Genomic DNA, 57671 nt, shown 5'->3' with positions numbered 1-57671 from the left:
ACAGCCATACCGCCCAGGAGATCATGGACCTGCTGCTGTCGCTGAACCGCGAGCGTCAGGTGACCCTGATCATCGTCACCCACGACCCGGGCATCGCCCAGCGCCTGGAGCGGCAGATCCGGGTCACCAACGGCGTGGTCCAGGAGGTCTGCCCGGCATGAGCCTCAAGGTCGAACAAAGCGCCAGCCAGTTGCTGCACGAAGCCTTCGTCAGCCTGCGCACCCTGGGCAAGCGTTCGATCCTAGCTCTGCTGGGTATCGTCATCGGCAGTTCGTCGGTGGTGGCCCTGATCAATATCGGCCATAACGCCGCCGAAGACGCCGCGGCGATCTTCCAGGACATGGGCACCGACACCCTGGCGGTGCAGTTCCCCGACACTTCGGGGGCGCGCACGCCCATGCCGGCGGTACTGGACATCGCCACCCTGTACAAGGCCCTGCCCAACCTGCTGCATATCGCCCCCGTGGCGTTGTTCAGCGGCCCGGTGGTGTTCCAGGGACGCACCACCAACGCCAACCTGGTGGGCAGCACCGCGGCACTGACCGACGCCATGCGCCTGCAGTTGCAGCAAGGACGCTTCCTCTCAGAGTTCGATGCTGCCGAAACCTACGCGGTGGTGGGGGCACAAGTGGCCCAGGCCCTGAGCCAGCCCCATGACCCACTGCGCCTGGGCGACAGAATCCGCATCAACGACTACCTGTTCCAGGTGATCGGCATCCTGCAACCGCAACCGGCTGCCGTGCTGATCCCGGTGCAGACCAACGAATCCCTGTTCGTGCCCCTGGAGGGCATGCGGCGAATATCCTCCAGTGCGCAGATCAGCAACCTGATAGCCCGCGCCGCGCCCTCCCAGGACATGAACCAACTGGCCACGGCCCTGGGCGATGCGCTGAAAAAACAGCTACCGGGACGGGGCGTGGAAGTACAGATACCGCAAAAGATCATCGACGGCATGACCCGGCAAAGCCGCACCTTCGGTTACCTCTTGATGGCCCTGGGGGGCATCTCCCTGGTGGGGGGCGGCGTCGGGGTGATGAACGTGATGCTGATGAACGTCTCGGAACGGCGTCGGGAGATCGGCATCCGCATGGCCCTGGGCGCCAGGCGCCGGGATATCCGCAACCTGTTCCTGCTCGAAGCCGTGACCCTCACGGCGGTCGGTGCTCTATCCGGGGCGGTGCTGGGCATGAGCGCCGCCTACCTCTATGCCCGGGTTTCCGGCTGGCAGTTTTCCCTGGCCTCTGCATCCTTGCCCCTGGGCATCGGCAGCACCTTGTTGATCGGCCTGTTCTTCGGCCTGTACCCGGCCATCTCGGCCTCGCGCCTGCAACCGGTAGAGGCGCTGCGCGATGAATGATCGCCAACGCGCCGGGCTGTTGCTGCTGTGGCTGATCAGCCCCTTGGGGCAAGCCGCCTCCCAGGACATGAATGTGGCTCGCCAAGCGTCAGCCCCGACCCTGCACAGCGGTTATGAACGCAGCGTCCTGTTGAGCCAGCAGCAGACCGACCTGACCCTCGCCGATGCGGTCTACCTGGGCCTGCGCAACAACCGCGGGATTCGCAGCGCCTACTTGCAGCGCGTGGCGCAGAAGTTCGATCTGCGGGTCTCGGAAGATGCCTTCAATCCCAAGCTGCTGCTCAGTGGCACCTACCAGGCCAACAAGGGCAGCAACGACGGGGTACGCAACGCCATGCTCACGCCCAGTTCCAGTTTGCTGGGGGAGTACGGCACCCGCTTGAACATGGCCTGGCGGCAAGAGTTGAGCAATGCCAATCGGGCCGGCTACTACCGGCGCGACGGCCTCGACCTGGCGATTATCCAGCCCCTGCTCAAGGGCGCCGGCTGGGATGTGACCACCGCCCCGCTACGCCTGGCGCGGATCAACGAACAGGCCTATCGCCTCAACCTCAAGGCCAACGTGGCGCAGACCATCAGCGACATCATCGGCGCCTACCGCGAGCTGTTGCGGGCCCAGCAACAGCTGGCGATCGTCGAGGATGCCCTCAAGCGCGCCAATGCCCTGCTCCAGGTGAACAAGGCGCTGATCGCCGCCGGGCGCATGGCCGAGTTCGAGATCGTGCAGACCGAAGCCGATATCGCCAGCCAGGAACTGGGGGTCGAAGAAGCGCGCAATCAGGTGGACATCAATCGCCTGTCGCTGCTGCGGCTGCTGGCCCTGGACCTGTCCACGCGCATTCGCGCCAGCGACGCCCTGGAAGCCGCCAGGATCAGCATCGACCAGCAGGACGCCCTGCGCCTGGCCCAGCTCCAGCAACCCAGTTACCTGGCGACCTTGCTCGGCAGCCAGCAGGCCGATCTGAACCTGGTGATCGCCAAGGACCAGGGCCGTTGGGACGTGTCCCTGGTGGCCGGTGCCAACCAGGTGCGCAACCGCTACGACAACGACGGCGGCAATGGCGCGGGCAGGACCTGGGACAGCTATGCCGGGGTCCAGGTGCAAATCCCCATTGGCGACCTCAGTACCCGCCAGGCGGAAGTCCATGCCCGGGTCGACGTGGAAAACCAGGCGCTGGTCCTGGCCGATGCCCGCCAGGCCCTGGAGCGCGGTGTCAATGACGTGGTGCGCGACCTCGGCACCCGTTGGCGCCAGTACGAAATTGCCCAGCGCGCCGTGGAACTGTCCAAGCGCAAACTGGAGATCGAACGGGAAAAACTCAGCGCCGGACGCTCCAGCAACTTTCAGGTGCTGAGCTATGAAAGCGACCTGCGCACCAGTGAAAACGCCCGCCTCAACGCACTTATCGCCTACCTCAACGCCCAGACCCAACTGGACCTGACCCTGGGCACGACCTTGGAGACCTGGGACATTGCGCTCAATGACTACTGAGCAGAAAAGCTCGCGCAAACGCTACCTGCAAGGGGGCGCGGCGCTGGTGGTGCTGGCCTTGGCCGGCGTGGCCCTGATCGGTTACCACGCCCCGGACCACACAGCGACTGACAAGGGCCGCTGGATCGAGGTCAGCAGCGCGCCGCTGATTCATCAGATCGGCCTGGTGGGCAAGATCGAACCTCAGCGCACCATCAGCCTGACCGCGCCGTTCGACGGCATTGTCCTGGCCAATCTGGTGGAACAGGGCCAACGGGTGGAGGCCGGCCAGACCCTGCTGAAAATGGACCCCAGCCTGATCGAGATCCAGTTGCGCGAAGCCTTGTCGGTCCAGCTCAAGGCCCGACGCAGCGTCCAGGAACTGCAGGACTGGAACAACAGCGCCCAGGTCACCCGTGCCCGGCGGACCCTGCGTTCCTCGCAGATGGCGGTCAGCAATTCCGAGCGCAAGCTCAGTGAAAGCCAGAGCCTGTTTGCCCGGGGCATCATTCCCCGCAACGAACTGGACGACCTGACCCAACAACTGCAGACCCAGCGCCTGGACCTGAGCGCGGCCCAGGGCGAGCTGCAACAGGCCCTGGATCAGGGCAAGGGCGAATACCGACAGATTGCCGAGATGGAACTGACCAATGCCACGGTCAAATACGAAGCCCTGCGCGCCCTGCTGGCGGGCAAGGACGTCACCGCGCCGTTTGCCGGCATCGTGGTGCCGGCGCCGGGCGTCAACCTGAGCCAAATCGCCTCGGCAGGGGCCTCGGGCCCGGTGCAAACCGGCAGCAAGGTCGGCCAGGGCCAGGCCCTGTTCGGTCTGGCCAACATCGAGCAACTGAAGATCGTCAGCAAGGTCTCGGAGCTGGACATCAACCAGCTGCGTCAGGGCCAGAGCGTGGAAATCCTCGGTGACGGCTTTGATGGCGAACGCCTCAATGGCCAGGTGGACATCGTCAGCAGCCTGGCCCTGCCCGGCGACGCCAGCGGCGCCAGCGCGCAATTCCCGGTGACCTTGTCGATCCCTACGCTGACCCGGGAACAACTGCAGCGGGTGCGCCTGGGCATGAGTGCGCGATTGACCATCATCACCTACCGCAACGACCAGGCAATCGTCATCCCGCCGGCAGCGATCCAGCGCGGCGCAGATGGCATGAGTGTGGAATATCGGGCGAGCGCCGATCAGCCGGCACAACGGCTGCCGGTGAGCGTGGGCCAATCGACGGCTGAGGGTGTCGAAGTGTTTGGCCTGCAGCCGGGCCAGGTCCGCCTGCCCAACGCCTTGTAGGTTCAGGCTTGCCTGGCTATCACCCGAAGACCTCTAGCGCCCTCGGGACTCTTGCGCCCCTGCGGGCCGTTCGCAGCCTTCGGCAGCGGCTACACCGATCGTAGCCGCTGCCGAGCCCTGGCGAGGCTGCGAGAAGGCCCGCAGGGCCTTGCTTGGCGATCTTCAGAACAACCTCGGGCGCCCTCGGAACTAACGCAGGGCGCGGCGCAGGACCTTGCCCACGGTGGTCTTGGGCAACTCTTCGGTGCGGAACTCGACGTAGCGCGGCACCTTGTAGCCGGTCAGGTACTCGCGGCAGTGGGCCAGCAACTGCTCCTGGGTCAGGTTCGGGTCCTTGCGCACCACGAAGATCTTCACCTTCTCCCCCGTCACCCCATCCTCGACCCCGATCGCCGCCACTTCCGCCACGCCCGGATGCAAGGCCACCACATCTTCGATCTCGTTGGGGTACACGTTAAAGCCAGACACCAGGATCATGTCCTTCTTGCGGTCCACCAGGCGGATGAAGCCCTGCTCGTTCATCACCCCGATATCCCCGGTGGACAGCCAGCCGTGACGGTCCAGGACCTTGGCGGTCTCTTCCGGACGCTGCCAGTAGCCCTTCATCACTTGGGGGCCACGCACCTGCAACTCGCCCTCCTCGCCCAGCTCCGCCAGTTCGCCGTCCTCACGCACGAAACGTACCCAGGTCGACGGCAGCGGCACGCCGATGGTCCCGGTGAAGTCACCCTCGCGCATGCGCGCGATGTCGATGGGGCTGATGCTCACCACCGGCGAGCACTCGGTCAGGCCGTAGCCTTCGATGATCGGCACCCCGGTGACTTCCTTCCAGCGCCGGGCCACGGCGGTGTGGGTGGCCATGCCGCCGGCGATGGCCAGCTTCAGGTCGGAGAAGTCCCGGCCACGAAACTCTTCGTTCTCCAGCAAGCCGTTGAACAGGGTGTTGACCCCGACGATGCCGCTGAACTTCTCCTTGCGCAGGATCATCTGCACCCGCTTCACGTCCCGGGGGTTGGCGATCAGGATGTTGCGCCCGCCCAGGCACATGAACATCAGGCAGTTCACCGTCAGTGACAGCACGTGATACAGCGGCAGCAAGGTGACGTTGGTTTCCTGCTGGTTCTCGTCCAACTGGTCGCCAACCCAGGCCTTGGCCTGCATCAGGTTGGCGAGGATGTTGCGGTGGGTGAGCATGGCGCCCTTGGCATCGCCGGTGGTGCCGCCGGTGTATTGCAAAAAGGCAATGTCATCCTGCTTCAGCTCCACTGGACGGGGCTCCAGCACGGCGGCCAGTTTCATCATCGCCGGGAAGCGGATCGAGCCTGGCAGGTTGAACTTGGGCACCTGCTTCTGCACGTGGCGCAGGGCGAAGTTCAAGGCCGCGCCCTTGAAGGTGCCCAGCAAGTCGCCAATGGCGGCCACCACGACATTCTTCAGTTGGCTGCCCGGCATCGCCTGCTCCAGGGTGTGGGCGAAGTTCTCGAAGATCACCACGGTTTCGGCGCCGCTGTCCTTGAGCAGGTGCCGCAGTTCATGGGCGGTGTACAGCGGGTTGACGTTGACCACCACCGCCCCCACCAACAGGGTGCCGAACAGGCAGATCGGATATTGCAGGCAGTTGGGCATCATCAGGGCCACCCGATCGCCCTTCTTTACTCCCTTGGATTGCAACCAGGCGGCAAAGGCGAATACGCGCTTCTCCCAGAGGTCGTAGCCCATCTCAGTGCCAATGCTGACGTAGGCCACCCGGTGGCGGTACTTGTCCACGTGTTCGAGGAACACTTCCCGCAGCGACGGGTAGCGGTCGATGTCGGCTTCGATATCGCTGGGCACACCCGGCAGGTAAGCGTTCAGCCAGATACGCTCGGCGGGTTGCAGGCTCACGACACTCATTGGCAGTCTCCTGGTTATTTTATTTTTCGACGATGGCGGTGATACCCAGCCCGCCGGCTGCACAAACGGAAATCAGCCCGCGGCCGGAACCGCGCTGGTGGATCGCCTTGGCCAGGGTCGCCAGCAGGCGCCCGCCGGTGGCGGCAAAGGGATGCCCGCAGCCCAGGGAGCCGCCGTTGACGTTGAGTTTGCTGCGCTCGATGCTGCCCAGGGCGCCGTCGAGGCCAAGTTTGTCCTTGCAGTAGTCGGGGTCTTCCCAGGCCTTGAGGGTGCACAGCACCTGGGCGGCAAAAGCCTCGTGAATCTCGTAGAAGTCGAAATCCTGCAAGCCCAGGCCCTCCCGGGCGAGCATGCGCGGCACCGCGTAGGCCGGAGCCATCAGCAGCCCTTCCGTACCGTCGACGAAGTTCACTGCGGCAGTTTCCCCGGTCCGCAGGTAGGCCAGCACCGGCAGGTTGTGGGCGGCGGCCCACTCCTCGCTGGCCAGCAGCACCACTGAGGCGCCGTCGGTGAGCGGGGTCGAGTTACCGGCGGTCAGGGTGCCGTTGTGGCGGTCGTAGGCCGGGCCCAGGCCGGCGAGCTTCTCCAGGCTGGCATCGGCCCGCAGGTTGTTGTCCCGGGTCAGGCCGCGATACGGGGTGATCAGGTCGTCGAAGAAGCCGCGCTGATAAGCGGCCTGCAGTTGCTGGTGGCTGGCAAGGGCCAGTTCATCCTGGGCCAGACGCTTGATATGCCAGCGCTTGGCCATTTCTTCACAGTGCTCACCCATGGACAGGCCGGTGCGTGGCTCGCCGTTGCGCGGCAACAGCGGCTTGAACAACATCCCCGGGCGCACCTTGAGCAAGCTGCGCAGTTTGTTGCCGGCGCCCTTGGCGCGATTGGCCTGGAGCAAGGTCCGCCGCAGCCCTTCGTTGATGCCGATGGGCGCATCGGAAGTGGTGTCGGCACCACCGGCGATGCCCACTTCGATCTGCCCCAGGGCGATCTTGTTGGCCACCAGCAGCGCCGCCTCCAGCCCGGTGCCGCACGCCTGCTGCACGTCGTAGGCCGGGGTCTGCGGCGACAGCGTGGTGGACAGCAGGCTTTCCCGGGCCAGGTTGAAATCCCGGGAATGCTTGATCACCGCCCCCGCGGCGAACTCCCCCAGGCGCTGGCCCGACAGGCCGTAGCGATCCACCAGCCCCTGCAACGCCGCCACCAACAGGTCCTGGTTGCTGTCGTTGGCATACACCGTATTGGAACGGGCGAACGGAATCCGGTTGCCACCGATGATCGCCACCCGGCGCACCGGCGCCGGATTGAAACTGTACTCAGTCATTGCCCAGCTCCCCAGATAAATAGGCCGCGCATGTGGGGTTTGTCCCCCGCGTTGTTGCGCACTTCGAACGCATGGCGCGGACCGTCGGGCAGACGGTTCCACAGGGTCACCGCCGCCGGCAGGAAGATCGGCAGCTTGAACTCGCAGTCCAGCTCCGCCGCCGCCAGTGGATGGGGTGGTTGCTGCGCTGCCAGTGCCCGGCCCAGGGTCCACATGCCGTGGGCGATGGGCCGACGGAAACCGAACAGCCGAGCGCCGAGCCAGGAGGTGTGGATCGGATTGAAATCGCCGCTGACCTGGGCAAAACGCCGCCCCAGGTCGCCCCCCAGGCTCCAACGTTGAGTGCGCACCAGGGCCTGTTCATCCAGCGGCAGCGAGCCTTGCCAGGGCTCACCAATGGGCGCGCTGACGCCACGGCGCAGATACAGGCTGTCGCTTTCCCAGACCAGGCTGCCGCCACTGTGGGCCCGGGTGGCAATCGACAACGCCTGGCCCTTGGGATGGGCCAGCCAACGCTCGGCAAACACTTCCAGGCGCAGGGCCTGCCCTTCCTCCAGCTTCTGGTACTGACGGATACGGTTGGCCAGGTGGACCATGCCGCTGGCCGGATAGGGAAACGTCGGGTGGGTCAGCAGCAACAGGTGCAAGGGAAACGCCAGGGTATGGGGAAAGGCCAGCGGCACACCGTGCTCCCGGCGAAAGCCACAGGCCAGGGCATAACGGGTGATTTCGGCGGCCTGCAGCTCCACCGCCGGGCGCACAAGGCGCTCGCTGGGCAGCTTGGGGGCGGCCTCCAGTTTGGGCTTGCGCAAGCTGCGGATGCCGTCGTACAGCAACTGGCCCCGGGACGGCGGCGGTTCGATGATGCGAATGGCAGAGTCGGCATTCATGGTTCAGGCCCCCAGCAGGCTTTGTCCGCAGACGCGGACCACCTGTCCATTGATCCCGCCGGAGGCCGGATGGGCCAGCCAGGCGATGGTTTGCGCCACATCCACGGCCTGACCGCCCTGGGACATGGAATTCATGCGCCGTCCGGCCTCGCGAATCAGCAGCGGGATCTTCGCGGTCATCTGGGTTTCGATAAAGCCCGGTGCCACCGCGTTGACCGTGATCTGCTGACGCGCCGCCAGTGGCCCCAGACTCTCCACCAGACCGATGACCCCGGCCTTGGACGTGGCGTAGTTGCTTTGCCCGAGGTTGCCGGCGATCCCGGAAATCGACGAGACACAGACGATCCGTCCCCCCGGGTTCAGGCCCTGGCCCTCCAGCAGCGCCTGGCTCAGTAGCAGCGGTGCTTCCAGGTTGACGGCCATGACCTTGCGCCAAGCGGCTTCAGTCATTTTCGCCAGGGTCTTGTCCTGGGTGATGCCGGCGTTGTGCACCACGATATCGAAAGCACCGTGCTCACCGACGAACTCCAGCAGCCGCTGCCCGGCACCAGAAGCGGTGATGTCCAGGGCCAGGGCGCTGCCCTTGAGGCCCGCTGCCGCCTGCTGCAACTCAGCCTCGACCTGGGGAATGTCCAGGCACACCACCTGGGCGCCTTCCCGGGCCAGGACCTGGGCAATGGCCAGGCCGATGCCGCGACAGGCCCCCGTGACCAGGGCCCGCCGGCCCTCCAGTGGCTGGGCCCAGTCGATGTGCCGGGGCACATCCACCGGCTCGCCGATGCGCACCACCTGACCCGAAACATAAGCCGAACGACGGGACAGGAAAAATCGCAGGCTGCTGTCCAGTTCACCTTCGGCACCGGGCTCTACATACAGCAGTTGCGCGGTAATGGCCCGGCGCAACTCCTTGCCCAGGGAGCGCACGAAACCCTCCAGGGCCCGCTGCGCCACGGCCTGGGCCAGCGCCTTGCAGTGCTCCGGCGGCGTGCCCAGCACCAGCACCCGACCGTGGGCGGTCAGGCGCCGGACATTGGCGTGGAAGAAGCGGTACAGCTCATCGAGCTGGGCGATATCCGCCAGCCCGCTGGCGTCGAAGACCAGGCCCTGGACCTTCACGGTCGAGGGCGCGTTGATGCTTGCGGCCTGGGCTGCCACGGTGTCGGTGGCGGCGAAGATCCGTTGTAGCTCGCCCAGAAGGCGCCCCTCGGGCGCCGCGGCGAGGACCACCGGGTTGATCAGGTTGCCGCCCTGCCCCTCGCGCTGGCGTTGCAGCGGCAGCGGTTGTGGCAGGCCGGTCCGCTGGGCCAGCCAGCGGCCCCACCCGGAATTGACGAACGAAAGATAACCGTCAGACATAAATAGATCCCGATCCAATCCAGTAGAGGCTCAATAGGCCGAATCGCTGGCCAGCACCGCGTCTTCGCTGCTGGCGGCACGTTTGCGCGAGGCCGGCTTGGCGCTTTGCTCGAAGTGCGCCTGACGCTGTTGCAAGGCTTCCAGCAGACCGAAGTCCTGGGGGAAGTCGTCGACCTGGATCGCGTGATCGCCGTATTCCACGTAACGACTGAGCAGCTCGTCTTCGTCCTGGCTGATCAATTGCTGTTCCAGAGCCTGGACCCGCCACACGCCGAAGGCCTCGCGGGAGATCGGCAACGGCGCCAGGGCGCCCTGCTTGATCGCCGGCTTGAGCCGGGCCTCGATCAGTTCCACTTGCGGTTGCAGGCGGAACGCCAGTTCGCCGTAGGCCAGTTTGTCGATGTCCGGTTGCGGGATGTAGGAGTCGGCCAACAGGCGGTCGCGGGTGGCGCCTGGGGTTTGCACCAGCTCGGCCACCTCGGCCAGCAAGCGGTCGCTGGGTTTGTGCTGGGGAATGCCCAGGGGGAAGCTCAGGCCACGAATAATCCGCGCAGCCGCTCTGGACGGATAGTTGTCCAGCACCTCGGCCAGGGCTTCATGGGCCCGCAGCAGGGCATCCTGGGCCGCCCAATGCACCAGCGGCAGATCGGCCTGGGGCCGGCCATCGTCTTCGAAGCGCTTCAACACGCAGGACAGGATGTACAGCTGGGAAAGAATGTCCCCCAGGCGTCCGGTGATGCTTTCCTTGCGCTTAAGGGCACCGCCCAGCACGCCCATGGAAATGTCCGAAGCCAGGGCCAGCACCACCGACAGACGCTGGATCTGCCGGTAATAGCCAGCCAGGGCCTTGTCGGTGTTGGCCGGGGCTTTGATCAGGCGGCCGCCGGTCAGGGCATGCACCGCGGCGCGCACAGTGTTGGCGCAGACAAAGCTGATATGGCCGAACATGGCGCTGTCGAACGCTTCCAGGCCTTTGCGTCCGCCATCGCGAGCGGCTTCCATTTCACGGAACACATAAGGATGGCAACGGATCAGCCCCTGGCCGTAGATGATCAGGCAGCGGGTCATGATGTTCGCGCCTTCCACGGTGATGGCAATCGGGCTTTGCTGATAGGCCCGGGCCAGGAAGTTGTTGGGGCCCATGCAGATGCCCTTGCCGGCGACGATGTCCATGCCGTCGTTGACGATGGCCCGGGCGCGTTCGGTGACGTGGTATTTGGCAATCGCCGAGATCACCGAAGGTTTCTCGCCGGCATCCAGGGACGCCACTGAGACCTTGCGCACCGCATCGCAGGCATACAGGTGCCCGGCCATGCGCGCCAACGGCGCCTGAACGCCTTCAAACTTGCCGATGGGCAGGCCGAACTGCTTGCGCATCGCCGCATAGGCCGTGGTGCCGCGTACTGCCACCTTGCCCAGGCCGACGTTGGCCGACGGCAGGGAAATCGCCCGCCCGGCCGCCAGGCACTCCATCAGCATGCGCCAGCCGTTGCCCACTTGAGCGCCACCGCCGATCACCCATTCCAGGGGAATGAACACATCCTTGCCGGTGGTCGGGCCGTTCTGGAACACCGCGTTCAGCGGCCAGTGGCGACGCCCGGTATTGACCCCCGGATGGGTGGTGGGAATCAGTGCGCAGGTAATCCCCAGGCTGCCCTTGCTGCCCAGCAGGCCGTCCGGATCTTCAGCGCGAAAGGCCAGGCCCAGCACCGTGGCGATGGGGCCCAGGGTGATGTAGCGCTTGTCCCAGGTGACGCGAAAGCCCAGTACTTCCTGGCCTTCGAACTGGCCCTTGCACACCACCCCCACATCGGGAATCGCCCCGGCGTCGGAACCGGCATAGGGGCTGGTCAGGGCAAAGCACGGAATGTCTTCGCCACGGGCCAGGCGCGGCAGGTAATGCTGGCGCTGGGCCTCGGTGCCGTAGTGCAGCAGCAGCTCGGCCGGGCCCAGGGAGTTGGGCACCATCACCGAGATCGCCGCCGCCGAGCAGCGGGTGGAAAGTTTCATCACCACTTGGGAATGGGCGTAATGGGAGAAGCCTTTGCCGCCGTATTGCTTGGGAATGATCATCCCCAGGAAACCCGCGTCCTTGGTGTATTGCCAGGCCTTGGGCGACAGGTCCTGCCAGATCTGGGTGGTCTCCCAGTCGTTGGCCATGTTGCACAGGGTTTCCACTTCGTTGTCCATGAACGCCTGCTCTTCGGCGCTCAGGCTGGCCGGGGCGGCCTGCAGCAGGCGTGGCCAGTCGGGCTTGCCGCTGAACAGCTCGGCGTCCCACCAGACCGTGCCGGATTCGATGGCGGCGCGCTCGGTGTCGGACATGGCCGGCATGATCTTGCGGAACATGGCCAGGGCCTTGCGGGTGAGCAAGGCGCGGCGCAGGGGCTTGATGCTCAGCAGCGCGGCCGGCGCCAGCACCAGCAGCACGCCGAGGGTCAGTCCCAGGGTGCCCACCAGATTGAACAGATAACCTGCCGCCAGCCACACCAGGCCGCTGCCCAGCCACAGGGCCGCGGCGGCCTGGCGATAGGCCAGTGCACAGGCTGCGGCGAGTCCCACCAATAACCAGACAATCATGGAATACCTCTCTTGTTCTAACGAGACAACCACTGGGAGCCCGGGCGTTGTGCCGGCCCCTCGACGATCACCCTACAAAGGAAAGAAGCATGTTTCAAATTTTATTTTTAAATATTGTTTTGAGTGTTTTCGGCAACGCATAACGGCTGAACGATGTCAGCCAAAGGTTGGAAAAGCAGGCAGGTCGAGACGGGTCCTGAGGTGACCCGTCCAGCCAACGGCAGTCGCACACTCCCTTGGTACTGCCGTTATCTCAAGGCATGGATGAAGCGCGAGGCCTCAGAAGTGATAGGTCGCGGAGAGACTCACCACTTCGCCCTTGGAGTCGACTTTGCCGTCAATAGTGGAACCGCCGAGACGGTCAACGTTGACGGTCTTGAGCTTGGCCTCTTTGACGAACTGCCGGGAATAGGCGCCGTCGATGGTCAGCCCGGGAATGGCCTTGATGTCATAGCCAAAACCGATGGAAGTGAACCAGCGATCGTTATCCGGAATCCGTGGGTCACGGGTCGAATTACGAGTCGGGGTCTGGTCGAAGGCCACACCAGCGCGCAGGGTCAGCTCATCGGTGAAGCGATAGTCGCCACCCAGGGAGTACATCATCGAGTCCTTGTAGTTGTAAGGAATCGCCACCAGGGTGTTGCCATCGGACTTCAGCGTCAGGTCCTTGAACGACGACCACTGGGTCCAGAGCAGACTGGCGCCCATGGTGAAGCGATCGTTGAACACGTGGACCCAGTCCAGGCCGGCTGTAGCCGGAATGTCCAGTTGAGTACTGGCGTTGGCACCATCGGGGTTTAGCTTGAGGCCCGGATAAGCCAGTTCGGTCAGGGTTTCACCGTTGGGACCGGCCGGTTGGGTCATGAAATTGCGACCCAGGGCGTCGGCACGAATGTTGTACTTGCCCTCCATCTTGTTCTTGATCTTGGCGTGATAGTTCAGGCCCAGGGTGTCCTGCTCGGTGGGTTTCCAGGTGATGCCGGTAAACCAGCCGACCGAGGTGTTATCAACCTTGACCCGCATCAGGTTGGAGCCAATGCCCGAGGGCGCTCCAGGAAGCACCGACATGCCCGCCGAACCACTGACGTTGAGGTTCTGGCTGACGAAGCCCTTGCTGTGCTGCACGATGACCCCGGCACCGATGGAGAAGTCCTCACGGACCTTGAACGACAGGGCCCCGGTCAGGCCGACAGTCTCAATCTTGGTATCCACGGCGAAGTCACGACCTTTCCAGCCTTCGTCCCAGGTGCTGCGCATGCCCAAGGGCACGACCTGGCTGAGGCCAAAAGCAAAGCGATCGTTGATCGGCATCACCATGAAACCGGTGGGCAACCAGGCGGTGAAACCACCCTCTCCGCCATCGCCGGTCAGAGGCATCGCCGCGCCGCTGGGAGCGCCGGTGTCATCCACGGGAGTGATGGAGGCCGGATTCCCCTGATAGTCGTTGACGTTGCCTTTGAACTTCATCTTGATCCGCGCGTAATCCACGGTCATCTGTGCCACGTTGTGATCGATGAACGCCATCGCCGCCGGGTTGTTGTACGCAGCACTGGGATCATTCTTGAACAGCGAACCACCACCAAACGCCCGACCCCAGCCTGGAGCGCCATAGGTCGGAGTTGAGAAACCACCCGCCTGCACCGACCCGGAACCGATCAGGCCACCCAGCACCGCCAGGCCAATAGCGGCCTGGATCTTGTGTTTCTTATTATTCATGCCCCACTCCTTATTATTATCGACCGCGATCGGCCACCACCGATCCAGGGCGTTGCAACAGGCGCCTCAAACGAGGCGCCTGTTTTTTCAGCAAGTGATCAACAGGCTGAAGTCAGATCAACTTCAAGGGGTTACGGTGAAGGCTGGGTTCGGCTTGACGCTCAACGCCGTGATTTTGCAACTGCCGACGGTTTGCGCCGAAGGAATGCTCAGGGTGTTGGTGGCGTTGTTCCAGGTGGCGTTGATGGTCACCGGCGTGCTGCTGCAGTTGGAGAGGATCTTGAAGTTGACCCCGGTCACGGTGCCTGCGGTAGCGCTGGAGGCGGTCAGGGTCCAAGGCAGGTTCAGCAGAACCGGCACGCCGCACAGCGAGTTGCTGCCACTGACGGTCGCGTTGGTGATCGAAGCACTGGAGCCGTTGGCCGCCACGGTACCGGTGAAGTTGATGTTGCAATTGACCGGAATCCCAAACGATGCCGGCGAAGACACCGAGATGGTGCCCGGTGCCGAGAAGGACGCACCGGCAGGTGCAATGGTGGCAGCGTTGGCCATCGACGCGGCGCCCAGGCAGATGGCGAAAGAAGCTACGGATACCAGAGTCTTGATGCTTTGCATTGTTGTTTTCCTCAAGATTTAGGCAACAGGCAGTTGCCAGGGGGTTATCAGCCTTGCCAGGGTGTCGATGACGCCATCGGCTCTCCAGTTCGACCGAATTCGGTGCTGGAGCACGCTATGGCGATACCGACCGGGCTTGAACTGCCGGCGCTTTCGGACTACTTGATCGCACGTTCATCAGCGTCCCTCCATGGAATCTGTTGTGAATCAGGGCGCAACCCGGAACGTGGGCGGCATCTGGATCGATACGGTCTTGATGGTGCAGCCGCCCTCAAGGCTGACCTGGGTCGCCTCCAGCTTGCCGGTGCGGTTGTTCCAACTGCCTTCGGCGGTGCTCGGCCCGCAATCGCCGCCCACCAGGGGGGCGTGTACGGTGACCTGGATGCCGGACATGGCGCCGCTGGTTTCATCCTTGGCAATCAGCTTCCAGGGCAGGTGCGTGGCTTCCACCTGGCCACACTTGAGGCCGCCGCTGAAGTCGACTTTCTCGACGCTGGCGAAGCTGCCGTCGGGGCTGACCTTGCCGCTGACCTGGATGGTGCAGTCGGCATTGATGATGCTTTTGGCGAAGCTGATGGGCCCCTTGGCGGTGAACTCGGTGTTGGCCGGCTCGATGCGCGCCGCATCGGCAGCGCCCATCAGTGACACACCCAGCATGACCACGAACAGACGGGCAGCGAGCAGAGGTGAAATAGACATCCGTGACTTCCTTACAGTTGCTTATTGTTGTTGTCGGTCAACGTGTTCAAGGACTTCTGTATTCGGGGCTCACCCTTCAAGCAGGCAAACGCAGGCGGTTCACGGGCACTTGAAGAGGTGAGCGGTCCAACTAAAGAGCGGTGTCTCAATCGGTGTCGGTGAAACCGTATTGCTTGAGCAGTTCGGCACGCTTGGCCGGATGCAGGTTGGCCAACCGCACATCCCCCGAGTAATGGGCCAGGACCCGGTGGTCCATCAGTCGCCGCCAGAGCGCCGGCACATAGGCCCAGACGATCATGGTGGCGTAGCCATAGGGCAGTTGCGGGGACTCGTCGAAGTGGCGCAAGGCCTGGTAGGAACGGGTCGGGTTGGCATGGTGGTCAGAGTGACGCTGCAGCTGGAACAGGAAGATGTTGGTGACGATGCGGTTGCTGTTCCAGGAATGACGCGGCGAGCAGCGCTCATACCGGCCGTTGGGCTGTTTCTGCCGCAGCAGACCGTAGTGCTCGACGTAGTTCACCACTTCCAGCAGGGAGAAACCGTAGATGCCCTGGATCACCAGGAAGGGAATCACTGCCGCGCCGAGCCAGGCGATCAGCACGCCCCAGAGCACCACGCTGTACAGCCAGGCACTGAGCACGCCGTTCTTCCAGTGCAGGGTCGGCAGCCCGAGTTTGTGCAGGCGCTCGCTTTCCAGGTGCCAGGCCGAGCGCAGGCTGAACCACACAGTACGCGGCAGGAAACTCCAGAAGGATTCGCCAAGACGAGAGCTGGCGGGATCTTCAGGGGTTGCCACGCGCACGTGGTGACCACGGTTGTGTTCGACGAAGAAGTGCCCGTAGAAAGTCGAGGCCAGGGCCAGCTTGGCCAGGAACTTGGACATCCCGCGGTTCTTGTGCCCCAGCTCATGGGCAATGTTGATGGCGATACCGGTGGCGGCACCCGTGGACATGGCCATGCCCAGGTAAGTGAACCAACCGACGCTGCCATGCAGTTGCGCACGTTCGGTCAGGAAGGTCGCGAAGCTCGCCAGGCTGCCCTGCAGGTGCAGCTGTTCACTAAGCTGCAACAAGCCACCGGCCATGATCCAGTCGACCCCCTTGATGGCCATCCAGGCGGTGACTACCAGGGACACCACCGAGAGCACGGCGCAGCTGTAGACGATGAAACGGTAGTAGGGTTGTTTTTCCAGATCGGGAACCGCGGATTCCGGCGGGTTGCTGGCGTCCTCTCCAAGCAGGCCGTCAATCAGGGGAATCAGGCCGAAGATCACCACCACCCCGCTCCACCAGAACACCTGGACACCGGTGATCAGTGCGAACAGGCCTGCGAGCAAAGGGGTGATCATCGGCAAGGTGCCCAGCCACCAGAGGTGACGCTTGCCATCGGTCCAGACGCCGGGTGCCGCCACGGAGACAGTCATGGCAGCCTCCGCAGGATGGCCGTCGGCAGGGGTGCCATAGAGGACAGCGCGACGGCGCTGTAGGGAGCGTGAACAGATGAAAAAACAAAAGCGTGAAATGGCGTTATTTTCATTATTTTAATCGCTCAATTGCACTTTCAAAAAAAACATTCAAAACATTTTTTTAAAAAAAATAGCTCGGGTTCGTTAGCTCGTCAACTATTTTCTCGGCCTGTTTTGAATGTCGCCCGTGAAGCCTTTACAGCTGCTGCCAGAGTCGTTGCGCGACGATCGCAATCGCCACCTACAACGCCCCTAGCCTGCTCGGGATGCCGCGAACGGCGGGCGCAGCACGGTGGCGCTGCGCTGTGGTGCGGCTTGTGCAGCAATGTGCTCGACCATGGCCACCACTCGCTCGACGGCGCTGATGGGCAGCATGTGCCCCCGACCTGGAACGATCTCAAGTTGCAACCCAGGCACCTTGCCCACCATGGCCTCGCCATGCCGGCGGTAATTGAGTATCGAGTCCGCCGAACCATAGATCAGCCCCACCGGCAGCTTCAGGCTGGGGTAGCGCTTGACCATGCCCGGCAAGGCGCGATTGACCACCGCGATCTCGCTGGAGGCGTTATAGAAGTTATCCGAACGCATCCCCAACAAGCCGCCGCCACGCTCGGCAAAGTCCTCGGGAACCGGGTCCGGGGCGAATATCGCCTTCACCAGACCGCGACGACCGAGCATCGCCATGGGCGCCGCCAGGGTCAGGGACATCCAGCGACGCAGGAAGGCCGGACGTACTCCCAGGGACAGGAACACCCAGGGCAGCATGCGTTGCGGATGAGTCAAGGGCGCCACCAGGATCAGCCCGGACACCGATTGCGGATGATCCAGCGCCAAAGACAGGGCCACGGCGCCGCCCAGGGAATGCCCGAGTACCAGCGGCTGCCCCAGGTCCAGGGTGCGAATGAACTTGGCCACCAGGCTGGCCTGGGCCGGCAGGTCCGCCGCCGCACCGCGGGCCCGAGTGGAATAGCCTGAACCGGGGCGGTCGAGGGTGATCACCCGGAACCGTTCGCGCAGTTGCGGCGCCAGGGAATGGGTCAGGTTGCGACCGCAGCCGGACAGGCCATGGATCATCAGCAGTGCCGGGCCGCGGCCCTCGTCGGTGTAGTGCAGGCGTTCACCGCCGACTTCGAGAAAGCGTCCGTTGATCGGCACCTGACGTTCGATCCTGCGGTTGATACGCAAGCTCACCCCCCATAGCACCGCGCTGACCGCCAGAAATACCGCCGCCGCTACCAGCCACTGCATAACCCGTCCCCCCAGCTTCCCTGCGCCTCGCGGCAGGACCAGGATGATCCGCCGCAGTGGCTGTCGCCTTGGCCCGGTACTGCCTGTGGCGTCTCATCCCAGCTCCGGATGAGCCCTGCAAGATCCACAAGCGAATGGCGTAGGTGACTTTTTCAGGTGATTTATTTAAATTAATTTTTAAAACATTATTTTAAATTGTGCAATCCTGAGGTTTCACTCACCGACGAAAGTCACCCCAAGCGTCACCACAATCGAGGTACACACCATGAATGCGTACTCGCCACCCAACGACCCCGAGGTCGTTGACATCGCCATCATCGGCGCCGGTTTCGCCGGGCTGTGCATGGCGATCAAGCTCAAGCAAGCCGGGCTGCAAGACTTCCTGGTCGCCGAACAAGCCGCGTCCCTGGGGGGCACCTGGCGTGACAATCACTACCCCGGCTGCGCCTGCGACGTGCAATCCCACGTTTACTCCTTTTCCTTCGCACCCAACCCCAACTGGACCCGGCAGTTCGCGCCCCAGGCAGAAATCCGCGAGTACCTGGAGAACTGCGCCAGGGACTTCGCCCTGGCGCCCTTTCTGCACTTCAACATGGGCCTGGAACAAGCGGTCTTCGATGAGGTTTCAGAGCGCTGGCAACTGAGGTTCGGCAATGGCCGCAAGGTCAGCGCGCGGGTGCTGGTGTCCGGCATGGGCGGCCTTTCGCGTCCGGCGATCCCGCAGATTCCCGGCCTGGACACCTTCACTGGCAAGCGCTTTCACTCCCAGCAGTGGGACCATCGCTACTCCCTGCAAGGCAAGCGCGTGGCGGTCATAGGCACGGGCGCCAGTGCCATTCAGTTCGTCCCGAAAATCGCTCCCCAGGTGGCGCAGCTCAAGCTGTTCCAGCGCACCCCGCCGTGGATCATGCCCAAGCCCGACCGCCAGCTCAGCGCGGCCGAACGCTGGGCCTTCAAGCACCTGCCCTTCACCCAGCGACTGGTGCGCTCGGCGCTGTACTGGGCCCTGGAAAGCCGGGTGATTGCCTTCGCCCGCAGGCCGAAACTGATGAAAGTGGTACAGCGCGTGGCCCTGCGGCACCTGCGCAAGCAAGTCGCCGATCCGCTCCTGCGCCAACGCCTGACGCCCGACTACACCATCGGCTGCAAGCGCATCCTGATTTCCAACGATTACTACCCGGCCCTGTCCCGGGGCAATGTGGGGGTCATCAGCGATGCCATCCAGCGCATCGACAGCGATGCCGTGATCACCGCCGACGGCACCCGCCACCCGGTGGACTGCATCATCTTCGGCACCGGCTTCCAGGCCACCGACCCGATTCCCCAGGGCCTGCTGTTCGGCCGTCGGGGCCAGGACCTGATGGACGCCTGGTCCGGGGGCGCCCATGCCTACCTCGGCACCTGCCTGCCGGGCTTTCCCAACTTGTTCATGATCGTCGGCCCCAACACCGGTCTTGGGCACAACTCGATGATCCTGATGATCGAGGCTCAGGTGGACTACATCCTCAAGGCCCTGGAGCGGATGCGCCTGGACGGCATCGCCAGCCTGGAGGTCAAGCCCCAGGTCGAGAGCCAGTACAACCAGCGTCTGCAACAGCGCCTGGCAGGGGCCATCTGGTCCACCGGCGGTTGCCGCAGCTGGTACCTGGACCCCCGCAGCGGCCAGAACACCACCCTCTGGCCCGGCTCTACCTGGAGCTTCAGGAAGACCGTGCAGCACTTCCAGCTCCAGGACTACCTGACCACTCACCTGCTCCACCCCGGGACTGCCGCCACGCCGGCCGCAGCGCGCCCGTTGAACCTGCAAGAGGCCGCCATCGATGAAAAATTTTAACGGTAAAGTCGCGGCCATCACCGGCGCCGCCTCCGGCATGGGTCGTGCCCTGGCCATTGCCCTGGCCCGCGAGGGTTGCCACCTGGCCCTGGCCGACAAGAACCCCCAGGGACTGGCCCAGACCGTGACCCAGGCCCGGGCCGCGACCTTGCTGCCATTGCGCATCAGCAGCCAGGAACTGGACGTCGGCGACCGCCAAGCGATGTTCGCCTGGGCCGCCGCCAGCGCCGCCGAACACGGGCAGATCAACCTGATCTTCAACAATGCCGGCGTGGCCCTGTCCAGCACCGTGGAAGGTTCGAGCCTGGCGGACCTGGAGTGGATCGTCGACGTCAATTTCTGGGGCGTGGTCCACGGCACCCAGGCCTTCCTGCCCTACCTCAAGCAATCCGGCGACGGCCATATCATCAACACCTCCAGCGTCTTCGGCCTGTTCTCCCAACCGGGCATGAGCGGCTACAACGCCACCAAGTTCGCCGTACGCGGCTTTACCGAATCCCTGCGCCAGGAGCTGGACCTGCAAGGCAACGGCGTCTCCGCCACCTGCGTGCACCCGGGCGGCATCCGTACCGACATCGCCCGCAGCAGCCGCATCAGCGACAACGTCAAGGGCTTCCTGATCGACAACGAACAGCAGGCCCGGGATGACTTCGAAAAGCTCTTCATCACCGGCGCCGAAACCGCCGCCAAGGTGATCCTGCACGGGGTGCGCAAAAACAAGCGCCGGGTGCTGATCGGCCGCGACGCGCACTTCCTCGATCTGCTGGTGCGCCTGCTGCCCGGCGCCTATCAGGCCCTGGTGGTGTGGATCAGCCGGCGCATGGCGCCCAAGCCGGGCCAGGAACGGCCGGCAGTCTACGAGGCCCAGGACGAGCGCGGCCTGTAGCGCCGCGTACCCATTTCATGTCTAGAGGAGCGCCAGCCATGCTGCCCATCCGCCGCGACATCCAGGTCGAACTGCCTGCCGAACGTGCCTGCGACTGGCACGAACAAGGCAGCCACGTGAGCCACTTCTTCAATGCCCTGTCCCTGCTGTTTCCTGCCGGCGAACTGTTCTTCATGGACAGCGTGCGCCACTACCGCGAGCAGATTCACGACCCCGAGCTCAAGCGCGAGATCCAGGGCTTCATCGGCCAGGAAGCCATGCACAGCCGCGAGCACGTGCGCTACAACGACTTGCTGCAGGACGCCGGGCTGCCGGCCCATTTACTGGATCGGCGGCTGCGGATGATCCTCGACTTCCAGAAAAAACACTTCCCCGCGGCCTTCAACCTGGCCATCACCGTGGCCCTGGAACACTACACGGCGATCCTTGCCGACCTGCTGCTGCGCGACCCTAGTCGCTTCGGCGATTCGGTGGAAGGCTATCGGCAGATGTGGCTGTGGCACGCCCTGGAGGAAACCGAACACAAATCGGTGTCCTACGACGTCTTTAACAGCGTGCTCAAGCCCGGGCCCAAGCGCTACCTGATCCGCACCGGGACCATGCTCTTCACCACCCTGACCTTCTGGCTGGTGGTGTTCGACTTCCATGTGCGCATGCTCATCGCCGACCGCCGTCGCGGTGGTCACTGGCGCGGCCTGTGGCAGGTGATCAAGTACCTCTACGGTCCCAAGGGCGTGTTCCCGCGCATCGCCCTGCCCTGGCTGCAATTCTTCAAGCCGGGCTTCCATCCCTGGGACCACGACAACCGCGAGCAGCTGCAACGCATCGACGGCCTGGTGCAAGAGATCGAACGCACCCGCGCCGCCGTGGCAGCCAAGTGAGCGGCCAAGTGGGCAGCCATGACACGCTGCGCCAGCGGCGTGCCATGAGCGCCTGCACGCACGCCAGGGGCTGCTAACCTGCAGCGCACCCTTTGTGCTGCGAGCACGCGCCATGATCCTGATCCTGCTGCCCCACGCCGACTACGACCCCACCGAAAGCAGCCTGCCCTGGCAGGCCGCCAGGGACGCGGGTTTTGACGCACAATTCGCCACGCCCCTGGGGTTCCCGGCCTACGCCGACTCGCGCCTGGTGAGCCTGGGCTTCGGCCCACTCAATCCGCTGTTGATGACCCCGACCGCCGACCTTGAGCACTACCACAGCATGACCCGCGACCCGGCGTTTCTCAGCCCCCTGAACTATGCCGACGTCGATCCGCAAGCCTTCGAGGGCCTGCTGATTCCGGGCGGGCATGCCCGGGGCATGCGCAGCCTGCTGGAGTCCGCGGATGTGAGGCGAATCATCCTGGCGTTCTTCAAGGCCGACAAACCCGTGGCCGCGGTGTGTCACGGCCCACTCGCGCTGGCCCGCTGCATCGACCCCGACAGCGGCCGCTCGGTGCTCTACGGGCGCAAGGTCACCGCCCTGCTCGCCGGGCCCATGGAACTGGCGGCCTGGATCGTCACCGCGCCGTGGCTGGGGCGCTATTACCGCACCTACGACCACAGCGTCGAGCAAGAGATCAAGCAGGCACTGGCCAGCCCGGCGGATTTTCTTTCCGGGCCCTGGCTGCCGCGCCGGGATTCGGCGCAGCACCCCGAGCGCGGCTTTGTGGTCCGCGACCGCAATCTACTGACTGCGCGCTGGCCGGGGGACTGTCACCGCTTTGCCGAGGAGTGGGTGAACCTGCTGCAAGAGGCCCGTCAGGCCCAGGTTCAGCCGGAGCAGAGCAGCGCTGACCCGGCTTGAAGGCGTGGCGGCACGCACGACTGTCTCCATGCCCTGTTCGCCGACAAGCCGGCGCCTGCGGGAGAGGGAGCCGGATCAGGCATGGGACCAGCGTCGGTGCAGGCCACGGGCAAGGGCGTCGAGGGCAAACCCGAGCACGCCGATCAGCAGCACCATGGCCATCAGTTCCGAGTAGGCCAGGCGGTCCCGGGTGTCGAGGATGAAGTAGCCCAGGCCGGCGCTGACACCGAGCATTTCGCAGGGCACCAGGACGATCCAGAGAATGCCGATGGACAGTCGCACCCCGGTCAGGACATGCCCCACCACCCCGGGCAAGATCACCTTGCGCAAGGTTTCCCAGCGGGTGGCGCTGAGGCTGCGGCTCAGTTGCAGCCAGCGCGGGTCCAGTTGACGCACGCCGGCCGCGGTGTTGAGCAGGATCGGCCACAGGGCGGCAAACGCCAGGAGGAAGTAGATCGGTTGGTCCCCTACCCCCATCAGCATCACCACCACGGGCATCCAGGACAGCGGCGAGATCATCCGCAAGAACTGGAACGCCGGGGTGGTCGCCGCCTCCAGGTGCCGGTAGCTACCCACCAGCAGGCCCAGGGGCACACCGATCAGCAAGGCCAGGAGCAGCCCTACCAAGATGCGCTTGAGGCTCAACAGCACATGCTCATACAGCTCGCCGCGCCCCAGCAGTTCCACCAGGCTGGCGAAGGTCGCCTCGGGGGAGAAACGCGCCGCCAGGCCGTTGCCGTCCCCCAGCAGGTGCACCCCCAGCCACCAGCCCAGCAGCAGGCTCAGCAGCCCCGCCAGGCCCAGGACCCAATGGCTCAGGGAGGAAGGTTGCTTGCCCATCAAAGACCAAACTCCTCGCTGCGTTCGAAGCTGTCTGCCAGACCGAACGCCTTGAGCCCGCCCACTGCGGCGATGGCGTTGCGCACAAAGCGATCGTCCACCAGATCCTGGGCGGTGTGCGCCGGGTCGAGGTTGGCGAGAAAGCCCTTGTCGCCCTCGATCAGGGTGTCCTTGAGGCGCTTGACCAATTCCTCGGTGTAACTGGGAAACGGATACGGCTGGAAGTCGATGCGCGACTCGTCCCAGTGGCTGTGCTGGATCGCGCCGCTGGCCAGATAAGCCTCACGGTCGCTGGCCGCCGGCGCCAGCACTCGATTGAGCACCTGAGGCGCATGGGGCGTGTAGCGATTGCTGCCGTCCTTGGACAGCAACTGCGCAGCCTCGGCGCGGTGGTCCCGGGTCCAGAGCTGGGCCTTGACGATGGCGTTGACCACTTTCTGCGACCACTCGGGGCGGTTGTTCAGGTCGTGCTCATGCATGAACACCACGCAGCAGGCGTGATTGCGCCAGACATCCCCGGTAAAGCGCTGTACCCGCCCCACCTTGAGCTCTTCGGCCAGGGCGTTGAAGGGCTCGGCGACGATGTAGCCGGCAATGCGCTGGCTGGCCAGGGCCGGCGGCATGTCCGATGGCGGCAGCACCAGCAGGTTGACCTCGTTGGCGCCCAGGGCGCTGCCGGCGGCCTTGCTCACCGGCACCAGGCCGTTGTCGCGAAACAGTTGTTGCACCACCACGTTGTGGATCGAGTACCAGAACGGAATCGCCACCGACTTTCCCGCCAATTGCTTGATCTCGGTAATGCCCGGGGCCACGGTCAGGCCGGAGCCGCCGACATGGTTCCAGGCCACCACCTTGGCCGGCACCCGGCTGCCGTAGCGGGCCCAGACGGTCATCGGCGACAGCAGGTGAATGACATTGACCTGCCCGGAAATGAACGCCTCGATCACCTGCGCCCAGCTGCGCAGCAGCACCGGGCGTTCGGCCTTGATGCCCTCGGCCTCGAACAGGCCGTTGTTGTGGGCCACCAACAACGGCGTGGCGTCGGTGATCGGCAGGTAGCCGATGCGCACTGGCGCATCCGGCTCCTGGGCGGCGCGGGCGTGCAGGCTGTTGAGCAGCGGCAAGGCGCCGCCGGCGGTCAGCAGCGCGCTGAGTTTGAGGAAGTCACGACGCGTGTGGGTGAAGTCGTCCAGGCACATGGTCAATCTCCGACGGTGCAGGCAATGGGGAATTAAGGGGGTTGCGGCTCGCCCGCCGAAGGGTTTTGAGAATCTCGATACGCAAGGCGCCCAGTTCCTCGATCCGTTCGGCACGGGGCGCCGGCAGGTCGATGTGCCACTGGCCGAGGGTGCGCGCCGGGCTGTTACCCAGTAGCAGCACCCGATCGGACAACAGCAGGGCTTCGTCGATGTCGTGGGTGATCAGCAGCGCAGCCGTGCGGTGCTGGCCGATCACCTTGAGCAGCAGTTGCTGCATGTCGGCCCGGGTCACCTCGTCCAGGGCGCCGAAGGGTTCGTCCAACAGCAAGACTTGCGGCTGCCGGGCCAGGCAGCGGGCCAGGGCCGTGCGCTGGGCCATGCCGCCGGAGAGCTGGGCCGGGTACTGTCGACGGGCATGGTCCAGGCCAACGGCGGCGATGGCGTGGTCGATACGGGCCTGACGCTGCGTCTGGCTCAAGTGCGGCTGGCGGGCAAAATCCAGGCCGAAGGCGACGTTGTGCTCCAGGGTCAGCCAAGGCAACAGGCTGGGGTCCTGGAAGGCCACCGCGACCCGAGGATGAGGACCGCTGAGCACCTCGCCCAACAGGCTGACCTGTCCCTTGTGGGGCTGCTGCAGGCCGGCCAGGACCCGCAACAGGCTGGACTTGCCGACACCGCTGGGGCCGAGGATGGACACCACTTCGCCGGCTTGCAGTTGCAGCTCGAAGTCCTCCAGCACCGCGTGCCAGCCCTCGGCCCCGGGATAGCCCAGGCTGATGTTCTGCGCATTCAACAACGCGCTCATGCTGCGTTACGCGCCTGGCGCTGCAGTTCGGCACGCAATTGCACCAGGCTTGGCGTGACGATGGGCACAAAGGCCGACTCGCGCCAGCGCCGGGCAAAGCCGCTGCCGAATTCATTGAGGTAGGCCTTGCCACCGCTGGCCTGCAACTCCAGTTGCACGGCGTTGGCAGTGGCCTCGGCCAAGGCGATGCGCACCCGGAACAGCGCTGCGGGCTGGGTCAGGAAACGCCCGTCGAGCAGACCCTCCTTGAGCTCGGCAACGGTCTGTTCCAGGTGCTGGCGCTGCTCGTGCAACGGCTCCATGAGAATCGAGCGGGCGCCCTGGACATGGCTTTCCACTTCCCTGAGGGCCCGGCGCGCCAGGCCGATGGCCAGGGCACATTGCAGACCGAGAAAGGCCGGGCGCACGGCCGGCAGGAAGACTCGGGCGTCCTCGTGCAGCAGCCAGTCTCGCGGAACCTGCACCTGACTCAAGTCCAGGGCCGCGGTGTTGCTCGATTGCAGGCCCATCAGTTGCAGATCGTCGGAGCGCTGCAGCCCGGGCAAGGCATCGGGGATCGCCAGGATAAAGGGCGCACCGCCCTCCTCGTGCTCGATGGCCGCCGCCACCACAAAACCGCTCTTGCGCAGGTTGGTGACCCAGTGCAGGCGGCCGTTGAGGCTCCAGCCCTGGCCCTGGTCCCGGGCCTTGACTTGCAGCGCCTCGATTCCGGACAGGAATTTCATGGCGTTGGACAGCCCGGTGGCCCCGGCCAGCTCGCCACTGAGCAACGAGGGCAGCAAGCGCTCGCGCAGCGCCTGGTTGGGACTGTGCAGCAGGTATTCGATAAAGGCCCGCTGACCCCAGAACACGAAGGCGGCCGCCAGGGAATGACTGGCCACCGCGGCCATGACTTCCAGGGCATCGGTCAGGTCGCCGCCGCTGCCCCCCAGTTCCTGGTCGATGCCGACCCGCAGCACGTCGGCCCCGGCCAGTCGAGCGAGTACCTGCTGGGGATCGCAGTGACCCTGGTCCAGCGCCTGGGCCTGGGCATCCAGCCATTCACTCAAGTGCGCACTGAGCATGTGGTTTTCTCCTTGAAGGGGGCGCCGTTGGATAACCGGCGCCTTGAATCATTGACCTTGGGCCGACCAGCGATACTGGGCCAGCTCGGGGTTCAGTTCGGTCCCGGCGAACACGTTGGCAAAATTGCACAGGGTCGCCAGGCTGATGCCCAGGATCACTTCCAGGGCGTTGCCTTCGCTGTACCCTGCGGCCTTGAACTGGGCGTAGCCCTGGTCGCTGACCTTGCCCCGGGTGGCGATCACTTCCCGGGCGAAGGCCGCCAGGGCTTCCAGACGGGCCTCGGGCAAGCTGCTCTGCTCACGCAGGGCGCTGATCACCGGGTCCGGGAGTTTGGCCTTGTTCAGGGCCACCGCGGTATGACCTGCGACACAGAAATCGCAGCCATGGGTGGTGGCGGCGATCAACTGCACCACTTCCCGCTCCGCCAGGCTCAGATCAGCCTTGGCGTTGAGGCCCGAGACCGTGACGTAGGTCTCCAGGGCGGCCGGGGCGTTGGCCAGGATGCCCAGCAGGTTGGGAATGTAGCCGGAATTTTTCAGGGCATTTTCAAGAAATGGCCGGGCGGCTTCTGGGGCGCTGTGCAAGGTGTGTAGAGTGACGCGGGACATGGAGTGGACTCCTGGTATGTAGGTGTGCGTCAAGTCTGTTGGTTATAAGAATTACGATCCATATTCTAAAGTAGCGATTACTTGCTCCTGAGTGTTTCCCTTAGATGATTTCATCAAGCCCCTTGGTTGATTGGTTATTAGAAGGCCTGGAACTGGATGCCAGCCTGTTTCATGTCGGGCGTTACTGCGGTGGCTGGCACGCCAGCACCCAGGGGCTGGCCCGGGCCAGTTTCCACCTGATCGTCCAGGGCCATTGCTGGCTGCACATCGATGGCGTGCCCGAGGCGCTGCGCCTGGACGCCGGGGATGCGGTGTTTCTGCTACAGGACCTGGGCTATCGACTGTCCAGCGCCCAGCAGTCCGCAGTGGCGCAACAACTGCCGCGCGTGGCCATGACGGCCCTGGATTCCAGCGCCCAGGATGGCGTGGGCCTGGTCTGCGGCTTCTTCCACTTCAAGTCGGGATTGTCTTCGCTGATCATCGACGGCTTGCCGGGCTGGCTGATCCTGCGGGCCGGCGATCCGTCCCTCAGCGCCGCCCGTGCGCTGTTCCAACTGATTCTCGACGAGTGCCAGCGCACCCCGGCACCGTCCTCGGCCTTGCTGGAGCGTCTCAGCCACCTGCTGTTCCTCTATGTGCTGCGCCAACAGGTCAGCGACAACCAGGACCTCGGCGGCCTGGTGGCCCTGGCTCGGCACCCGGGATTTGCCCCGCTGCTGGAACAGTTGATCCAGCAACCCGGCCAGCCCTGGCCCCTGGAATGCATGGCGGCCCTGACCGGGCTGTCGCGTTCGGCGTTCTTCAAGCGTTTCAATGAACTGGCCGGGCAGTCCCCGGGGCAGGTGCTGCTGGCCCTGCGCATGCGCCACGCCTGCCAGTTGCTCAAGGCCAACCAGACCGTGGAGCAGGCGGCGGCGAGCGTGGGTTATCAATCCATCGCCGCCTTCACCCGGGCCTTCACCAAGGCCGTGGGCCTGCAGCCCGGGGCCTATCGCAAGCAGCATGAAGGGCGCTGAGTTGCACCCGCACAGGGTTTAACGGCGGTGCGCCAGGGAGCGCACCAGCCTGTCGCCGCCGCTCTGTACTCCCTGCACCAGCAACACCAGGACCAGCACCGTGGCCACCATGATCTGGTTGTTGAAACGCTGATAGCCGTAGCGGATCGCCAGGTCGCCCAAGCCGCCGCCCCCGATGACCCCGGCCATGGAGGAGAAGCCGATCAGCATCACCAGGGTCAGGGTCAGCCCCGCCAGCAGTGCCGGCAAGGCCTCCGGCAGCAGCGCCTTGAAGATCACATGGCCGATATGCCCGCCCATGGCCAGGATCGCTTCGATCCGCCCCTTGTCCACCTCATCCAGGGCGTTCTCGACGATCCGTGCAAAAAATGGAAAGGCGCCGATGGTGATGGGCACCACCGCTGCGGTGCTGCCCAGGGTGGTGCCTACCACCAGCCGGGTCAGGGGAATCAAGGCGATCAGCAGCACCACAAAGGGCAAGGAACGTCCCAGATTGACCAGGGTGCCCAGCAGGCGATTGATCCGCGGCATGGGGCGCAGACCGCCCTTGCGGCTGACGAACAGCAGCACGCCCAGAGGCAAGCCGATCAGCACCGTGAACAGCGAGGCCAGGAGCACCATGTACAGGGTCTCGCCGGTGGCGTTTATCAGCAGTTGCGCCAGTTCCTGCCAATCAATAGTGCGGTTCACAGGCGTTCACTCCGGATGCCGCGCTGGGCCAGGGCCGTCAGCAGTTGCTGGAATTTTCCGAGGTCGGCACCGGCGGCAGCGATGCGCAGGCGCCCTACCCGCCGGCCGCCCACCGACTCGACCCCGCCGGCCAGCACCTTGAGCTCCAGCGCCTGCTGGCGACTCAGTTGCGCAAGCAGCGGCGCGGCACGCTGGTTGTCGAAAAATGTCAGCTCGGCCTCGGGCTGGTTGCCGTTGAACGGCAGGTTGTAGCCCGGCAGCAAGGCGCGGCCCAGGGCCGATTGCGGGTCCGCGAGCAATTGGGCAATAGGACCGCACTCCAGCAACCGCCCCTGGGCCAGGGAAGCGGCATGGCTGCAGATGGATTTGACCACCTCCAATTCGTGGGTGATCAGCACGATGGTCAGCCCCAGCTCGCGGTTGATTTGCGCCAGCAGTTGCAGGATCGAGGCAGTGGTTTCCGGGTCCAGGGCGCTGGTGGCTTCATCCGAGAGCAGATAACGGGGACCGGCGGCCAGGGCTCGGGCAATGCCTACCCGTTGCTTCTGGCCACCGGACAGTTGGGAAGGAAAGGCCTGGGCCTTGTCGCTCAACCCCACCAGGTCCAACAGTTCGAGGACCCGGGCTTGTCGTTGCGGTTTGCCCAGGCCGGCGATTTCCAGAGGCACGGCGACGTTGTCCTGCACCGTGCGTGAATGCAGCAGGTTGAAGCCCTGGAAGATCATGCCGATGCCCTGGCGCTGCCTGCGCAGCTGGCCTTCGGACAGCGTGCCGAGGTCCTGGCCATCGATCAGGATGCGCCCGCTGCTGGGGCGCTCCAGCAGGTTCAGGCAGCGCAACAGGGTCGACTTGCCGGCACCGCTGCGGCCGAGAATGCCGTAGACCGCGCCGTCGGGAACCGTCAGTGACACCCGATCCAGGGCCGGCGGCTGGCCTTCGCCATAGACCTTGCTGACCTGCTCCACCTGGATCATGGCTGGCGGTCCGCGGCCGGGATCACCGAACCCTTGTAGGACTCGGTGATGTACTTGGCCACTTCAGGAGAACGCAGGTCCTTGGCCAGCTGCCGGATGCGCGGGTCATCCTGCAGCTGGGGGGTGGTCACCAGGATATTGGCGTAGGGGTTGTGTTCGGCCTGTTCCAGCCCCAGGGCATCCTTGGCTGGCACCAGGCCCGCTTCCAGGGCGTAGTTGCCGTTGATCACCGCCAGGTCGACATCTTCCAGGGCCCGGGGAATCTGCGGTGATTCGATTTCCAGGATCTTCAACTGCCTGGGGTTGTCGGCGATGTCCTTGGGGGTGGCCTGGTCACGGGCCGGATCGCTGAAGCCGGGCTTGAGGCGGATCAGCTGGTAACTCTGCAGCAGGTACAGGGCGCGGCTCAGGTTGGTGACATTGTTGGGCACCGCCACTGTGCCGCCCTGTGGTACCTGATCGAAGCTCTTGTGCCGCTGGGAGTAGATGCCCAGGGGTTCGATGTGCACGCTGGCGGCCACCGCGAACGGCTGGCCCAGGGCCTGTTCCTGGGACTTGAGATAAGGCAGGTGCTGGAAGTAGTTGGCGTCCACATCGCCGTGGGCCAGCAACTCATTGGAGTTCACGCCGTTGGGAATCTCGATGATCTGCAACGCCAGTTGCGGGTCGAGCTTCTGCACATACGCGAGGATCTGCGCGTGGGGCACCGGGTCTGCCGCGACCCGCAACGGCTGCGCGGCAACCGCCGGCAGGAGGTGGCCCAGGCCGGCCAGCAGCGCCAGGGCAAACAGGTTCTTGTTCAACATGGTTATGTCCTTGGGTCGGCGAATCGGGGTCAGGCACTCAGGGCCTTGGGGACCAGGGCATCGAGGTAGAAGCGCTGGGCGACATCGGGGTGGGAGCGCAGGCGGCCCTTGAGGTAGTTCCAGCCCACTTCACGAAACAATGGGTTGTCCGGATCGCTGGCCGGGCCCCGGGCTTCCTGCAACAGGGCTGCGGGCAAGGGATACAGCGGCACTCGGGCGTCCAGTTGGGCGCCGAGGAAAAAGGCAATCGACAAGCGATCGCGGTCCGCCGGTGGCGAGAGCACCCGGTGCACCGTGGCCCGCAGGTAGCCGTGGGTGGCCAGTTCCAGCAGCTCGCCGATGTTCACCACCAGGGTGTTGTCCCTGGGGAGTGCGTCGATCCAGCGGCCCTCTTGCACTTCCACCTGCAGACCGGCCTGCTGGTCCTGCAGCAAAAAGCTGAGGAATCCGGAATCCTTGTGGGCGCCTACGCCCTGGTTGCTTTGTCCCGGGGCGCGGCCGGGATAGCGGATCAGCTTGATATGTTCATTGGGCCGCTCGCCGTACAAGGGATCGAAAGCATGCTCCGGCAATGACAGGGCCTGGGCAAAACCTCGCAGCAGGCGCAGCGACATGCCGGTCATTGCCTGCTGCCACTCCAACAACAGGGGCTTGAAGTGCGGCAACTGTGCCGGCCACTGATTGGGCCCTTGCAGGCGAGCCCAGGGTGGACTTTGCGGGTCCAGCGGCAAGGCTTGGCGCTCGGCACCCAGGTCGAACTGCTCGCGCAGGTCCGGCTGGCCTCGGGTAATCTCCGAGGCCGCACGGTTGTAGCCGCGAAAATGCGGCGAGTGGATCATGCCCACCGCCGCCTTGTCGGCGTCGGGCAAGGCAAAGAAGGCCCGGGCCTGATCCTGCACCCGACGCAGCAGGCCACTGTCGATGCCGTGCCCGGTGAGGTAGAAGAACCCGACGTCCCGCGCCGCCTGGCGCAGGCTCTGGAGAAAGGCCTGGCGCTGCTCCGGGCGCCCCTCCAACTGGCTCAGGTCGAGCACGGGTAACGCGGTGATATCCAGCGAGTGCGGCATGTTTCACTCCCCTGTGAATTGACGACGTCCGAGGTGCGTGGCTCAGAGCTTGGCGATGGACACTTCAGTGGACTTCACGAAGGCGATCACTTCACTGCCGATCTTCAGTTCCAGGTCGCGCACCGAGCGGGTGGTGATCACCGAGGTGACAATGCCCGAAGCGGTCTGCACGTCGATTTCCGAAACCACTTGGCCTTCGTGGATCTCCTTGATCACGCCTTTGAACTGGTTGCGTACGTTGATCGCTTGAATGGTCATGCTGAAAATTCCTCTGCTGGCACCGGACTCTGGAATTGAGCGGCTGGTGACAAACATGCACCTTTAGCCAAAGCCTTCAAAGGAATAAATAATTAGAGTTTTATGCTTTTTAGGAATATATGATTTCCGCCCTCGCCCTGGGCTTGGCGGGCCTTGACCGCCGCCCATGGCTTTGTTTCCCTGTGCCCTCCACATCCGACTCGCTACAGATCCCAGGAGGCAGCATGCGCACGCTCGAGCTCGCGGACACCCAGGTTCCGGTCATTGGCCAGGGCACTTGGCGCATGGGTGAGGATCGCCGGCAGCGGGATCAGGAAATCGCCGCGCTGCGCAGCGGAATCGAGCTGGGCATGACCCTGATCGACACCGCGGAGATGTACGGCGAAGGCGGCGCCGAGGAGGTGGTCGGCCAGGCCATTGCCGGGCGCCGCGATCAGGTGTTCCTGGTGAGCAAGGTGTATCCCCACAATGCCAGTCGCAAGGGCCTGCCTTTGGCCTGCGAACGCAGCCTGCAACGCCTGGGTACTGAGGTCATCGACCTGTACCTGCTGCACTGGCGCGGACAGTATCCGCTGGCGGAAACCGTCGAAGCCTTCGAACGGCTGCGCGAAGCCGGCAAAATTCGCCGTTGGGGGGTCTCCAACTTCGACGTGGCTGACCTGGAGGAACTGGATGCACCGGCCTGCGCCACCAATCAAGTGCTGTACAACCTGGAGTCGCGGGGTATCGAGTTCGACCTGTTGCCCGCCTGCCAACACCGACGGATGCCGCTTATGGCCTATTGCCCGATCGGCCAGGGCGGCGCCTTGCTGGCCAATCCGGTATTGCAGCAGATTGCCCGGAACCACGGGGTTACCTCAGCCCAGGTAGCCCTGGCCTGGTTGCTGCGCCAGGACCAGGTGATGGTGATTCCCAAGGCAGTGCGCCCGGCGCACCTGCGGCTCAACGCCCAGGCCGGTGAACTGCAACTGGAACCCCAGGACCTGCAAGCCCTGGATCAAGTGTTTACTCCGCCCCGGCGTAAACAGCACCTGGAGATGGTCTGAAACCGCTGTAACGGAATAAGAAACTCTCGACATTAGGAAAAGTTACAAAAGACTAGTTGCAAGAAAATGGCTGATAGGAAAGTTGCTGTTTCAGACAAACAACTAAGTTCCAGATAAACATAAACACCACAAAGCTACTTTGTACCCAGCTATTTAAGAATTGTCTGATCCCTGGTTGGCATGCCCCACAATTACAGTTGGCGGATGAGATTAAAAAGCTACCTGCATCAGATCAATCCCCTTTTTTCCAGTCCTGAAGCAGCCCGTCGGCTGCTTCGTGTCGTGGCGCTGATTTTTTTGATCGGCCTGCTGGGTGCCGTTTACAACTTCTTGCGTTCAAGTATCAGCAACGAGTTGTCACAACGGCGCAGCTACATGAGCAGCGCCATTGCCGAAGCCCAGACTTTCTTCACCAGCCGTGAAGCCCTGCTGGAAAGCCTGAGCCTGTCCGCCGTACACAAATCCCGGCAGAACGAGGCCTACGAGCCCAGTGCCGACCCGGCGGAGGAAATCCACTTGCATCTGGGTGGGCCGGAGGGAAACCAATGGGGGATCTGGCTTACCAAACGCATGCGCGACTATCTCAAAAGCAAACAGTTGAACCTGCTGTATGTCCCCGGCGGCGAACAATCCCAAGTGCAACGGCTGTTCAGTACCCAGCCTGAATCGGCGTATCTGCCCGGACCGCTGCTGGCCAAATTGGCCACGCTGAAGTTCTCCGAAGTCCCGCCGGGTGAAGAGTTGTGGTTGATGGATCACTCCTCGGGCACTGCCCAGTTGTACATTTTCACCCGCCTTGACGAGCGCTACGCCAACTCTGGCTGGCTGGGCCTGGAGATGGACGGCAAGAGTGTCTCCGCGGCCCTCAGTGACCAGAGCGCCGGGGATTTCATGATGTTCAATTCCCACGGTGGGCTGATTTTCAGCAGCACCCCCAGCGCACAACTGAGCGAGGACGTGCAGCAGGTCAAGGGCGGCAGCTTCTTCGGCTTTCTCGGCGGCCGCTGGTGGCCTGACCATCTGGTGATCCGCAAGCAACTGGGGTCATCGGACTGGCAACTGGTGTACTCCTTCGACTTGCACAATCTGCTCAAGAGTCTTTGGCCGCAATTGTTTGTAGCCTTGCTCATCAGCCTGTTCGGCATGGCACTGATCGGTTTCTTGACCCACTGGGTCGAGGTGCGCCTGATCGCTCCAGCGCTGGACCGGATCCAAGCCTTGATCGAAAGCGAAGCTTTCAGTCGCGACGTGATCCAGATCGCTCCGGTAGCCCTGTGCGTGCTGCGTCGCAGCGATGGCCGGGTGGTGCTGGAGAACACCCTGTCTCAGCAATGGCTGGGCAATGGCACCGAGCGCGATCAACTCTGTGCCGGCTGGATCGAACAGGCCTTCGATCCCAACCGCCCCAATAGTTCGGATTACTTTGAAACCGCCGATGGCCGCCATCTCTATCTCAGCTCGGCACCGACCCGCTACAACGGCGAGGACGTGCTGTTCTGTGCCTTCAGCGATATCAGTGCACGCAAGCAGATCGAAGCGGCCCTGGAAGAAGCCAAACGCCTGGCCGATACCGCCAACGAAGCCAAGACGCTGTTCCTGGCCACCATGAGCCACGAAATCCGCACACCGCTGTACGGCGTGCTCGGCACCCTTGAGCTGCTCTCCCGAACCCACCTGGACAACCAGCAGAAGGATTACCTGCGGGCCATCGAAGGCTCCTCCGGCACTCTGCTGCAACTGATTTGCGACGTGCTGGATGTGTCCAAGATCGAGGCCGGGCAGTTGGCCCTGGAACTCAGTGAATTCTCCTCCCTGGATCTGGTGCACGAGATCATCCAGGGCTATGCCGCTGCCGCCCACGCCAAGGGACTGCAGTTCTATGCTTGCGTGGACCCGCAGTTGCCGGAAATTCTTCTTGGTGATGTCACACGGATCCGCCAGATCCTCAGCAACCTGCTGAACAACGCGGTCAAGTTTACCGACTCAGGACGTATCGTCCTGCGAGTCCGGGTGGACAGTCGTGACGGCGAACGCAGCAACATCCTCTGGCAGGTATCTGACACTGGCCGTGGCATCGCCCAGGACGACCAGGCGCTGATCTTCGAACCCTTCTACCAGACCGAAGGCAACACCAATGTCATCGCCGGCACGGGCCTGGGCCTGCCGATCTGCCAACGCCTGACGCAGTTGATGAACGGCAACATCCGCATGGTCAGCGAACTCGGGCTGGGCAGCAGCTTTACCCTCACCCTGCCCCTGGAAGCCTGCCCCATGGTGTCCCACACCCCGCTGATCAGCCCGCTTTTGCCGGAGATGATCTATGTGGTGTCCCCGGTCCGCGAACTGGCGGAATCCGTAGCCGGGTGGTTACGGCGCTGGGGCGCCCGGGCCCAGTTCAGCCTGCCCACGCAGTCGGATCGCAGCCGCGGCAACGTGCTGATCGAGCTGCACCCGGGGATCGTCGAGCATCGCCTGGAGCCCGATTGGCAGGGCCCTCTGGTGCTCGCCAGTGGTGACGGCCACAACGAACCGCGGATCCGTGGCGGCAGCTGGCAGGTGAACACCAACAACCTGCGGGCGATCCACCAGGCGGTGAGCCAGGCACAGGGCGTCTGGGTGGCCCAGAGCGAGGAACATACCGACAGCCGCGAACTGAAAAAACTCAGCCTGCATGTGCTGGTGGCCGAAGACAACGTGATCAACCAGTTGATCCTCAAGGACCAGTTGGAGGAGCTGGGCTGCAGCGTGGAACTGGCCTCGAACGGAGAAGATGCCTTGTCCATCTGGAGAAACGGGCACTTCGACGTGGTGTTGACTGATGTGAACATGCCGAAGCTCAACGGCTATGAACTGGCCAAGGAGCTTCGACGTCAAGGCTGTTCGATCCCGATCATCGGGGCGACGGCCAATGCAATGCGCGGAGAAGAAGAGCTCTGTCTTGCAGCCGGGATGAACCACTGCCTGGTCAAGCCCTTTGCACTAAGAGCGTTGTTCAACTATCTGGCGCCCTATGAAAGAGCCCCTCATGAAGTCCTGTAGCATTTTGATCGTCGAAGATCAGCCGTTTCAGTACATGTACCTGCAACACTTGTTCAACGAGCTGGGGCCTTACCAGCTGGAGGTCGCGAGCAACGGTTCCGAGGCTCTCGAGCGTCTCAAGCAACGGCATTTCGATCTGGTACTGACAGATCTGCTGATGCCTGGCATGGACGGTGTGCAGTTCATCCAGGGCCTGGCCAAGCACCGCGTACGCCCGGCCCTGGCAATCATGAGTGCCTCTTCCCGGCGCATGTTGATGGGCGCCAGCCTGGTGGCTCGAAACCTGGGCCTGCGGGTCATAGGCTTGATTTCCAAACCCGTGAGCCTGGCGGCACTGCGCAGCCTCACCGCGCAGCTACCGGAGCTGATCAGCAGCGAGCCGCCGCCAGCGATCTGGGTCGAGTGCAGCACTGAGACCCTGCAACACGCCCTGCGCAATTCGCAGATTCAAGCCTGGTTCCAGCCCAAGAAAGCCCTGAACAACGGCCGCATCGTCGCCGCCGAGGCGCTGGTGCGCTGGATGCACCCGCAACACGGCATGCTGTTGCCCTGCGACTTTCTACCGGAACTCACCGAGGCGGGACTCGAAGAGGAGCTGTTGTGGCTGATCCTCGAACAGGCTCTGGAAGCTCAGGTGCGCTGGCGGGAAGACGGCTATGACATTCCGGTGTCGATCAATCTGCCAACCCACCTGCTCAACAGCGCCGACCTGGCCGATCGACTGCATGACTTCGTGATCCAGCGCCAGGGCATACCCGGCAAGATCTGCTTCGAGCTGATGGAGTGCTCCACTCCGGAACACATCAGCAACTTCTACGCCGGTGCCTGCCGCCTGCGCATCAAGGGTTTCGGCCTGTCCCAGGACGATTTCGGCAAGGGCTACAGCTCCTACATGAATCTGGTGTCGACGCCCTTTACCGAGCTGAAGATCGATCGGGCCCTGGTCCAGGGCTGCCACAACAATGAGGAAATCGCCCAGGCCCTGACCAGCATCATTGCGCTGGGCCGCCAACTGGGCCTGACAGTGGTCGCCGAGGGCGTGGAGAGCGCACAGGAACTGGCCCTGCTGCGCAAAATCGACTGCACCCAGGTGCAGGGCTTCCTGATTTCCCACGCGGTGTCCTCGCAGCAGTTTCAACAACTACTGGCCCAAGACGGACCAGCGACCCTGTACTAGCCGATGAGCCCTTTGCTCACCCACGCAACCTTCACTCATCGCTGACGGCCTTGCTTCAGAGAGAGGAATCTCGGAATCGAGGCCCTTATATGCATTTGGGAATTCAGTGATGAAATACCGCGACACCTTCCTGGAGAGTCTCAGTCGAAGCTCGATCCGGTTGAACAAGGGTCTGTTGATTCTCGCGGGCCTGACGCTGCTGCTGTTCACCCTTCTCTACTGGGCCGCCCAACGCCTGATCAATGAACAGGACAGCACGGTAAAGCTGCATTTCACCGGACTGATGGAAAACATCCAGGAACAAGAGCTGTTCCTCCGGCGCCTGGCCAGCCACCCGTCCATACAGGCATTGCTGGCCGACGAACCCACTGCGCAGTATCTGCAGCAGCCCCTGCCCAGCGAGGGAGAAACCGCTTACGAAGGGCAACAAGCGCCCTATTCGACGCCTTTCAGCCTGAACTTCAATCACCAGCAACTGGCCGCCAGCGAGCTGCCCAAGGTGTTCGCCCTGGGCATGCACCTGTCGACGTTCTACGGTGCCTTCTGGTCCACCTCGCACTATCAAGCACCACGCACCTTCCTCTTCAACACCTTCGGCAACTTCGACATCAGCGTTCCCGCGGCGCGGCACACCCGCGGCACTCCCTGGAACAGCGACATGCCCTACAGCAGCGTGGTGGATAGGGTCCTGCGGCACCTGGCAGTGAAGAACAACGACCTTCCGAACAATCAGGTCTACTGGGAAACATACAATGTGCCGGCCTCGGCGCAGGTTTCCCCCAAGCTGCTGGCCTACATCAGCCTGCATGCAGGGCCGCAACAGTTGCGCACCCAGGGCACGCACGAGTCGATGGTGGTCGCCTCGCTGCTGAACCTGGACGATGTCAATAACATCGAGCGCCTCATGAACTGGTCGATCTATGACGACTTCACCCTGATCGAACCTTCCGGCAGCATCCTCACCGGCTCCCACGTCCGTGCCGACGCCCTGCACGAGGGCCTCAACTTCGGCTGGCAAGGGATGGTCTTCAAGGTGACGAGCCACACCCCGGCACTCTGGACCGGGATCTACAGCATCAGCTACAAGAGCTACTTCGGCTACGCCCTGTGGACCCTGGCAGGCCTGCTGACCCTGGCCCTGGGCGCGTTCTTCAGCGGCTGGGCCGCCAGTCGCTGGTATCGCAACAAGGTAGTGACGCCGGCGCAACTGGCGCACCAGAGCATTGCCGAGAGTGAAGCCTTCAGCCGGGTGGTACTCGACACCGCGCCCACGGGCCTGTGTGTGGTGCGTCGGGAAGACTTCAAAGTGCTGCTGGAAAATCGTCAGGCCGAACAATGGCAAGGCACGACAAAACTGCTGGCCCTGCTGCAGCAGGACCAGCGCTTGATGGACAACGACGAGACCAGCCTCGATGTCGACGGACGCCATTTGCAGGTTGGCCTGGTCTCGACCCGCTACCAGGGCCAGGAGGTGCTGCTCTGCACCTTCAACGACGTCACCCAGCATGTCGAGGACGCCCAGGTACTGGAACAGGCCAGGCGTTCGGCGGACGCGGCCAACGAAGCCAAGACCCTGTTCCTCGCCACCATGAGCCACGAGATCCGTACCCCGCTCTATGGCATGCTCGGCACCCTTGAACTGCTGGGCCTGACCCAACTGGATCCGCGCCAGAGCGATTACCTGCAAACCATCCAGCGTTCCTCCAGCACCTTGTTCCAACTGATCAGCGACGTTCTCGACGTCTCCAAGATCGAATCCGGGCAGATGAGCATCGACCCGGAGGCGTTCTGCCCCCTGGACTTGGTGGAAGATGCCTTGCACGCCTACGCCGCCTTTGCCGAACGCCGCGGGCTGCTGTTCTACGCCTGCATCGACCCGAGCCTGCCGGACCTGATGCTGGGGGACGCCAACCGTATCCAGCAGATTCTCAGCAACCTGCTGAGCAATGCGATCAAGTTCACCGATTGCGGCCGGGTGGTACTACGCGTCCGGGTACTGGAGCAGGACGCGCGCCAAGCCAGCATCGAATGGCAAGTCACCGATACCGGGATTGGTATCTCGCCCTCGCAGCAACCCCAGTTGTTCGACCCCTTCTATCAGGTCCGCGACGCTTCCAGCGAAGCCGGGGCCGGGCTGGGTCTGACGATCTGCCAGCGCCTGAGCGACATGATGGGTGGGCAGATGCAGGTCATCAGCGAGCCAGGGCTGGGCAGCAGCTTTTCCCTGCGCCTGACCCTGCAACGCCTGCCGGGGACCTTGTCGCGAGCCGAGCCACTGCCCGAAGGGCCACCTGTGTATGTCCGCGCACCGGTGCCGGAACTGATGAAAAGCACGTGCGACTGGCTCAACCGCCTGGGGGTCCAGGCCTATCCGCTGCCCACCAGTTGGGATGACAACCCCCAGAGCAACGTCCTGATCGACATGCTGCCCCGGGACGCCCAGCCCACCTGGCCCGGCCCCTGCGTCAGTGCCAGTTCCAGCGGTCGTTGGCACAGCAGCAGCTTGCAGCCGGCGCACTGGGAGGTCGACGCCCACGACATCCGTGCCATCGCCCAGGCCGCAGCGCTGGCCCGCCAGGGACAGCCGCTGCATCTGGTACAGCGCGAACCCGACACCTTGCAATGCCTGAACCTGAACATCCTGGTGGCGGAAGACAACCCCATCAACCAGGCCATCATCAAGGAGCAGCTGGAGGCCCTGGGTTGCCAGGTAACCCTGGCGGCCAATGGTGAGCAAGCCCTGGAACAGTGGCTGCCGCAACGGTTCGACGTCGCCTTGACCGACGTCAACATGCCGGTCATGAACGGCTACGACCTGGCCAGAGAGTTGCGTCTGAGGGAGCCGGAACTGCCGATCATCGGCGTCACTGCCAATGCCTTGCGCGAGGAAGGCCGCCGTTGCCTGGCTACCGGAATGAACAGCTGGATCGTCAAGCCCATGAGCCTGCAGACCCTGCGGGGGCAATTGTCGAAACTCTGCCAGGTGCCCGGCAAAAGCGCCCCGTTCGCCGCCAGACCTGGGTTGCGAAGCGAAAACCGGCCCGTGTCACCCCACCCCGTCAGAGACCGTATTCAGGTCTCGGAGCGGATGCGACCGCTGTTTCTCAGCACCATGCACGATGACCTGCAACGGCTGGCCAAAGCCCTGGAAACCGGCTCCGGCAAGGCGGCGGCCGAGCGTCTGCACAGTATTGCCGGGGCCATGGGGGCGGTGCAGGCCGGGGCGCTGGCCAGGGCCTGCGCCGAACTGGAGTGCCAATTACTGGAAAACACCCTGAGCCCGACACTGGTAGCTCAAGTCAGGCAACTGATGCAGCACTTGTCGGAACTCCTGTTGCCCCTTGAATAATGGGTGGCAGGGTTTAATGTACCGTCAGTCTCATGTTTCTTTACTCATTTGCGTATTACACGGGTGTGTTTGCCATGGAAAAACTGAAAGTAGTCATTGCTGACGATCACCCTATTGTCTTGCTGGGCGTACGCGAGTTGATGGAGCGCGACGAACGTTTCGAAATCGTCGGTGAAGCGGTGTGTTCCAAAGGCCTGATCCAGCAATTGGAAGCCAAACAGGTGGACATCGTGATCACCGACTACAACATGCCTGGAGACTCACCCTACGGTGATGGCCTGAAGCTGGTGGAATACCTCAAGCGTAACTTTCCGCACCTGCAGATCCTGATCCTCACCATGATTTCCAACCAACTGATCCTCACCCGCCTGCACGAGTTGGGCGTGGTTGGGGTCATCCAGAAAAGCCAGCTGCACGAAGAGATCCAGACCGCCCTCAAGGCCATCGCGCAAAAAGGCGTCTACCGCAGTCTGGAGCCGGCTTCCAACTCGGTGATGGAATCCAATGTGGCGATCGATGAGCGCATCTCCACCCTGTCGCCCAAGGAGTTCGAAATCCTCCGCCTGTTCGTGTCCGGCAAAAGCGTCAGCGACATCGCCCGCAGCCAGAACCGCAGCTCCAAGACCATCAGTGCCCAGAAGATCTCCGCCATGCGCAAGCTGGAGGTACAGAGCGACCAGGACCTGCTGACCTACTGCATAGGCCGCAATATCTTCAACTGAACGCCCCCACAAGGAATTGATCGACAATGGATACTGCATCATCAGCCAGGAGCAACGACTCGCTGGAACTTCAGCGCCTGCAGGGAGCCTGGGAGCAAATCTCAATGGAGGACAGCGGCGTGCTGAATCCGCCGGACGAGCACAGTGCGCCCGGCGCCCTGACCCTGATCGAAGGTGATCAGTTTCGCGTGCTGACGGTGGCGGGAGACGTGCTGCTGGCCGGAAGCTTCACCCTCGACAGCAGCACCACCCCCAAGTCGATCACCTGGATCGACTCCATCGGCGCGGATGCGGGCAAGCCCTTGCCCGCCAGCTATGAGCTGACTGAGGACGACTTCGTGTTCATCGCCGCCGATGAAGGCCAACCCCGGCCAACCCGCTTCAGCACCGGGCCGGGCCAGACCCTGCGGCGCTTCGTCCGGGCCCGCCAGGGCCAGTGACCCTCGCCCCCGGCGCACAAACGCCGGGGGCAAGCGGCTTCAGCTCCGCGCTATCACCTCGAAATCTCACCAGCCGACGCCGGGTCTTGGGCGTCCACGGCCCACCAGCTTGGCAGCAACTGCCGCACCCTGGGCTCGGCAAAGCGATCGTCGATCAACATCAACACGCCCCGATCGGCCTGGCTGCGAATCACCCGCCCTGCCGCTTGCACCACTTTCTGCAGTCCGGGATAGAGGTAGGTGTAGTCGTACCCGGAGCCGAACAGCCGGGCCATGCGTTGTTTCATCTGCTCGTTCAACGGGTTGAGCTGAGGCAGCCCGAGGGTGGCGACAAAGGCGCCAATGAGTTTTGAGCCCGGCAAGTCGATGCCCTCGCCGAAAGCCCCGCCGAGCACGGCGAACCCGATGCCCTGCCCCTCTGCACGAAACTGCTGGAGAAAGCCCAGGCGCGACGCTTCATCCATGCCCCTGGACTGCAACCACAGGGGAATCTGCGGGTGCTCGCGAGCCAACAGCTCGGCCACTTGCTGCAGGTAATCGAAGCTGCTGAAGAACGCCAGGTAGTTGCCCGGCCGCGCAGCGAACTGCTGGGCCAACAGCTCGACGATGGGCGCCAGGGACGCCTGTCGATGCACATAGCGGGTGGAGATGCGGCTGACGATATGCACGTCCAGCTGCGCGGCGGCAAACGGCGACTCCACGTCCAGCCACACCGTGGTCTGGGGCAATCCCAGCAGGTCGCGGTAGTAATGCTGCGGGTTGAGGGTGGCGGAAAACAGCACTGTGCTGCGGGCCGCCGTCAGTCGCGGCCCGAGTAGCGGCGCCGGCACCACGTTGCGCAGGCTCAGCCGCGACAGGCTGCGCCTGGCACTCAGGGAGCGCTTGCTGATATCGAAGATGAACTGCTGTTCATCGAACAGCTCCGCCACCCGGGCAAATTGCAGCAGCTCGAAATACAGCCCCTGCAAACCAACGTCCAGGCCCTGGGGCTGCTCGTTGAAGTAGTCCCCCAGGGCCGCGACACACAAGGCCAGCGCCCTGAGCAAGGCCGTCGGGAGTTGGTCATAGGCCTGGTATGGCGCGAGCTGTTCCTTGTGCAAGGCGTTCCATTCGCGGTTGAGCCGTTGCAACGAACTTTTCAGCGCCTGGGGCGCAGTGCTGCGCACGCTGGCCAGCGTTTGTTGATCCAGGCTGGCGCTGTACATGCCACGCCCGCGCTCCACCAGGTTATGGGCCTCGTCCACCAGCACCGCCACTTGCCATTGATTGGCCTGGGCCAGACCGAACAGCAAGGCGCTGAAATCGAAATAATAGTTGTAGTCAGCCACCACCAGATCGCTCCAGCGGGCCATCTCCTGACTCAGGTAGTAAGTACAGACCTGATGCGCCAGGGCCACCTCGCGCAGCGCCTGGCGATCCAGCATCGGCACCTGGCTGGCCGCCTGACGCGCCGCGGGCAGGCGCTGGTAGAACCCCTTGGCCAGCGGGCAGGACTCGCCGTGGCAAGCCTTGTCCAGGTGTTCGCAGGCCTTGTCCCGGGCCACCAGTTCCAGGACCCGCAACGGCAGTTGGGACTGGCTGGCGAACAGCACCCGGGCCGCATCCAGCGCCAGCTGCCGCCCCGGGGTCTTGGCGGTGAGAAACAGCAGCTTGTCCAGTTGCTGCGGGGCCATGGCCTTGAGCATGGGAAAGATCGTGCCCAGGGTCTTGCCGATACCGGTGGGCGCCTGGGCCAGCAGGCAACGGCCGGTGCTGACCGCCTTGTACACCGATTCCGCCAGGTGCCGCTGGCCAGGGCGGAACTCGCCATGGGGAAAGACCAGGGCCCCAGTGGCCTGGTCACGGGCCTCGCGGTGGCGCATTTCCTGCTGCGCCCACTCCAGGAACACCGCGCACTGCCGATTGAAGAACTCCTGCAATGCCTCGGCACTGTGCTCCTCGACCAGGGCGGTTTCCTGCTCGCTGAGGATGTCGAAATACACCAGCGAGACCCGGATACTCGGCAGCTGCAGGCTCTGGCACAACAGCCAGCCATAGACCTTGGCCTGGGCCCAGTGCAGTTGCCGGTGGTTGTCGGGCATGCGCGCCAGGTCGCCCCGATAGGTCTTGATCTCCTCCAGGAGGTTCTGCGCCGGGTCATAACCGTCCGCCCGGCCCTTGACCAGCAGCTCGCCGTATTGACCCTCCAGGGCCACTTCGCTCTGGTAGCCGGGATTGCGCCGGGAGGCCACGGTGCGGTGCCCGACTATTCCCTCCAGGGCGGTAGGCGATGGGGTGAAACGCAGATCCAGGTCGCCGCTCTTGGCGCTGAACTCGCACAAGGCGCGCACCGCAATGCGGTAGCTCACGTCGACAGGTCCTGCCATTGCACATAGCACACCGCCACCGGCATCCGGTGCTCCTGGCAGAAGTCCAGCCAGCGCAGCTGGTTGTCCTGCAGGCGGTCGCCCGGACCCTTGACCTCGATCATCCGGTAGGTCCTGGCCTCGGGCCAGAACTGGATCAGGTCCGGCATACCGGCCCGGTTGGCCTTGATATCCAGCAACAGGCGCTCAAACCAGTGTTTCAGGTGCTCGGCCGGCAGGCAGTCGAGAGCCTGCTCCAGCAACTCCTCGGTCAAGGCCCCCCAGAACACGAAGGGCGACTGCAGGCCCCACTTGTCGACAAACCGCTGGCGGATGCTGTCCCGGTAGCGACCATCGTCCAGCTCCTCCAGGCAGGCCTGGAACAGATCGCTGCGCCGCTGATGAAAGTCCTCGCTCAGCAGATCCACCGGCCCGCGCTGGAACGGGTGGAAGAACGCCCCCGGCAAGGGAGCGAAGATCGCCGGCCAGCACAGCAACCCGAACAGCGAATTGATCAGGCTGTTTTCCACGTAGTGCACCGGCGCCTGGGGCTGCTGCAGATGGGCCTGGACATGCAGCTCCACCGCCAGCCCATCGGCGTCACGGGGCAGGCGCAGATCCAGTCGCGCCACCTCGCGGCTGACCGTCCGAGGCGCTGGCGGGCCACCCAGCTTGCGCCGCAGCCGGGGCATGACCCGCAGCAGCTGCTGGGCCTCGGCGGCGCTCTGGGGCGCCGCCGCAGCCTGCTCGGCCAGCGCCAGGGCGGCCTGGTACTCGGCACTGAGCTCCAGGACCCGGATCAACCGCAGGCGAGCACCGGGGTAGGCACATTGCTGGTAGATCTCCCGGGCCTGCCGCCAGTCCGTCAACCGCTCGCAATGCTGCCCCAGCTGGAACAACAGCTTGCCGCGGCGTTTCTCCAGCCAGGGGTTGGCGGTGCTGAACTCAGCGATGCGCGCAAGCACCGCGTCCACCTCCTCCCCGGCCTCGAAGGCTTCCTGACACTGGTGCAGGTAGATGAAGTCGTCCACGTCGTCACGGCTGCGCAAGCCACGGGCATCGGCACTGATCTCGACCTTTTCGTAGCTGTAGATCCCCAGGTCCGCCAGCACGAATTCCGACCAGTCCTGGTAGAGATTGCCGAAGAACATCAAGCGCAGGCGATCGCACAACGGCATGACCGTCAGGCTCAGCAGCCGGTCCGCCAGTGCCGGGCACCATTGGCCGAAAGCCCGGGGTTGCGGGTACAGCGCCTGCAGGGTCTCCAGCCACTGGTTCTTCTTCGCCTTGGCCACCAGCCCCTGCTCACTGAAGCACTGCAGGATCTCGGCCTTTTGTAACAGGCCGAACAACTCGTCCAGGGCCAAGGGTGCCTGCTCATCGACCCAGCCCAACGCCAGCAACGGCCCCAGGGCCCGGGCGCTGTCGCCGATCTCCGGGTAACGCAACTTGCCGAGGCGAAAATGCCGCCCCTTGCGCATCACCATGCGCACCAGCAAGGCCTGGGATGGCTGGGGCAACTGCGAGAAATCGGTGATGAAACGCTGCTCTTCATCGCGCAGCACATCGGCATAGCGCAGCTCCAGCCAGTTCAGGACTTGCTGGAAGTTGTGCAGGTAATAAAAGGGGTTCTCGAGGGGATTGGAAGTCACTGAACGAAGGCGCCACGGCTGGACTGATACTGGTTATGCGTACAGATAACAGCCGACGCCCCAGTCTGGCAAACACTATTGGATAAATGGCGGGAAGAAGATTTTTCCAGTGCCCAGGCGAACTTTCGTCGTCTTCACGACACCAAGGGGCCATGCTTATAGTGTCCGGCGCAACACGGATACCCCTACCGATAAGAGGTCTATATGAATGTGAAGAACCTGGGATTGCTCCTGGCCAGTGTCGCCGCCCTGGCCCTGACCGGCTGCGCCTCACCCACCGTGGTGACCTTGCAGAACGGTACCCAGTACCTGACCCGGGACCAGCCCAAGACCAAGACCGCTGATGGCTTCTACGAATTCCAGGACATTTCCGGCAAGACCATCCGGGTCAAGGCGGACGATGTGGCCACCGTTCGCCAGGAACAATGATTCAGCCGTGCACCTCAGTGCGACCAGGGAAAGGGTCCCTGCCCCGGCTCGCAGACAATCCCCAGGGGCTTGCCGCGCTTTGACATCTCGTCACGCACTTGCTGGCAGCGCTGCCGCTCCCGGGCTTCGGCGTTATCGATACTGATGTTGCCCGTGCTTTCTGGCGCCTTGCCGTCCCCCAGACGGAAATTTGCAATGGGTTGCTCCGGCTGCAGATTGAAGCGACTGGGTGCTGGCTCCTGCTTCTCGGCTGGCGCCGGCTGGCCGGCCGGCAATTGATCCGGGGTTACTCCGTAACGTTTCAGAATCGAGCTCTGAGGCAGCTCTTCAGCCGATGCCATGAGCGCCCACAGGGCCAGCACCAGTCCGCCCGCACACCTCTTGCTATTACTCACTGTCAACACTCTCCTGCCTTTTCCTTGAATCGATCACTGCTCAATACCTTGGGTAACGCATGACCAGGCTTGGGTTTTACAAGTATTTGAGTCGCCAATAGACCAACAGGTCACGATTTTCTTGCCAAGTCAGCGCGGAGCCCGTTGCGAGCCCCACGCTGCGGGTCCATCAGGCGAGGGTGATGCCCGAGCCATTGAGGTGCGCGAGGCTGACGCCCACCAGGGTCACCGAGTCATGGCCGAAGGTCAGCACGGTGTCATTGCCGCTGCTACTGGCGTGGGCCCGATAGTCCTGGTCCGGCAGCACGCCGCTCACCCCCATGAACACCAGCTTGTCGCCACTCTGGTAGCCGAGGATGCGGTCCTGGCCGAAATGACCGGTGAACAGGAAGGTGTTGTTGCCCCCACCCGACTCCATCAGGTCATTGCCGGCGCCACCGACGAAGACATCGTTGCCCTTGCCGCCGATCAAGTGATCGTTGCCGTCCAGGCCGAACAGCCAATCGCCGCCGGCATGGGCCTTGAGCAGGTTGTCGCCGCCGTCCCCCTTCACCGAAGACGCGTACTGGGTCAGTTGGCTGCCCACCTTCAACCCCTGGTCGGTGACCTGGTGGAACACATCATCCTTGAACAGGCCCCAGAGAAACCCCGGCTCCTTGCTCTGAATGGCGCCGATGTCGCGGGTCAGGCTGATCCCGCCGCTGGCGTCGCGCACGTACAGGGTCCCGGCGCCGTCGCTGGCGAAGCTGTAGTCCTTCACCGAGTGCTGCAGGTCCAGGGTGTTGCTGCCCTTGCCGCCGAGGATGATGTTGTAGCCGCCGTCATCGCGGAAGGTGTCGTTGCCGTCGCGGCCTTCCAGGTAATCGTTGCCGCCCCCGCCCTGGATCAGGTCGTTGCCGTCGCTGCCAATGATGAAGGTGCTGCCCTTGTGGGTATCGGCGTTGCGGTTCAGATCCTGGACCCAGGTGCTACCCCGGGCCGGGTCCGACAGGTTGGCCACGACAATGGTGGAGTCCTTGCTGGTGAAGTCATAGAACTGCGACTGCAGCACCCGGGTCAGGCCATCGCCGTAGCCGGTGGGCAAGTGAGAAATCCAGGTGGGGATGTTGAGGATCGAGAACGGCAGCGCGTTCCACAGGGTCGAGGCGTAATGGTCGTTGAAGTTGACGATGTTGTTGGTGGCCGAGTCCTGCTGGGCGTCGTGCACACCCAGGGACGACAGGTTGAAGTTGTAACCGTCCAGGGCGCGGAACACCGGGTCGTTTTCATAACCGATGTTCAACACCTTGTCGCTGGTGCTCTGGGTCGGCGAGGCATAGGCGATGTAGTTGGCATCCTTGTAGAACCCAGACCAGCGTTCGCTGCTCAGGTCCGCCAGGCTGTTGACCCCCAGCCCGCCCAGGCTGTGGCCACTGACCAGGATGTCCTTGCCCGACAGGCCATTGGCCTGGGCAAAAGCCGCCACATCGGCGAACAGTTTGCCGAAGGCCTCACCGGCGTAGTTCTTCGCATAGTCCTTGGGTCCCAGGGCGGCCAGCAGGTCACTGATGACATCACCGATGGTGTCGCCGATCACCGATTCCCGGGGGCCGCTGGTGCCGCGAAAGGCGATGCCGATGGAACTCAGGTGGCCCTGGGCATCGTACTTGCCGAGGATCTCCACCTGGGCCGTGCCGTAGCCGTCCTTCTCGCCGAAGAAGGTGCCCCGGGCATCCACCTTGCCGCTGTAGCCCAGTTGCTGGGCACTGAGGGTGGACCACCCGGCCTGGTGCAACGCGTCCTTGGCGGCCTGCTCCGAATCCGGGTTCCAGGGAATGCCGGGGATAACGCCCTGGGAATCGCTGCTGCCGATCAGCGCGGTGATCAGGGTCGCCGGCAGGCCAAGGCCGAAGCCGTTGTGCTGGTAACCCACGGCAAAGCCGTTGTCGAGGTTGTGATAGGAATACAGCGTGATCGCCAGCGCATCGGAAAACAGCGCTTTGGAGTCGGCTGCGGTGAAGTTCTTGTAGTCAAACACACCCATGGTATTGCCTCTCTATTGTTGGAATTGTCAGAGAAAGCTCAGGCCCTCGCAGGCCCCGTTTCCGGGCCTGGAGGACCTGTACAACACCTTGCACATCCGTTGCCTGGGTCTTAGAAAGTCCAGTCCAGGGTCAAGCCGACCCCATGGTTCCGGTCACGGCTGCCCAGCAACCCGTTGTAATCCAGATTGACCCGGGTCTGTCGACCCAGGGCAATGCCCGCCCGTGCACCGACGACCGCCGCATCGCGGTCCAGTGACAGGCTCTGCACCTTGTAGCTTTGTCCACCGTCGGCAAACGCCAGATGCTGGTCGGCGCCGGTGGCGCTCAGATTGTGCTGCCAGCCGAGGGTAGCGGACAGTTCCACAGTCTGCCCGGAAGACAACTGCAACTGCTTGCCGGCGCGCATGCCCAGGGTCGAGAGCCAGGCCTCGCGATTGTCGCTATCGCCCTTGAGTGCCGTGGCGCCGCCGTGTTCCTTGAAACGGTCGCTGGCCACATGCACATAGGCCAGGCTGGCAAAAGGTTCCAGGGCCATGGGCTGCAGATCCAAGTGCCACGCCGCTTCGCCGAACAGCTGCAGGCTGCGGGCATCACGCTTGCTCTTCTGGCGATCGGCAACCTCGTCATATTGCAGCTCGCGCCGAGTGGCGATGCGGTGCCAGCTGTAGGAACCGCCCAGGCTCAGGCGCAGTTGTGCAAGCTCGCGTCCGGCGTAGGCACCCAGGTGGTAGCTGTCGATGCTGGCCGAAGAATGCCGGCCATCGCCCATGCTCAGCGAGCTGTCGCTGTAGCCGGTGAACACGCCCAGGCGGGTGCTCGGGTCCAGTTGCCCGTCGAAGCCGGCCAGCAGGCCACCGATGGAGCTGGTATAGCCGGCTCGATCCTGGCCGCCGTCGGCCTTGCCCCAGGCGCCCAGGGTCTTGAGCCACAGCCCCTGCTCGCCGCCCTCGACGGTAGGCACCGCGTCCCCGCCCTGCTGGCGTAGCCGCTCACCCATCGCGTCACGCAGGTAGCGGTTGTCATTGAGCAACTGGCTGCCAACGGCCGGATGAATTTCCCCGGACAGTTGCTCGAAGGCCTGTTGTGCACTGGCCGCGCTGGCGGCCAGCAGCAGGCTTTCATACACCGGGTTGCCCGCCCCCAGTTGCTCGGCAGCATCGGCCACCGAACGCTGGTTGGGGCTCAGGCCGATGCTGCTGAACGAGGTGGCATTGCGCGCCACCGCCAGCTGTACACCGCCGGCGCTGTAATTGAGGTTGCCCCCCAGAAACAGCGAGTTGGACAGCACCGGGCCAAAGCTGCCCTGCACGCCATTGGCGGCCTGGAGGATATCCAGCTGCCGCCCCACCAGGCTCGGGACCCGTTGTGCATTGAGGGACAATCCCGGGTTTTCCAGCTCCAGAGCCAGGCTGGCCCCGCCGAGGGTGGCCTGGCCGTCGCTGACAATCCGATCGCTGCCGCTGGGGGACACCTCCACCGCGTAGGTCGAACCCGGGAGGAAGTTCACATCGGAGCTGACATGCAAGGTGCCGATGGAGTTGCCCGGAGCCACAATCGCGCCCGCGTTGGCGGTCAGTGCGCCCACGCGGCCCGTGCCGCCGAGGATGCCACCGGCGTTCACCGTCACCGCCGACAGCAGCGAGCCGTTGACCGCCAGCCGCCCCTGATTGACCAGGGTCGGCCCGGCGTAGGTGTTGGCGCCGCTGAGCACCAGGGTGCCGACGCCCTGCTTGGTCAGGCCGCCGTGGCCACTGATGTCGTTGCTCCAAATATCCAGTACGCAGCTGATGTCATTGCAGCGCCGCTGGGTCGGCTTGCCGGCATCCAGCAGCGCGCCATAGCCCGGCAGGTCAGCGACGAACTGGGTCGAACCGTAGCCGCCCTGGATACGAAACTCCTCAGGGATATCCGCTTCGCTCACCAGCATGCCGGGCCCGCGAATCCCCTTGCCCAGATCGATCATCCCCCAGCCGTACAAGGCATCGATGCCCGGGGCACCCAGGTCGGTGGCCGTGGTGCGCAGGACGCTGGCCACCTGCGCCGCACTCATGTAGGGGAAACGCTCCATCAGTACCGCCGCGGCGCCAGCCGCATGGGGCGCAGCCATGGACGTGCCGTTCTTGTTGGCGTAGCCCAGGGTCATGTTCTCCAGGCTGGTGCCACCGATCACCGAGCTGTAGATCCGGGTGCCGGGGGCCGATACGCAGAAGCTCGCGGTGTAGCCGCAGCGGGAAGAAAAGGTACTGATGACATAGGGATCGGCGCTGCCGGTATCGGGGTTCTGCTGCAACGCCGCCACGGTCAGCCAGTTGGGGGCAATCTGCGGCACGAAGTAGGCCAGCCCGGCGATAGCGTCGGGGTTGTTCAGGTTGTAATCGTTGCCGGCGGCGAAAATCGTCAGCACCCCGCTGCGGGCTGCGGCGATCGCCCCGTCGTAGGCGCCGCCCGGCAAACTGCCCAGCAACGGCTGGATCTGCGCGAACTGCGCCCGGGCATCGTCCAGGGTGAAGTGCGGGAACGCCGGATCACGACCGCCCTTGCTGAAGTGCTCGGTAATGCCGATGCCCCAGCTGTTGTTGATGATCCGCGCGCCACTGGCCACCAGGCCGTCCCAGCCGGCCTTGTACACCGCGCCATCGTTACCGAGGATGATGCCGTCCTCCGGGCCCGGATCGCCGTTGTCGGCGCTGATGATCTGGGCGTCGAAGGCCACCCCGTGCATCGCCCCGCCATCGCGGTTGCCGGCGGCGATCCCGCCGACATGGGTGCCGTGGGACCCCAGCTTGCCGTCCGAGCCCACCGACGGGCGACCGTCATAGACGAAGGCATCGCCGGCCTGCACCGGAATATAGGGATCGGTGTACTGGCGAGTGCCGCTGGTGACCAGGGTCAGCACCTTGCCCGGGCTGGCGAACTCCGGATGCTGGGCATACACCGGCTGGTCGAAGATCCCCAGCTTGACGCCCTTGCCGCTGTAACCGGCGGCATAGGCACTGTCGGCATGAATCGCCCCCAGGCCCCAATCGGCCTTGAACTCGGCGCTGCGCCAGCTGCCGGCGTCGCCCCGGCGGCCGTTCTCCACATAGGGCGTCGCCTGGGCCGTGCCCAGCAGCGCCACCCAACCCAACAGTGCCGGAGCCAGGGTCAACCATCCCCGTTCCTGCCCCAGCACAGCGCCATCCTTGCGTTTGACTTGCTTCACTACGACCTTCCTTAGTTGTGTTGCGAAATGGCCCTGGCAGGCTCCCTGCCCGCCGCTCGAATGACGTCGTGGAAACGCCATTGCAGATTGACTCCGACACCCTTGTGTCGCTCACCAACACCCCAGGCGCGCCAAGGCAGCAGCACAGGCGCACGGGGCTTGGCAGCACCTGCTGGGCTTGCTGGTTGTTCAGATAAGGGAAAGGTGCCATGGCTAGCGCCAGAGCGCCGATGGCATGGGGGGCGGGAACGCCCCACTGGCCGGTGTGCCGAACGGCGTTGGGCGGCCGTCAACGGCAGGCCTGCGGCAAACGCCAGGCACAGGGTGCCCGCCAGCCTGTTGAACTGATGACATCTGACATCCATGTTGATGACTTCTCGTTTTTTGTTGTTGTTCGATCGTCCATCCAGGACGGATCAGGATGTTGCCGGCGACTTCAGGGGAGCCACCCCGACTCTATCTGGGTTCAAGGTCCGCAAAGCCCGGGGGAGCGAATCCTGCGCTCCCCCGGCCGAGGCTGAATCAGGCGAACACGATGCCTGAACCGTTGAGCCCCTCCATACCGATGCCCACCAGGGTCACCGAGTAGTCGCCCACCTTGAGCAAGGTGTCGTTGCCGCTCTGGGACAGGTGCTGGCTGTAGTCGTAATGGGCATCGATGCCGGGCACGCCCATGAACACCAGCTTGTCGCTGCTCTGGTAGCCGTGGATCAGGTCGAGGCCGAAGTTGCCGCTGAACAGGAACGTGTTGCTGCCACCTCCGCTGGAGTACATGTCGTCGTTGCCGGCACCGCCGACAAAGGTCACGTTGGCCTTATCGCTGCTCAGCAGGTCGTCGCCGCCATGGCCGAACAGCCAATCGCCATTGACGCTGGCCACCAGCGCATTGCCATAGGCATCGCCATTGAGGGAGTGGTTGTAGGCGGTCCACTGGTTGCCGTTCTGCAAGCCGTCGGCGGTCACGCTGTAGCTGACGTCCTTGCCGAGCAGTTGCCACCAGCTCCCGGCCTCGTGACTGACCAGGGCGCCGATATCCCGGGTCATGCTGATGCCGCCATAGGCATCGCGGACGTACAAAGTGCCGTTGCCGTCATTGGCAATGGAGAAGTTCTTCAGCGGCTGCTGCAGCTGCAAAACGTTATGACCCGAGCCGCCATGGATGATGTTGTAACCGCCGTCGTCGCGGAAACGGTCATCACCGGCCCCGCCATCGAGGTAATCGTTGCCCTTGCCGCCGTGCAGCAGGTCGTTGCTCTGGGTGCCGATGATGAAGGTGCTGCCGCTGTGCTGGTCGGCGTAGAGATTCAGGTCCTTGACCCAGACCTGGTCGCGCTTGTCCTCAGACAGGTTGGAAACCACCACCGTCGAATCGCGACTGGTCAGGTCATAGAAGTCCGAATTGATCACCCGGTTGAGCCCCGCGGCGTAGTCGACCGCGCTATGGGCCGACCAGGACCAGGGGTTGAGGATGCTCTGGGGCACCAGCTTGCCGGACAACGACGAATAGTGATCGGTAAAGCTGACGATATTGTTGGTGGCGGACTCCTGTGGCTTGTCGTGGGTGCCCAGGGACGAGGCGTTGAAGTGGGTGCCGTCCAGGGCACGGAACACCGGGTCGTTTTCATAACCGATGTTCAGCACCTTGTCGCTGGCGCTCTGGGTCGGCGAGGCGAAGGCCAGGTAGTGGGCGTCCTGGAAGAAGCCGCCCCAGTGCTCCGTGCTCAGGGTCGCCAGGCTGTTGACCGCCAACCCGCCCAGGCTGTGCCCGGTGACCAGCACATCGCTGCCGCTCAGGCCCTGGGCCGCGGCGAAGGCGGCGACCTTGCCCAGCAGGTTGTCGAAGGCCAGGCGGCTGTAGTTGTCGGCAAAGCCGGAGACAAAGGCCGCCTGCAGGTCGTTGAGGCCGTCCTTGAGGCTGTCGGTGCCGCGAAAGCTGATGCCGATGGACAGCAACTGCCCGGCGCCGTCGTACTTGCCGAGGATCTCGACCTGGGCGTCGCTGACCGAAGACTGCTCGCCGGAAATGGTGCCCTGGGCGCTGATGTGGCCCTGATAGCCCAACTGCGAGGCGCTGATGGGTCGCCAGGAGGTGCCCGGCAAGGCCTCGCCGGTGGGATTGCCTGCATACAAGGCCAGGGTGACGGCCTCGCTGTACTGGGCCTTGCCGGCACCGCCCACGGCGTTTTTGTAGTCGAAGATGCTCATGTGCGTTTCTCCTTTTTATCCTGCGGCCCGTCAGGGACCGGTGCGCTGACCAAAGGCCTCATCGACCCGGGCCAGATCTTCTTCACGCAAGGTTCCGGCGTAGTAATGCAACTTGGTCCAGGCCATCAGGTAGTCATACCGGGCCTGGGCCAGGTCACGCCGGGTGGTGTAGAGCTGCTGCTCGGCATTGAGCGCATCCAGGTTGACCCGCTCACCGCCAAGAATGCTCTGCCTGGTGGACACCACCAGGGCCTCGGCCGAGGTCAGGGCCTTCTGGTAGGCGCGCAATTTGCTCACCCCAGATAGACAGGCACTGAATTGCCGGCGCAGTTCAATCAGGGTTTCCCGAGTCTTGCCGTCCAGTTCGTATTCGGCCTGCTCCATGGCGCGGCTGGCCTGGCGAGTGGAGGCCGACACCCCGCCACCGGCGTACAGCGGCAGGCTGACTTCGATGCCGATGGTGTTGGTGTCGTAGCGCTGGTTGTAGGTGTTGCCGCTTTCCGATTCGTTCTGCCGCACGCTGGCGTAGGCGCTGAGCTTGGGCAGGTGCCCGGCGCGGTTGCGCTCCACTTCATAACGCGCCACCTCGACCCGTTGCCGCTGGGAGGCCAGCACCGGGTTGTTGCTCAGGGCCATCTCATGCCAGGTGTCGTAATTGGCCGGGCTCAGGGCAAAGGACTGGAAGTTTTCCTGCAAGGGGTCGAGGTCGCGCACGTCGAGGTCGGGCACGCCAATCAGCGCCCCCAGTTCACGCAAGGCCGCGTCCTGTTCGTCCCGGGCCTCGATCTCCTCGGCGGTGGCCAGCTCGTAGCGCGACTCGGCCTCGAGGATGTCGGTACGGGTGCCCTCGCCCTGCTCGAACATGTGCCGGTTCTGCTGGAACTGCTGCTCGAAGGCCTTCTTCTTGGCCAGGGCGATCTCGATCTGATCCTGGGCGAACAGGGCCTTGGTGTAGTAACTGAGCACCCGCACCAGCAACTCCTGGCTCTTGCCGCGAAAGTTCTCATCGGCAAACAGGGCCTGGGCCACGCCCTTGCGGTAGTTGGCGTAGGCCTCGTAGTCGATCAGCGGCTGCTGCAAGGTCAGGGACGAGCCGTAGCTGTCGTAGTTGCGTTTTTCGCTGACGCTGCCGCGCACCGTGTCCAGGTAGGTGACCTTGGAGTTGTTATGGCCCTTGTTGTAGCTGTAGCCCACCTTGGGCAGCAGACCGGCGCGGCCGATGGCGCGGTTTTCCAGGCCGGCATCGCGCTCCTTGATGGCGCCGAGAAACACTGGATCGTTGCGCAGGGCCTGCTCGTAGATCTGGAACGGACCCATGGCCTGGGTCCCCTGGCACACCAGCAAGGACAAGGCCGCGGCGAGAATGGAAAGCTTACTCATACGACGCGACATCCTTATTCTTCGGTCAATGCAGAGCTGGCCCGGTCGAGCAGAGGCTTGAACAGGTAATTGAGCAGTGAACGCTCGCCTGTGCGCACGAACATCTCCGCCGGCATCCCCGGCTTGATCACCAGGCCGTTGAGCTTCTCCATGGCCTGGTCGCTGACGCTGCTGCGCAGCACGTAGTACGGCATGCCGGTCTTCTCGTCGACCATCTGGTCGGCGGATATCAGGCTGACTTCCCCCGGCACCCGTGGCGTGCGGCTCTGGTTGAAGGCGGTGAACAGGATGTCCACCGGCAGATGGGGGCCGACCTTGTCCACCAGATTGACCGGCAACCGCCCTTCCACTTCCAGGTGCGTGCCCTGGGGCACGATTTCCAGCAGGGTTTCACCCTGGCGCACCACGGCGCCTTCGGTGTGTACCCCCAGGTTGACCGCGATGCCGTCGGCAGTGGCGATGATTTCGCTGTGCTGCAAGTCGAAGCCGGCGGAGGTCAGTTGCTGCTCCAGGGTCTGGGTCTTGAGCTGGGCTTCGGCCAATTGGCTGCGGACCTCTTTCTGGTACTCCTCGCTGTGCTGTTGCAGCTTGAGCCGGGACTCGAGAATGCCCTGCTCGATGCGCCCGCTTTCACCGGTGTTCTGCGCCAGCTCCTGTTGCACCTGGGACAACTGGCGCTGGTATTCCAACAAGCGGTTGCGCGGGATGTAGCCGTTGTCGGCCAAAGGTTGCAGGTTGCTCAGTTGCTGGCGCAGGGACTCGGCCTGGTTGCCCAGGTCGGTGCGCGCCCGGCGCATGCCCGCCAGTTGCGCGGTGGCGCCTTCGATATTGGCGCGGATGCCCGCCTGCTCGCGGGAGAACGCCTCACGGCGGCTACTGAACAGTTGGCGCTGGCCTTCCAGCACCAGGGCCAGGCGTGGGTCGTCGCTGCTGCTCAGTTGCGGCGGGAAGTCCACCTGCTTGAGGTTGTCGCGCTCGCTGCGCCAGCGCGCCAGGCTGGCCATGGCCATGCGGTACTGGGCCTGCAGCGACTGCACGTCCGCCGCCACCTGGGTCTGATCCAGGCGGAACAACGGCTGGCCCTGCTTCACGCTTTGGCCTTCGCGCACCAGAATCCGGCTGACCACCCCGCTGCTCATGGACTGCACCGCTTTGCGCTTGCCGGACACCACCACCGTGCCTTGCACGGGAATCCCCTGATCCAGTGGAGCCAGCGCGGCCCAGATGAAAAAACTGCCGGCACCCACCAGGGCCAGTATCCAGCCCATGCGCGCGAAAAAGCCCGCATCACGCTCAACCCGTTCCGGCGCATAACCCTCTTCGATCATCATGTTGCTGTCCTTGCTCATGCGCCTTTGTTCCGTGTCGGGGGCTGATACTGGCGGCTCATGCTCAAGCCACCGGGTGCGGCTGCAGCGGCGGGTCTGGCCGGTTCCTGGGGTTGGAGTGACTGGGGCTGCTGGGCACCGGCCAACGCCTTGAGTACTTCCTGGCTGGGGCCAAAGGCCTGCAGGCGGCCTTCATTGAGTACCAGCAGCTTGTCGGCCAGGGCCAGCACCGACGAGCGATGGGTCACCAGAACCACGCTGGTCCCCCGGGCCTTGAGCTGGGCAATCGCCGCCGCCAGGGCGCTCTCGCCCACGGTGTCGAGGTTGGAGTTGGGTTCGTCGAGCACCACCAGGCTGGGATTGCCATACAGTGCCCGGGCCAGGGCCACCCGCTGCTTCTGGCCCCCGGACAGGCCGCTGCCGTCATCGCCAAGCACAGTGTCGTAGCCTTGAGGCAGGCGCAGGATCAACTCGTGCACTCCGGCCATCTGCGCGGCCTGGACCACCTGTTCCGGGTCGGCCTGGCGAAAGCGTGCGATGTTCTCGGCGATGCTGCCGGTGAAGAGTTCGATGTCCTGGGGCAAATAGCCGATGTAGGGACCCAACTCATCGCGATTCCAGCGATGAATGTCGGCGCCGTCCAGGCGCACCGTGCCGGCCAGGGTCGGCCAGACGCCCACCAGTACCCGAGCCAGGGTCGACTTGCCGGAACCGGAGACCCCCAGCACCCCGAGCACTTCACCGGCATTGATACTGAAGCTCACCTGCTGCAGGGTCGCCGCCCGACGTCCGGGAGGGCCGGCGCTGACCTGCTCGAAACTCACCTGGCCCTTGGGCGCCGGCAACGACATGGCGCTGTCACTGGGAGGGAACTCGCGCAGCAGCGCGTCCAGTCGACCATAGGCCAGCTTGGCCGAACTCCATTGCTTCCACACCGCGATCAACTGGTCGATGGGACTCAGGACCCGGCCCATGAGGATCGACCCGGCGATCATCATCCCCGCGGTCATGTCGCCCTTGATCACCAGCAAGGCGCCCAGGCCCAGCACCAGGGATTGCAGGCACAGACGCAGGGTCTTGCTCAGGGAACTGATCACCGAACCTGTGTCGCTGGCCTCGTTCTGCAAGCCGAGAAAGCGCGAGTGCACGGCAAACCAGCGCTTGCGCAAGGCACCGAGCATGCCCATCGCCTGAATG

General features: G+C 63.9%; 45 protein-coding genes and 1 pseudogene (2 of these 46 cut by a window edge). 16 read left to right on the top strand and 30 right to left on the bottom strand.

Translation table 11 applies throughout. The annotated features are described in order from the left end of the window. The 4 genes in view from WIN67_RS15075 to WIN67_RS15060 are tightly spaced (each overlapping or abutting the next) and all read left to right on the top strand, a layout consistent with a single transcriptional unit that may run on beyond the window. Positions 1-161: the 3' end of an ABC transporter ATP-binding protein gene (locus WIN67_RS15075; protein WP_102879409.1), read on the top strand. Its footprint begins 544 nt before the window's first position; the window shows 161 of its 705 coding nt (coding positions 545-705); the start codon falls outside the window, past its left edge; the stop codon is at positions 159-161. Then, on the top strand, positions 158-1357 hold the full coding sequence (locus WIN67_RS15070) for an ABC transporter permease (protein WP_213666330.1): 1200 nt from the start codon (positions 158-160) through the stop codon (positions 1355-1357). Before WIN67_RS15075 ends, WIN67_RS15070 begins: the two co-directional genes overlap by 4 nt. Beyond that, on the top strand, positions 1350-2849 hold the full coding sequence (locus WIN67_RS15065; protein WP_110595636.1) for a TolC family protein: 1500 nt from the start codon (positions 1350-1352) through the stop codon (positions 2847-2849). Before WIN67_RS15070 ends, WIN67_RS15065 begins: the two co-directional genes overlap by 8 nt. Then, positions 2839-4125 (top strand): efflux RND transporter periplasmic adaptor subunit, encoded by a 1287-nt coding sequence (locus tag WIN67_RS15060; RefSeq protein ID WP_110595635.1) that lies wholly within the window; start codon positions 2839-2841, stop codon positions 4123-4125. Before WIN67_RS15065 ends, WIN67_RS15060 begins: the two co-directional genes overlap by 11 nt. A gap of 189 nt (positions 4126-4314) precedes the next feature. Here the strand turns inward: WIN67_RS15060 and WIN67_RS15055 are convergent, their stop codons facing one another. The 10 genes from WIN67_RS15055 to WIN67_RS15010 all read right to left on the bottom strand — a co-directional run bounded on the left by WIN67_RS15055 (position 4315) and on the right by WIN67_RS15010 (position 17905). Beyond that, a complete protein-coding gene (locus WIN67_RS15055) occupies positions 4315-6018 on the bottom strand; it encodes an AMP-binding protein (protein ID WP_102879413.1) in 1704 nt (567 codons plus the stop codon). 19 nt (positions 6019-6037) lie between these two features. After that, positions 6038-7336 carry an acetyl-CoA C-acetyltransferase gene (locus tag WIN67_RS15050; protein ID WP_110651637.1) on the bottom strand — a complete coding sequence of 433 codons (1299 nt, stop codon included), beginning with the start codon at positions 7334-7336 and terminating at the stop codon, positions 6038-6040. Continuing rightward, positions 7333-8226: a MaoC family dehydratase gene (locus WIN67_RS15045; protein WP_306382044.1), complete on the bottom strand. Its 894-nt coding sequence runs from the start codon at positions 8224-8226 to the stop codon at positions 7333-7335. Before WIN67_RS15045 ends, WIN67_RS15050 begins: the two co-directional genes overlap by 4 nt. 3 nt (positions 8227-8229) lie before the next feature. Beyond that, positions 8230-9582 carry a 3-oxoacyl-ACP reductase gene (locus WIN67_RS15040; RefSeq protein ID WP_102879416.1) on the bottom strand — a complete coding sequence of 451 codons (1353 nt, stop codon included), beginning with the start codon at positions 9580-9582 and terminating at the stop codon, positions 8230-8232. A gap of 30 nt (positions 9583-9612) precedes the next feature. Beyond that, positions 9613-12162, bottom strand: coding sequence for an acyl-CoA dehydrogenase (locus WIN67_RS15035; protein ID WP_110651631.1), 2550 nt, complete (start codon positions 12160-12162; stop codon positions 9613-9615). A 279-nt stretch (positions 12163-12441) separates the two neighbouring features. Further along, positions 12442-13878 carry an outer membrane protein transport protein gene (locus WIN67_RS15030; RefSeq protein ID WP_102865102.1) on the bottom strand — a complete coding sequence of 479 codons (1437 nt, stop codon included), beginning with the start codon at positions 13876-13878 and terminating at the stop codon, positions 12442-12444. A gap of 123 nt (positions 13879-14001) precedes the next feature. Then, positions 14002-14493: an alkane oxidation protein activator PraB gene (gene praB / locus WIN67_RS15025; RefSeq protein WP_339071611.1), complete on the bottom strand. Its 492-nt coding sequence runs from the start codon at positions 14491-14493 to the stop codon at positions 14002-14004. 207 nt (positions 14494-14700) lie between these two features. Then, complete coding sequence (gene praA / locus WIN67_RS15020; protein WP_102865104.1) at positions 14701-15192, bottom strand: alkane oxidation protein activator PraA; 492 nt, start codon at positions 15190-15192, stop codon at positions 14701-14703. 145 nt (positions 15193-15337) lie between these two features. Beyond that, on the bottom strand, positions 15338-16615 hold the full coding sequence (locus tag WIN67_RS15015) for an alkane 1-monooxygenase (protein ID WP_339071608.1): 1278 nt from the start codon (positions 16613-16615) through the stop codon (positions 15338-15340). A gap of 294 nt (positions 16616-16909) precedes the next feature. Next, positions 16910-17905, bottom strand: a complete 996-nt coding sequence (locus tag WIN67_RS15010; RefSeq protein ID WP_339071607.1) for an alpha/beta hydrolase — start codon at positions 17903-17905, stop codon at positions 16910-16912. Positions 17906-18170: 265 nt separating this feature from the next. Between WIN67_RS15010 and WIN67_RS15005 the strand changes: the two genes are divergently transcribed. The 4 genes from WIN67_RS15005 (at position 18171) to WIN67_RS14990 (ending at position 22413) form a co-directional block, all read left to right on the top strand. Next, complete coding sequence (locus WIN67_RS15005) at positions 18171-19739, top strand: NAD(P)/FAD-dependent oxidoreductase (protein WP_339071606.1); 1569 nt, start codon at positions 18171-18173, stop codon at positions 19737-19739. Then, a complete protein-coding gene (locus WIN67_RS15000; RefSeq protein ID WP_102865108.1) occupies positions 19726-20625 on the top strand; it encodes an SDR family NAD(P)-dependent oxidoreductase in 900 nt (299 codons plus the stop codon). Before WIN67_RS15005 ends, WIN67_RS15000 begins: the two co-directional genes overlap by 14 nt. A gap of 38 nt (positions 20626-20663) precedes the next feature. Continuing rightward, on the top strand, positions 20664-21506 hold the full coding sequence (locus WIN67_RS14995) for a metal-dependent hydrolase (protein WP_102865109.1): 843 nt from the start codon (positions 20664-20666) through the stop codon (positions 21504-21506). A gap of 112 nt (positions 21507-21618) precedes the next feature. Next, entirely contained in the window at positions 21619-22413 is a 795-nt protein-coding gene (locus WIN67_RS14990) for a type 1 glutamine amidotransferase domain-containing protein (RefSeq protein ID WP_339071605.1), read from the top strand. Positions 22414-22488: 75 nt separating this feature from the next. Here WIN67_RS14990 and WIN67_RS14985 read toward each other — a convergent pair whose 3' ends face one another. Genes WIN67_RS14985 through WIN67_RS14965 form a run of 5 tightly spaced genes read right to left on the bottom strand, consistent with a single transcriptional unit; the run spans position 22489 to position 26930 of the window. Continuing rightward, complete coding sequence (locus WIN67_RS14985; protein ID WP_339071603.1) at positions 22489-23253, bottom strand: ABC transporter permease; 765 nt, start codon at positions 23251-23253, stop codon at positions 22489-22491. Beyond that, entirely contained in the window at positions 23253-24452 is a 1200-nt protein-coding gene (locus tag WIN67_RS14980; RefSeq protein ID WP_102879425.1) for an ABC transporter substrate-binding protein, read from the bottom strand. Before WIN67_RS14980 ends, WIN67_RS14985 begins: the two co-directional genes overlap by 1 nt. Next, complete coding sequence (locus tag WIN67_RS14975; protein WP_265074831.1) at positions 24418-25257, bottom strand: ABC transporter ATP-binding protein; 840 nt, start codon at positions 25255-25257, stop codon at positions 24418-24420. The genes WIN67_RS14980 and WIN67_RS14975 overlap by 35 nt, the downstream gene beginning before the upstream one ends. Beyond that, positions 25254-26321: an acyl-CoA dehydrogenase family protein gene (locus tag WIN67_RS14970; RefSeq protein ID WP_265074830.1), complete on the bottom strand. Its 1068-nt coding sequence runs from the start codon at positions 26319-26321 to the stop codon at positions 25254-25256. Before WIN67_RS14970 ends, WIN67_RS14975 begins: the two co-directional genes overlap by 4 nt. A gap of 48 nt (positions 26322-26369) precedes the next feature. After that, entirely contained in the window at positions 26370-26930 is a 561-nt protein-coding gene (locus tag WIN67_RS14965; RefSeq protein ID WP_102879428.1) for a carboxymuconolactone decarboxylase family protein, read from the bottom strand. Between the two features lie 104 nt (positions 26931-27034). On the opposite strand from WIN67_RS14965, the gene WIN67_RS14960 reads away from it, so the two are divergent. Beyond that, positions 27035-27946 carry an AraC family transcriptional regulator gene (locus WIN67_RS14960; RefSeq protein WP_339071599.1) on the top strand — a complete coding sequence of 304 codons (912 nt, stop codon included), beginning with the start codon at positions 27035-27037 and terminating at the stop codon, positions 27944-27946. Between the two features lie 18 nt (positions 27947-27964). On the opposite strand, the gene WIN67_RS14955 is transcribed toward WIN67_RS14960, so the two are convergent. Genes WIN67_RS14955 through WIN67_RS14935 form a run of 5 tightly spaced genes read right to left on the bottom strand, consistent with a single transcriptional unit; the run spans position 27965 to position 31741 of the window. Then, positions 27965-28636 (bottom strand): methionine ABC transporter permease, encoded by a 672-nt coding sequence (locus WIN67_RS14955; RefSeq protein ID WP_110595623.1) that lies wholly within the window; start codon positions 28634-28636, stop codon positions 27965-27967. Beyond that, positions 28633-29610, bottom strand: a complete 978-nt coding sequence (locus WIN67_RS14950) for a methionine ABC transporter ATP-binding protein (RefSeq protein ID WP_339071598.1) — start codon at positions 29608-29610, stop codon at positions 28633-28635. The genes WIN67_RS14955 and WIN67_RS14950 overlap by 4 nt, the downstream gene beginning before the upstream one ends. Continuing rightward, complete coding sequence (locus WIN67_RS14945) at positions 29607-30416, bottom strand: MetQ/NlpA family ABC transporter substrate-binding protein (RefSeq protein ID WP_110595621.1); 810 nt, start codon at positions 30414-30416, stop codon at positions 29607-29609. The genes WIN67_RS14950 and WIN67_RS14945 overlap by 4 nt, the downstream gene beginning before the upstream one ends. A gap of 29 nt (positions 30417-30445) precedes the next feature. Next, on the bottom strand, positions 30446-31483 hold the full coding sequence (locus WIN67_RS14940) for an isopenicillin N synthase family oxygenase (protein ID WP_339071597.1): 1038 nt from the start codon (positions 31481-31483) through the stop codon (positions 30446-30448). Between the two features lie 42 nt (positions 31484-31525). Continuing rightward, positions 31526-31741: a TOBE domain-containing protein gene (locus WIN67_RS14935; protein WP_102865121.1), complete on the bottom strand. Its 216-nt coding sequence runs from the start codon at positions 31739-31741 to the stop codon at positions 31526-31528. Between the two features lie 224 nt (positions 31742-31965). Between WIN67_RS14935 and WIN67_RS14930 the strand changes: the two genes are divergently transcribed. The 6 genes from WIN67_RS14930 to WIN67_RS14905 all read left to right on the top strand — a co-directional run bounded on the left by WIN67_RS14930 (position 31966) and on the right by WIN67_RS14905 (position 41514). Next, on the top strand, positions 31966-32787 hold the full coding sequence (locus WIN67_RS14930) for an aldo/keto reductase (RefSeq protein ID WP_339071596.1): 822 nt from the start codon (positions 31966-31968) through the stop codon (positions 32785-32787). Between the two features lie 204 nt (positions 32788-32991). Next, positions 32992-35826 carry an ATP-binding protein gene (locus WIN67_RS14925; protein WP_123391154.1) on the top strand — a complete coding sequence of 945 codons (2835 nt, stop codon included), beginning with the start codon at positions 32992-32994 and terminating at the stop codon, positions 35824-35826. Next, entirely contained in the window at positions 35813-37003 is a 1191-nt protein-coding gene (locus WIN67_RS14920; RefSeq protein WP_102879435.1) for an EAL domain-containing response regulator, read from the top strand. The genes WIN67_RS14925 and WIN67_RS14920 overlap by 14 nt, the downstream gene beginning before the upstream one ends. Positions 37004-37112: 109 nt before the next feature. Further along, positions 37113-40352 carry a hybrid sensor histidine kinase/response regulator gene (locus WIN67_RS14915; protein ID WP_339071594.1) on the top strand — a complete coding sequence of 1080 codons (3240 nt, stop codon included), beginning with the start codon at positions 37113-37115 and terminating at the stop codon, positions 40350-40352. 74 nt (positions 40353-40426) lie between these two features. Next, positions 40427-41074 (top strand): response regulator, encoded by a 648-nt coding sequence (locus WIN67_RS14910; protein ID WP_102865251.1) that lies wholly within the window; start codon positions 40427-40429, stop codon positions 41072-41074. 26 nt (positions 41075-41100) lie between these two features. Next, positions 41101-41514, top strand: a complete 414-nt coding sequence (locus WIN67_RS14905; protein WP_339071593.1) for a TIGR03067 domain-containing protein — start codon at positions 41101-41103, stop codon at positions 41512-41514. A gap of 53 nt (positions 41515-41567) precedes the next feature. On the opposite strand, the gene WIN67_RS14900 is transcribed toward WIN67_RS14905, so the two are convergent. Continuing rightward, positions 41568-43862, bottom strand: coding sequence for an ATP-dependent DNA helicase (locus tag WIN67_RS14900; RefSeq protein ID WP_339071591.1), 2295 nt, complete (start codon positions 43860-43862; stop codon positions 41568-41570). Next, entirely contained in the window at positions 43859-45511 is a 1653-nt protein-coding gene (locus WIN67_RS14895; RefSeq protein ID WP_339071590.1) for a VRR-NUC domain-containing protein, read from the bottom strand. The genes WIN67_RS14900 and WIN67_RS14895 overlap by 4 nt, the downstream gene beginning before the upstream one ends. A gap of 204 nt (positions 45512-45715) precedes the next feature. Here WIN67_RS14895 and WIN67_RS14890 point away from each other — a divergent pair, with 204 nt between their 5' ends. Beyond that, entirely contained in the window at positions 45716-45940 is a 225-nt protein-coding gene (locus WIN67_RS14890) for a YgdI/YgdR family lipoprotein (protein ID WP_102865128.1), read from the top strand. 14 nt (positions 45941-45954) lie between these two features. Here the strand turns inward: WIN67_RS14890 and WIN67_RS14885 are convergent, their stop codons facing one another. The 8 genes and pseudogenes from WIN67_RS14885 to WIN67_RS14855 all read right to left on the bottom strand — a co-directional run. Then, a complete protein-coding gene (locus WIN67_RS14885; RefSeq protein WP_102879440.1) occupies positions 45955-46335 on the bottom strand; it encodes a hypothetical protein in 381 nt (126 codons plus the stop codon). Between the two features lie 169 nt (positions 46336-46504). Next, entirely contained in the window at positions 46505-48358 is a 1854-nt protein-coding gene (locus WIN67_RS14880) for a polyurethanase (protein WP_339071589.1), read from the bottom strand. A gap of 110 nt (positions 48359-48468) precedes the next feature. Continuing rightward, positions 48469-51561, bottom strand: a complete 3093-nt coding sequence (locus WIN67_RS14875) for an autotransporter domain-containing protein (RefSeq protein ID WP_339071588.1) — start codon at positions 51559-51561, stop codon at positions 48469-48471. 163 nt (positions 51562-51724) lie between these two features. Next, positions 51725-51805: pseudogene (locus WIN67_RS31120) on the bottom strand (hypothetical protein); the annotation flags it as partial. Positions 51806-52083: 278 nt separating this feature from the next. Then, entirely contained in the window at positions 52084-53766 is a 1683-nt protein-coding gene (locus WIN67_RS14870) for a polyurethanase (protein ID WP_339071585.1), read from the bottom strand. Positions 53767-53796: 30 nt separating this feature from the next. Further along, complete coding sequence (locus tag WIN67_RS14865; RefSeq protein WP_265074821.1) at positions 53797-55158, bottom strand: TolC family outer membrane protein; 1362 nt, start codon at positions 55156-55158, stop codon at positions 53797-53799. 2 nt (positions 55159-55160) lie between these two features. After that, positions 55161-56477, bottom strand: coding sequence for an HlyD family type I secretion periplasmic adaptor subunit (locus WIN67_RS14860; protein WP_372852414.1), 1317 nt, complete (start codon positions 56475-56477; stop codon positions 55161-55163). A gap of 14 nt (positions 56478-56491) precedes the next feature. Continuing rightward, positions 56492-57671, bottom strand: the 3' portion of a protein-coding gene (locus tag WIN67_RS14855; RefSeq protein ID WP_339071583.1) for a type I secretion system permease/ATPase. 614 nt of this gene lie beyond the right edge of the window; the window shows 1180 of its 1794 coding nt (coding positions 615-1794); the start codon falls outside the window, past its right edge; it ends in the stop codon at positions 56492-56494.

It is taken from the genome of Pseudomonas idahonensis, assembly GCF_037903935.1.
GTDB lineage: Bacteria > Pseudomonadota > Gammaproteobacteria > Pseudomonadales > Pseudomonadaceae > Aquipseudomonas > Aquipseudomonas danubii.
This window is presented reverse-complemented; position numbering and strand designations above follow the sequence as displayed.

Bases quoted from the DNA above. Each gene is read 5' to 3' on its own strand.
- WIN67_RS14970 (WP_265074830.1), bottom strand. From the start codon at position 26,321: ATGCTCAGTGCGCACTTGAGTGAATGGCTGGATGCCCAGGCCCAGGCG.
- WIN67_RS14985 (WP_339071603.1), bottom strand. From the start codon at position 23,253: ATGGGCAAGCAACCTTCCTCCCTGAGCCATTGGGTCCTGGGCCTGGCG.
- WIN67_RS14910 (WP_102865251.1), top strand. From the start codon at position 40,427: ATGGAAAAACTGAAAGTAGTCATTGCTGACGATCACCCTATTGTCTTG.
- WIN67_RS15065 (WP_110595636.1), top strand. From the start codon at position 1,350: ATGAATGATCGCCAACGCGCCGGGCTGTTGCTGCTGTGGCTGATCAGC.
- WIN67_RS15010 (WP_339071607.1), bottom strand. From the start codon at position 17,905: ATGCAGTGGCTGGTAGCGGCGGCGGTATTTCTGGCGGTCAGCGCGGTG.
- WIN67_RS14995 (WP_102865109.1), top strand. From the start codon at position 20,664: ATGCTGCCCATCCGCCGCGACATCCAGGTCGAACTGCCTGCCGAACGT.
- WIN67_RS14990 (WP_339071605.1), top strand. From the start codon at position 21,619: ATGATCCTGATCCTGCTGCCCCACGCCGACTACGACCCCACCGAAAGC.
- WIN67_RS14905 (WP_339071593.1), top strand. From the start codon at position 41,101: ATGGATACTGCATCATCAGCCAGGAGCAACGACTCGCTGGAACTTCAG.
- praA (WP_102865104.1), bottom strand. From the start codon at position 15,192: ATGTCTATTTCACCTCTGCTCGCTGCCCGTCTGTTCGTGGTCATGCTG.
- WIN67_RS15015 (WP_339071608.1), bottom strand. From the start codon at position 16,615: ATGACTGTCTCCGTGGCGGCACCCGGCGTCTGGACCGATGGCAAGCGT.
- WIN67_RS14960 (WP_339071599.1), top strand. From the start codon at position 27,035: ATGATTTCATCAAGCCCCTTGGTTGATTGGTTATTAGAAGGCCTGGAA.
- WIN67_RS14945 (WP_110595621.1), bottom strand. From the start codon at position 30,416: ATGTTGAACAAGAACCTGTTTGCCCTGGCGCTGCTGGCCGGCCTGGGC.
- WIN67_RS14980 (WP_102879425.1), bottom strand. From the start codon at position 24,452: ATGTGCCTGGACGACTTCACCCACACGCGTCGTGACTTCCTCAAACTC.
- WIN67_RS15070 (WP_213666330.1), top strand. From the start codon at position 158: ATGAGCCTCAAGGTCGAACAAAGCGCCAGCCAGTTGCTGCACGAAGCC.
- WIN67_RS14950 (WP_339071598.1), bottom strand. From the start codon at position 29,610: ATGATCCAGGTGGAGCAGGTCAGCAAGGTCTATGGCGAAGGCCAGCCG.
- WIN67_RS15045 (WP_306382044.1), bottom strand. From the start codon at position 8,226: ATGAATGCCGACTCTGCCATTCGCATCATCGAACCGCCGCCGTCCCGG.
- WIN67_RS14865 (WP_265074821.1), bottom strand. From the start codon at position 55,158: ATGTCGCGTCGTATGAGTAAGCTTTCCATTCTCGCCGCGGCCTTGTCC.
- WIN67_RS14975 (WP_265074831.1), bottom strand. From the start codon at position 25,257: ATGAGCGCGTTGTTGAATGCGCAGAACATCAGCCTGGGCTATCCCGGG.
- WIN67_RS14915 (WP_339071594.1), top strand. From the start codon at position 37,113: ATGAAATACCGCGACACCTTCCTGGAGAGTCTCAGTCGAAGCTCGATC.
- praB (WP_339071611.1), bottom strand. From the start codon at position 14,493: ATGCAAAGCATCAAGACTCTGGTATCCGTAGCTTCTTTCGCCATCTGC.
- WIN67_RS14940 (WP_339071597.1), bottom strand. From the start codon at position 31,483: ATGCCGCACTCGCTGGATATCACCGCGTTACCCGTGCTCGACCTGAGC.
- WIN67_RS14925 (WP_123391154.1), top strand. From the start codon at position 32,992: ATGAGATTAAAAAGCTACCTGCATCAGATCAATCCCCTTTTTTCCAGT.
- WIN67_RS14935 (WP_102865121.1), bottom strand. From the start codon at position 31,741: ATGACCATTCAAGCGATCAACGTACGCAACCAGTTCAAAGGCGTGATC.
- WIN67_RS14920 (WP_102879435.1), top strand. From the start codon at position 35,813: ATGAAGTCCTGTAGCATTTTGATCGTCGAAGATCAGCCGTTTCAGTAC.
- WIN67_RS15005 (WP_339071606.1), top strand. From the start codon at position 18,171: ATGAATGCGTACTCGCCACCCAACGACCCCGAGGTCGTTGACATCGCC.
- WIN67_RS14870 (WP_339071585.1), bottom strand. From the start codon at position 53,766: ATGAGCATCTTCGACTACAAAAACGCCGTGGGCGGTGCCGGCAAGGCC.
- WIN67_RS14880 (WP_339071589.1), bottom strand. From the start codon at position 48,358: ATGGGTGTGTTTGACTACAAGAACTTCACCGCAGCCGACTCCAAAGCG.
- WIN67_RS14930 (WP_339071596.1), top strand. From the start codon at position 31,966: ATGCGCACGCTCGAGCTCGCGGACACCCAGGTTCCGGTCATTGGCCAG.
- WIN67_RS15055 (WP_102879413.1), bottom strand. From the start codon at position 6,018: ATGAGTGTCGTGAGCCTGCAACCCGCCGAGCGTATCTGGCTGAACGCT.
- WIN67_RS14890 (WP_102865128.1), top strand. From the start codon at position 45,716: ATGAATGTGAAGAACCTGGGATTGCTCCTGGCCAGTGTCGCCGCCCTG.
- WIN67_RS15050 (WP_110651637.1), bottom strand. From the start codon at position 7,336: ATGACTGAGTACAGTTTCAATCCGGCGCCGGTGCGCCGGGTGGCGATC.
- WIN67_RS15060 (WP_110595635.1), top strand. From the start codon at position 2,839: ATGACTACTGAGCAGAAAAGCTCGCGCAAACGCTACCTGCAAGGGGGC.
- WIN67_RS15040 (WP_102879416.1), bottom strand. From the start codon at position 9,582: ATGTCTGACGGTTATCTTTCGTTCGTCAATTCCGGGTGGGGCCGCTGG.
- WIN67_RS14965 (WP_102879428.1), bottom strand. From the start codon at position 26,930: ATGTCCCGCGTCACTCTACACACCTTGCACAGCGCCCCAGAAGCCGCC.
- WIN67_RS14860 (WP_372852414.1), bottom strand. From the start codon at position 56,477: ATGATGATCGAAGAGGGTTATGCGCCGGAACGGGTTGAGCGTGATGCG.
- WIN67_RS15030 (WP_102865102.1), bottom strand. From the start codon at position 13,878: ATGAATAATAAGAAACACAAGATCCAGGCCGCTATTGGCCTGGCGGTG.
- WIN67_RS15000 (WP_102865108.1), top strand. From the start codon at position 19,726: ATGAAAAATTTTAACGGTAAAGTCGCGGCCATCACCGGCGCCGCCTCC.
- WIN67_RS15035 (WP_110651631.1), bottom strand. From the start codon at position 12,162: ATGATTGTCTGGTTATTGGTGGGACTCGCCGCAGCCTGTGCACTGGCC.